The sequence below is a fragment of the Nocardia nepalensis genome, from assembly GCF_048910785.1.
Lineage (GTDB): Bacteria > Actinomycetota > Actinomycetes > Mycobacteriales > Mycobacteriaceae > Nocardia > Nocardia nepalensis.
Genome location: NZ_JBKBET010000005.1, coordinates 488,666 through 543,375 on the forward strand (window position 1 = coordinate 488,666; position 54,710 = coordinate 543,375).

Here is a 54,710-nt window from a genome sequence, read left to right on the forward strand (position 1 = left end):
AGGGCCCCGTTGACCAGCGCACACCTCTCAATCGCGTACCACGCGGGGCCAGGCGCCAAACCCGTTCGCACAGAGCAGAACCACTGGCATCGATTGCGACGTAATCTTGTAATCAATGAAATACAGGCACCACAGTAAGTAGGTGATTCCCAATGAGGCACAGTCATCGGGGACGGGGTTTCGGACGACCGGGCGGCTGGCAGCAGGCCGATCTACCCGACCCCGCGGATGCCCCCGACTGGTTTGCCGGACGGTTGCCAAGTGACTGGTTCACCGGTCCCCCCGTCATCGAAATCGACCGCGACGAAATCGTGGTGATCGGTGAACTCCCCATCCCGCAGCCCGAGAAGCCCGCGGTATCGGACCAGGCAGACGCTCCCGCCGACGAGGTCCCGGCCGCGACGAAGGAGGGCGCCATCGCCCGATTCCGCGAGACCACCCGCCCGGCTCGCATGCAGATCGCGGACGAGGCGCAGCGCCGCTACGGGCGCAGCGTCGCCTGGGGCGTCTCGGTGGACGGCGAGCGAATCATGTTCACGCACTTGGCCGTTCCGGTCATGACCCGGTTGCGGCAGCCGGAGCGCAAGGTGCTCGACACGCTGGTCGATTCCGGTGTGGCCCGATCGCGCGCGGATGCGCTGGCATGGACGGTGCGGCTGGCGGGCAAGCATGCCGAGGCCTGGCTCGAGGAGTTGCGCACCGCGATGCGGAAAGTCGACGACCTGCGGTCGGAAGGTCCGCAGGGACTCTGATCACATCCGACTAGTGTCTTGTCCATGTCGACACCTGGTCCGATCCTGGTTCTCAACGGCCCCAACCTCAATATGCTCGGCACCCGCCAGCCCGAGGTCTACGGGTCGGCCACGCTCGACGATGTCGTCGAGCTGTGCAGGCAGACCGCCGCCCGGTACGGCCGTGAGATCGATGCGTTCCAAACGAATTCCGAAGGGGCGCTGATCGATCGGATCCACCGGGCGCGCGGCGTCGAGTCGGGCATTGTCATCAATCCCGGTGGGCTGACGCACACTTCGGTCGCTTTGCGTGATGCGCTGGTGATTCCGGAGCTACCGATCGTGGAGGTGCACATCAGCAATGTGCATGCCCGCGAGGAGTTCCGGCATCACTCTTACATCTCCCCCATCGCCACCGCGGTAGTCGCCGGAATGGGAATCCGAGGCTATGCCGCCGCCATCGAATTCCTGATCCACCGCTAGTTCCGTCGAGCGTAGTCGAATGGTGGTCGCACACACCGCATTCAACCGCCATATCACTACGCTCGGCGAGCTGCGGAACATTGCGCTAGGCGAGTCGGAAGACCGGGAAGCCCGGTGCGATTTCGGCCAGTTCGGCGTCGGTGGCGTCCTTGGTGACGCCCTCGAAGAACTTGCCGACCTCCCAGCCCCACTTCTGCAGGTAGAGGCGCAGCAGCGGCACCTTGTCCGCGTCGGCGACCTCGGTCGCGGTGAACGCCTCGACCTTGCGGCCCAGCCGCAGTTCACCATCGCCCGCTACGCGCAGGTTGCGCACCCACTGGGTGTGCCCGCGCGGTGCGACCAGGTAGCGGGTGCCGTCGGCGTCGGTCAGCAAATTGACCATGGTGGTGCGCCATTCGCCGCTCTTTCGGCCGCGCACGGCCAGCAGTCGCGAACCCATGACGCTGATGCCGAGGCGGGGCAGCCAGTTGGCGATCTTGTTCATGATCGCGTCGAGACCGGTGGGGCCGATGTAGCGGGTGCTGGCGTTCATTTTGACTCCCTTTTGTGAGCACTGCTCTCTGTTGAGATCAGTGTTCCACACTGGTTCGCGCAAAGTCAAGAGCACTGCTCTCTCAATTTTGGGCGCACAGAAGAGGAGCTGCGGCCAGGCGTCCCGGCGACCGCCGAACCGGCTCGCATGCATCATCGAGCGCACCAGATCGGCATTCTGATTACCAGATGCGGCGATAGACGCGATCGCGGCCGAGAACCGAGGCACGAAACAGCGCCCCACCGTCCCGATACCCGCGGATAGGTGGGGCGCTTCGCAGCCTCGGAGCTTGTGCCGGTAGCGGATCCGCCGGTTCGCTGACGGATCCGCCGAAGCGAATCTAGGACCCGGTGGGCGGCTCGCCGACGGTGACGTTGGTGTCGATTACGCCGAAAACCTCGCCCTGCGGCGCCTTCAGCACGCCCATGCGGCCGAAGGGGCTGTCGTCCGGGCCCATCATGACCGTGGCGCCGAGTTCGGCCGCACGCTCGAGGGCGGCGTCTACGTTGTCGTACTGGAACCAGGTGAGCCAGTAGCTCATATCCTGGCCGGGCTGCTTGCTGGAATCCATCACACCGCCGCAGCCGCCGGTGCTGCCCGGCGTGGCGAAGGTGGAGTACATGAAGTTCTCCTCGTCGCCGATCTCGGTGTAGCTCCAGCCGTACACCTTGCGGTAGAAGTCCAGTGCAGCCTGGTAGTCGCGGGTATGCAGTTCGTTCCAGCAGTAGGCGCCGTGTTCGTTGTAGACACCCGCGCCGGTGTGCTTCTTGGCTTCCCAGACGCCGAATGCGCCGCCGGTGGGATCGGCGGCGACGAACATCCGCCCGACGTCCATGACATCGAACGGCGGCATGAACACCTGCCCACCCGCCGCGGTGACCTTACCGGCGATATCGTCGGCGCTGTCCGCGGCGAAGTAGGTCGTCCAAACCGCGGGCATCGACATCCCCTGCGGCTTCGGGCCGATGCCTGCGGCGGGTTTGCCGTTGCGCATCGCCATCAGATAGCCGCCAGCTTCCGGCGGGCTATCCATGATCTCCCAACCGAAGAGATCGGCGTAGAACTCGCGGGCCTTGCCGGGATCGTCGACCTGGCAGTCGATCCAACACGGCGTGCCCTGCGGCCAAGCGGAATCACGAGTGGGCATGGTCTGTCTCCTCGAGCTAGGCGGGCTGTCCATTAGCACACTCTCAGCTAACCACCTGTTGACCTTGCGCCGGTTCGGAAACAGAGCATCGAGTCGGTTACGAGTTCACCGGATCACCCACGGCCCAGCCGGTCTGCTCGATCGGCTTGTTCTTCAGCCTCTGGTTCCAAACCGTACGAAAAGGACTTTCACCGGTGGCTGTCGGCACCGACCTCGCCGCACCGGTGGTCGCGGGGATGCGGCTGCGCCGGGAAGACTGCGTCCGGCAAGGGCGCCGCGTCCCGGATTTTTGCTACATCTGCGCGCACCCCAGAAGTCGTGGCACCCGTAAACCCGGCTTTCGGGCGGCTTCGAGCCTGGTTAGCGTCCTACGCGACAAGCGAATTCGATGATAGGACAGAGCATGAAGAGAACCGTTGTCGGTTGTGTGGCCGTGATGGCATTCGCCCTCGGAGGCGGTGCGGCAATGGGTTCCGCCGCGGCGTCACCCGGCCTCGCGCTGGAACCGGCCCCGGCGAACACCGCACAGACGGCGGCTGATGCGGCCGGTGGTACGGGATCGGCCACAGGATCTGCCGATGTCGTACTGAAACTGCTGGGAATCAACAGGGCGTGCCCCCTGTCCGCCGAGCCGATCGCGTGCCACGGGGGGCAGTGGTGACCACCGCGTAGTGGCCAGGCCCACCTCGGTGCGCTCGGACGCTGGATGTTCTCCTGCGCATCCGATGACCGGCCCGACCTGATTCGTCTCGCCGAAATCATGGTCGCACCCAGGCCCTTTCGGGCCTGGGTGGTGGTCAACGCAGTCCACGACACCCCTGCGCCCTCGGTGAGCGCAACGATCGCCTCGACCACTTTGTAGCTGATCGTCGCAGCCACGAATCGAATCCGCCGCGCGCCGAGCCAGGCGCACCAGCGGTACCTCTGAGCTTTAAAGATCGAGAGTCGACTGTATTTCTTCAACGAGGCCGGTCGTTCTCGCGGCAATGAATTTCTGACGCCTGCTCATCGCATCACTTATATCGACCAGCGAACGCAGATCATAATCCAGCGGAATTGGTACCCCGCTCAGATCGGCCACGGTACCGCCTGCGGCGTGAAGAATGTAGTGCCCGGGAGCCAGATCCCAGATCGCGAATCCTTTTGCGAATTCGACCATAGCGTCGGAAAACCCGGCAGCCACGTGACAGAGGCCGATCGATCCGAAGTCGACACCTATGCGCCCCTTTGATTTTCCATCCCCGGTGGGAGCACTCAGCGCCTTCAGAAATTCTTGTTGGCGCGCAAGAGGTTGGAACCTTTGATCGGGCCGCATCATGTAGTTAGTGACCAACGCCTCGGACAGCGGTACCCGAGACCGGGTCTGATCAAGAACATGTTCCGCGCCGTCCGCAGTGATCAAGAATGCTCGATCATTTCCATAACCATCGTCAGCTGCAATGTAGAGCTGTGCGTAATGGAATATATCTCCGACCACGGCTACCACAGGACGTGCACGCACCCGCGAGTAGACCATGACGTGGGTGTATCCGAATAGTCCGCGCACGGCCAGCTCGCTGGTATCGAGCGGATCCACCAGTACACAGACATCCGGATCCATCTCGTCTCCGACTATCTCGGGATCCGCTTCCTCTGATGCGTAAACGAACGATGGTAGGTGCTCCACCAACAGTTCTTTGTACCGTTGATGCATCCACAGATCGAAGTCGGAGAGAAAATTATCGGAATGCCGAAGATTCTCATTTTCTGCGTGACTGCCGGTCAGCGCGGCTTGAATCAGTCGCGGCCTGATTTCTCCCAGTAGTTGACGCACGAGGCTGGCGATGCGTTGCGCAAGGTCGGGAATCATGCTCTGGCCACTCCTTGGGATTGTCTCTTTCAGGGAGTTATCGCAGCTCTAGCGGAGGCTCGATACCGGGCGGGCTCATTGTAGCGGCAATGAAGATCGCTTCGAAGCCTGCGGCGCGAATGATCTTCGCTCCGGTTAGATCATCGAAACTGTCGACTTTCAAGTCTCTACTTTTTGTCATCGCACCGAATACGGCGAAATAGAGCTCAGCTTCCGGGTATTTCGCACGAACTTGCCGGGCAAGATATCCGATGACATCGGCATGCTTCACCTCGAAATCGCAGATAACTATCGCGGGAGCCTCTTGCGCTTCAGGGAAGAACGAGTCATCATCCAAATCGATGCCGTCTCGCACCTTATTGCAGCGCAGATAACCGATCTTGCAGCGCGAAAACCTCGACGAAGCCAAGAAGGTCGCCATCACAAGGCCGGCCTCGTTCACGCCGAAGCAGATTTCAACGTCTAGGCGCCTACCAACATTCTTGATCTGACGCGACAAGCGTTCGACACCGAATCCGAATGTCTCCCAGGTCAAATCCAGCAGCTGACCTGGGTGTGGGTTGGGCAGCGAGAAGACCCCGATGTCAGAGTTGCCGTATTCAACCGTCGGCACCGTAAGCGTGAACTCGTGGCCCACCTGACTCAGTGGCCCGGCCGCGGCCGGGTCGACCTCTGGCGCACGCAAAGCTGGCGACTGCCCATGTGCGGTATCCGGTCGAGTGCCGCTGTCGACACCGAACTGCCTCAGCGACAGCTGATCCTCAATCGGTAGGCGCTCATAGGCTTCCGCAATCAACGCGGTCGGCGAAACATGTTCTCGAGCTATGCCGAGTGGGCCGCGGCCGTACGCGGTGCACAAGATCAGCACGCTCGACAACGACGGCGGAGAACCCTGCCCGCGTCCGCGTGCCCACGTTTCCCAGGCATTGATGGAGGTGCCGCCGAGGCACGTCTGGTGCCCAGTGACTTCGTTGTAGCGTTCAGCGGCAAGGTCTTGGGACAATCCGGCGGCGTACCTGTGTGCCTGCAAACTTGGCACGTCCGGATAGCGAGCCATCAACTCCGTTGCCGCGCGCGTCACCGAACCCAGTTCGGTCCATAGCTTCTTGCCCGCGGCCGCCATCTGCCTGCCGCGGGCCTGAGGGCTCAGAGGCTGGTTCTTCCCGGATAAATTTCCCAAGCGCCAAACCCTTTCGCCCCGCCACGAATATCGGCTCGCACAGTCTACCCATCGCGATGGGTAACGGAACCCATTGCCGCAGTTCAACACACCCAATAGTCCGGCGAACATCGGACCGCCGCACAGGTGTCAGGTGTCTGCGTGGGTGCGACGGTTGTTGCGACCGAACAAGACCGAACCAGGCGTGCTGGTCGAAACCGGAGACAGGCGGCCATGAAGAACAAGGCGCATGACGAAGTGACGGCGATCCTTCGGGAAGCGGCCCGAGGCGGGGTCGAAGCCTTGGAAAACGTTGCAGCAGAGCTGAAAAGCCAGATTGCAACCGAACAGCCGAGGCGCAGAGCCGTGGGCTTACAAAGCGATGTGGATGCGGTGGTGGAAGATCTGACTCGGCTGGCTTCGGCATTGAAAGCCATGCCGGATGTCAACGAGGAATCCGAAGACCTTCCGTCGCACTGGATGCGCTATGACGATGGCACCTGGGTGCCGGTCTATCCGGACGGCTCGACGGGCCATCAGTTCACCTGGGCTCAAATGCTGGCGGCACGAGGCGAGGACGTCGGTGCCGCTATCGAATCCCTGATCAGCGCTGGACTGATCGCTGAGGTTCAAGAGGTTGGGATTGATGTATTCGACCATGGCAGGGGATGACGATGGGTTTCAGTTGGTGGCGGGAATCCGATTCGGACAGCTCATCTGTGCAGGACATTGTGGACCGGATACAGGCGGAGTGGAGAGCCGAAAACCAACGTATTCAGGCCAAGAGCGCGCGCCCTTCCGATGCCGGGATATGGCCTTCCGGATGGCCTCATGAAGCGCCTGAACTCGCAATGAGTGTGCCGGAAGCGCATTTGACCATGCAGCGGCATCGCGAGTGTCGCGCGGATGAGTGTCCCCGTAAGGCGGCTGCACGGCAAGCGCTGATCAGGGCAGGACGGATGAAGCCGGATGCGTCACGGGAGTACTGATCGGGACCGGCCGGTCAGGCCAGCGGTACGGGCTCCCTTCACCAAGGGGTACGGGTTCGTATTCGACGGGCGGCGGTAATCCCCTTGCTGCACAACGGATATCAATCCCCCGCTGCACGCGCCGACCCGACGGAGCCGAGGCGGGGGAACGGGGTGGTGGAGAAGACCACCTCCACCGCCACTTCGAAATACGCCGCGATCCGCAATGCGAGATGCAGGCTCGGACTGTACTCGCCGCGCTCGAGGTAACCGATCGTCTGGTAGTGCACGCCGAGCGCCTCCGCCAGCTCCCGTCGGGAGATGCCGCGTTCGGCCCGCAACATGGCGATGCGGTTGTAGATGACCTCAGTAGGCACGCTGCATCGCCTTCTCGCGGCGCGCCGCCACGCGCGACCCGGACTCGCGTCGCGCCATCCTGCGCAGCACGACCGGGGCGAGCGCCAACCCGGCCACCGCCCAAACACATAGCACGGCAATGGTTTCCAGATGCCGCCAGGAGTCGCCGAGTTCGATGGCGACCGCATCGCCGGGCAGCATCGCCGCGCGCATGCCGAGGCCGACCCAGTAGACGGGGAACACCTGCGCGACGCCTTGCAACCAGCCCGGCATCGAGGTGATCGGGTAGAAGATGCCGGATATCGCGACGATGCCCATGATCGGCAGCGAGACGAAGCCGATGGTGCGCGGGTTGCTGAACAGCGATCCGAGCACCGAGCCGACCGGCATGGTCGCGATCATGCCGAGCGCGACAATGCCGATCAGGCTCAGCCAGGAGCCGACGCTGTCCATTGCCGTGCCGTCGACCAGGAAGAGCCCGGGTATCAAGATGATCAGGAACGGGATGACCACCCAACCCGCGGTCGTGACGATCTTGCCGATCAGATAGCCCACCATGCCGTTCGGTGTCGCCTTGGCGCGCAACAGCGTTCCGTCTTGGCGGTCCATGGCGAGCATCTGCGCGATGCCGAACATCCCGTTGAAGGCGACCAGCATGCCGAGGATGCTGGGCAAGGCCAGTGACCCGAGCCCGAGGCCGCTGGCCTCGAAGGTGGCATCGCGCATGAAGAACAGCACGATGACCATGGCGACCGGCCAGAACAACATGCCCCACAGGTCCTGCGCATTGGTGAGCGATTGCCGCAGCTCGATCAGTCCGCGCCGGATTCCGGCCCGGACCGCGGTGTCGATCGGGTTCATCGCGCGACCTCCTCCAGTGAGTGGACCTCGGTTTCGAGCCGGCCGGACTCGTATTGCCGCACCAGTGCCATGTAGGTGTCCTCCAGTGAGGCGCGCCGCACCTCCAGTTCGCCGATCTCCTCGCCGTGCTGCTTGAACAGCTCGTAGACGAACTTCGTCGACTCGGTGGTGGTGTGCACGAATCGTTGTCCGTCATGGGTCCAACGGATTTCGGCCTCGCCCGCGATGCGGCGCGACAGTTCGTCGGCCGAGCCGTCGGCGATGATCCGGCCGCCGGCCAGGACCATGATGCGGTCGGCGAGCTTTTCGGCCTCGTCGAGGTCGTGGGTGGTGAGCAGGATGGTGGTCCGGTCGTCGGCGAGTCGATGGACCAGATCGTGGAATTCGCGCCGGGCCTGTGGATCGAAGCCCGCGGTCGGTTCGTCGAGGAACAGCAGTTCGGGACGGCCGACGATGCCGATCGCCACATCCATGCGGCGGCGTTGCCCGCCGGACAGCGTTGCGATCTTGCTGTTCGCTTGGTCGGTGAGGCCGACGGCGGCGATGAGTTCGTCTGTGTCCCAAGGCCGTTGGATGGTGTCGGTGCGGTAGGGCGCGTAATAGGTCCCGAGGTGCGAAAGTAGTTCGCGCACTCGCCATTTGGCGTGGTCGCGCCACGATTGCAGGACCACGCCGAGCCGCGCCCGCCAGGCTTCGTCGCCGTGCGCCGGATCCGTGCCGAGCACTTCGATCCGGCCCGCGGAGCGCATGCGGAAGCCCTCCAGAATTTCGATGGTGGTGGTTTTGCCCGCGCCGTTCGGCCCGAGTAGTACCAGCACCTCGCCCTGTCGCGCTTGGAATGTCACGTCGTGCAGAACGTCGGTCGTGCCGTACCGCATCCGCAATTTTTCGACGTCGAGCGCGACGTTGTCACCCATGGTCATCTCATCCTCCCGTTGTGAGATCGGGATGATTCGTAGCATATCTACTACATTGCGCCGCGACAATACTGCTTCTGAGTTGTGCTGCGATTGACATGCAGCCAAACGGCTGCCTATCATTGGAATGCGCAGCCGAACGTCTGCATATCCCGGAGAAGGTGGCATGGACGAGGTATTCAGAGCTCTCGCCGACCCGAGCCGCAGAAGGCTGCTCGACAGTCTCAACGCGCGCAACGGGCAAACCCTGCGCGACTTGTGCGCCGAACTGGATATGGCCCGCCAATCGGTGAGCAAGCACCTCGCGGTCCTGGAGGCCGCCAATCTGATCACCACCCGCCGCAGCGGCCGCGAAAAACTGCACTACCTCAACGCCGAACCCATCAACGCCATAGCCGACCGGTGGATCACCCGCTACCACCGCGGGCGCGTGCACGCCCTGGCCGACCTGAAACAAGCATTGGAGGCAAACCCCATGAGTGACACCGCATTCGTCTACACCACCTACATCAAAACCACTCCGGAGCGGCTCTGGCAGGCCCTTACCGACCCCGCCTTCACCGACCGCTACTGGGGTGCGAGTTTCGACACCGATTGGCGGCCCGGCTCGGAAATGGTGTGGCACCAACGGGATTGGACCAGCAAGGATGCCCAACAGGTGGTCCTGGAATCAGATCCATACCGCAAGCTCTCCTACACCTGGCACACCTTCGACCCCGCCTTCGCCACCGCATTCGACATGCACCCCGACGACGTAGCCGCATGGGCACGCGAGCCCCGCTCAAAGGTCACCTTCGAACTCGAGCCCGCCGGTCCCGAGCTGGTGAAGTTGACCGTGGTACACAACGGCTTCGAGCCCGGCAGCGCCGTCCTGGCGGGGATCAGCGGCGGTTGGCCGAGCATCTTGTCCAACCTCAAAACCTTGCTGGAAACCGGCGAGACCCTGCCGGGACCGCCCGCATAGCCACCGATCACCTGGCTGGCGGCATTGCGCTACACCTCGTTGCGAAGAGAAACGGGAAACCGATGACCGCTTTCAGTCCCGCTGCCCGGTGAACAACTGGTACACCGGAACCGGCTGACCCGCCTGCTCGCTGGCCGCGATGGCACGCCGCCACAGACCCTGCGAAGCATGCGATAGCGTCGCGTCGACGCCGACCTCCTCGCTGGCCTCGATAATGTGCTGCGCGCCCGCATCCATCATCTTCAGGCTGGCCAGGGTGCCCCAGCCGCCCGCCTTCGCCGCGGCCGCGAAATCCTCGATGAAGTACGGGTACGCCGCGGCCGAGCGCAGCGCGAAGGGCAGGAACTGGTCGATGCTGTGACCGGACTTCTCGATCACCGCGAGCGCCTGATCGAAGGCGAGCATCCAGGGGTGGAAGATGATCAATCCGGCCTGGTAGAAGACCTGCGCGAGACCGTCGTCCACACCGAGGTATTCCTGCGGGCTCAGCGGGCGCAGCAGTTCGGCATGCGCGTCGAAGACCGCGCGCGGCCCGCTGTAGAAGATGAACGACGCCGGATGCGCGATATTGTCGCCCGCCGACATGACGCCGCCGGAGATGAACTCGGCGCCGTGCCCGCGGACCCAGGCCGCACCCTTGCGGGCCTTCTCGGGTGAATCCGAGGAAAGGTTGGCGATCACCCTGCCCGCCAGGTGGTCGGTCGCCTGGCCGAGCACGTCGTACATGGCGGCGTAGTGGGTGAGACTGAGGACGGTCACCTCATTGGCGTCCAGCGCCTCGGCGACCGTGGCGGCCCGCTTCGCGCCGAGTTCGACCATGGCGTCGACCTTCTCGGTGCTGCGGTTCCACACCGTGACCTCGATACCGGCGGCCAGGAAGGCCCGGACCATGGCCTGGCCCATCGGCCCGAGGCCGACGACGGAGACGGATCCAGCGGTGCTCTGCTCGGACATTGTGTGCCCCTTCGGTTCTCGTTCGATTGGTTGTCAGCTGACCCTTTCGAGCGACCTGCAAACAGTCGCTACGGCCGGACTCCATGGTCGTTGTCGCAGGTAGGGTCGGGAAGACCGAACGTTCGGGTGCGGTTGCTTACCTCGAGGTTCGAATTCAGGTCAAAGGAGTGCGGTGGACATGAGCAGTGACGCGGATCACGAGGTGTGCGGCATGTCGCTGGCGATCGACGTCGTCGGCGGCAAATGGAAACTGCACCTGATGTGGGTGCTCGGCGCGGGTCCGCAGCGCTTCGGCCAGATCCGCAAGCTGCTCACCGGCGTGAGCGAGAAGGTCCTCGCCGAAAATCTGCGTCAGCTCGAAGCCAGCGGTGTGGTCCACCGCGAGGTCTTCCCCGAAGTCCCGCCGCGCGTCGAATATTCGCTCACCGCACTCGGCGAGGAACTCGCAGTCGCGTTGCGTCCGCTCGAAGCCTGGGGCGACCGCAACCGCCACCAACTCCTGGGAAGCCTCATGGCATCCGCGAGCTGATCGCGGACCTGTGCATCAGTGCCAAATAGCTGGGTCCGAGGGGTTCCATCGAGCGTAGTCGGATGGTGGTCGCACACGCCGCATTCAACCGCCATATCACTACGCTCGGCCAGCGGATAGCGGTGCGAGCTAGCTGGATGTGGCGCTAGTTCGAACCGTCCGGGCGATGCCATTGACCTAGCAATGCTGTGATCATGCTGGGCAGCGGCTATGACAGGTTGTGAGGTCGAATCCGCAGGTGGTGGCTGGCAATCTGTTCACCTACGCGTTCCAATAGGGGCACCGGGCGCGACATTGAGCGGGCGGGGTCCGGTTCGAGGTCGGCGAGCGAATAGGAGGCAGCGAAACCTGCGGCCCGGATCTCCGCGCGGGTGAGGAGAATTCGGCCTGCCACGGCCACCACCGGGACACCTGCTTTGCGCGCGACCTCGCAGACGCCGATCGGGGCCTTGCCGTGCAGGCTTTGGGCGTCGAGGGAGCCCTCGCCGGTGACGACGAGGGTGGCCGCGTCGAGAAGTGTTGGGAAATCGAGTAGTTCGAGTACGACGTCGATGCCGCTGCGGACATGTGCGCCGAGCACCGCAAGTGCGCCGAAGCCGGTGCCGCCCGCCGCGCCCGCGCCGGGGACTTTCGCGAAGTCCGGTGCGACGACGGTCGCCCAGTTCGTCAGTGCCGCTTCGAGAATGGGCAGGTCCCACGGCGTTGCGCCCTTTTGGGGCGCGTATACCGCGACCGCGCCGGTCGGGCCGAGCAGTGGGTTGTCGACGTCGCAGGCCAAGGTGAAGGTCGCATTCGCGATGCGTGGCTGCAATCCGGCGCGGTCCAAGCGGGCGGCATGCGCCAAAGCGGCTCCGCCCATGGGTAATTCATTGCCATCGGCGTCCAGGATGCGGGCGCCGAGGGCTTGCAGCATGCCCGCACCGCCGTCGGTGGAGGCGCTTCCGCCGAGGCCGAGGACGATGTCGGTGGCACCTCGGTCGAGTGCGTGCGCGATGACGACGCCGAGTCCATAGGTGTGCGCTCCGAGTGGATCGGCTTGTCCCCCTGGGAGTTTCGCCAGCCCGACGGTCGCGGCCAATTCGATCACGGCCGTGGTCCCGTGTACCGCGTAGGCCGCGGTATCCGGTACGCCGGTCGGGCCGGGCGCATCGACCTCGATCCGCTCCCAGCCGGCGGCCACGAATGCGTCGACGGTTCCGTCACCGCCGTCCGCGACCGGCACCTGCCGGATCTCGGCCGACGGGCAGGCGCGCGTAATGCCAGCGGCCAACGCGCCCGCGACCTCTGGAGCGGTCAGCGAGCCCTTGAACTTGTCCGGGGCAAGCACCACCCGGGGCGCGGATGTCATCCCCACATTGTCGGGGCTGGCGCCGATGGTCGCACGTCGGGCCATCAGCGCAGTGTCACCTGCGCCGTGAAGCACCGCGGAGCGCAGCGGGCCTGATCAGCGGCGTCGAGCGACCCGCCCCAGCACCGCCCACCGCATCGCGCCTGATCAGTGTGGCCGACAGCAACCGGACCCGCCCCAGCACCGCCCACGGCGTCGGGGCTGATCAGCGTGGTCGACAGCGACCCGACCCGGCACCGCCCCTGATCAGTGTGGCCGACAGCAACCGGACCCGCCCCGGCACCGCCCACCCCGTCGGGGCAGATCAGCGTGGCCGACAGCGACCCGACCCGGCACCGCCCTCGCATCGCGCCTGATCAGCGTGGTCGATGGCGGCCCGACCGACCGCCTATCGCAAAGGCGCCTGCTCGGCGTGATCGATGGTGACCACTCCGGTCCGCAGATAGGTCATCACCGCCTCGTCGACGGCGGTGTTCCCGCGCCCGAACGCACCATGGTCGCCGCCCTCGACGGTGATCAGCGACCCGCCGATCGCGCGCGCCATGGCCGGACCGCCCGCATAGGTGGTCAGCGCGTCGCGGCGGCTCTGCAGCAGCAGCGGACGGGTGCGCAGGTCCTTGCCGTTGATCGGCACCGGTTTGGTGACCGGTTTCCAGTTACCGCAGGCGGTTCCGGAGCGGACCAGATCGGCGCGTGCGTCCATCGCATTGCCGCCGGAGGCGATGGTGGCGAAGGCCGAGCCGATCAGCTCGAGTCTGCCGCGCACCGCGTTCTCATTGCAGGTGATGGCGGAGAAGACAAAGCGGCCGGTGGGATCGGTGCTGGTGGCGCCCTCGATGGCGAGCAGCTGGCGCACATTCTTCGGGTCGATATTGGCATCGGCCATCGCCCGGGCGAAGGTCGGCCAGAAGGTGCGGGTGTAGGTGGCGACGGCGGTCGCGCCGACCAGCGGAACCTGCGCGGACGCCCCGCCGGTGAGCATGAGGCGCACCAGATTCTGTACCTTGCCCGCCTGCTCCACGCTGCCGTTGAAGCCGTCGCGGGCGATCTCGGCGAGCGGCTCGGGCAGTGCGCCGGGCAGATCGGCGACGCTCGCTGGCGGCGGGGTCAGGTTGGCGTACCAGCCGCCGCCCTGGTCCGCGACCAGCCGCACCCAGTTCTGGTAGACCTGCAACGCCGTGTCACCGAGTCCGTAGTCACCGCTGTGCTCGGCGATCCAGGCGAACAGATCGTCGAGGCGCTGCTTGCCGGCGACCTGCTGCTGGGCGAACTCCTCGGTCCATACCCAGTCGGGATTGACGTTGGAGTCCAACACCATTCGATCCACCCGGTGCGGGAACAGCGATGCGTACACCGCGCCGAGGTAGGTGCCGTAGGAGGTGCCGAGATAACTGATCCGGTCGACGCCGAGCGCGGCGCGCACCTCGTCCAGATCGCGGGCGGTGCTCTCGGTGGTGATGGTGTCGAGGTAGCCGGGCAGCGCGGCGTCGCAGGCCTTCTTGATGTCGTCGCGATTACCGGCGCCCAGCGAAACCTCATCGCCCTCGGCCGATTTCGACGCGGCTGCACTGGACTCACAGCGCAGCGGGGTGGCCCAGCGCAGTCCGCGCGGCTGCACCGCGACCCGGTCGTAGTGCTGGTTGAGTTCTGCGGGCAGCGAGTCGATTCGGCGGGCCCAGTAGTCCAGGGCGTCCGCACCGGGTCCGCCCGGGTTGGCGACGATGACGCCCCGGCGTTGCGCGGTGGCGGCGATCCGGCTGACGGTGAGCTCGATGCGCGCGCCGTCGGGCTCGGCGTAATTCATCGGAACCGAGATCACCGCGCATTGCACGCCGCGGCCCTCGGTCACCGCCGAGTCCGGGCAGTCGCCGAAGGAGGCGGCCGGTGCGGCCGCGGCCGATCCCGTGACGATCGATCCGCTGATCAGGCTCGCGCTGGCCACCGCGACCAGTGCTCGTGAAAGACCCCGCGCTCGCGAAAGACCCAGTACTCGCGAAAGACCCAGCGCCCTAAACATTTTTCGTACCTCCGCCGGAAGTGTTCGGCGCGACCAAGAGCATTCTTGCCACCCCGGGACCGGTAGACAAGTCGAGCACCCGATCGGTCCGATTTGTCCTGCGGTGCACCGTTTCCCGCCCACACCGGAGTAGCGTCGAGCCATGTCGACTGAGGTCCGTAACAACACCACGCTGGAACGCTTCGAGATCTACGTCGACGGTGCCATCGCCGGATACGCCGAATACCAGGACACCGCCTCCGAACGGGCCTTCGTCCATATAGAGATCCATCCCGGGCACGAAGGCCATGGATACGGGCGAGTGCTGGTGCAGGCGGCATTGAACGCCTCGCGTCGGGAGGGCTTCGGCATTCTGCCGATGTGCCCGATGGTGCACCACTTCGTCGAGTCGAGGCCGGAGTACATCGCGCTGGTCCCGCAGTGGGCACGGCAGAAACTCGGCCTGCCGCAGTAGGGATTCAGTACGCGGCGACGGCCCCGTCGAGCGCGTGCTGCAGATCCGTGCGCACCAGCCGGGCGATCTCCGCGGGCTTCGCGGGCAACTCGGTGATCGGCACCCCGAAGTAGAAGCTGGCCCCCTTGGCCTCTTCCTTGGTGACCGGCAGGGTCGGATCGGGTCGGGGCCCGTAGCTCAAACCCATGCTGACCAGCACCGGCTCCGCACCCAACTTCATTGCCCGGAAGGCGATGTGACCGATCCCGCTGCCCACCGCCTGCACTTCGGTGTGGTCGACGTCGTTGCAGGTGCCCTCCGGAAAGACCGCGATCCCGTCGCCATCGGCCATCCGTTCAGCGCAGATATCCATCATCCGCTGACCGGCGGCATTCACCGCCCGCAGGCCGTGGTCCTTGCCGCGGAACACCGGGATACCGCCCATCATGTCGATCTTGCGGCGCTGTTCTTCTTCGAGGAACAGCTCGTCCTTGGCCAGCACGCGCACCCGACCGATCACTCTGCGCAATTCACTGCGCCAGGCCGCGGCGGCGACGGTGTACGGATCGGATTCGGAAAGATGGTTGATCGCGACGAGCAACGGTCGGCGCTCGCGGATCACCTGGTGCAGCAGCTTGCGCGCACCCTCGGCGTACGCGACGCGCGGATGGTATCGACGCCCGAGAATGGCATAGGCGCCCCACGCCTTCAGCCGGTTCTGCCGGTGTTCGCGATAGAAGTTGTAGACAGTGTCCGCATTGTCGAGGAGAACCTCGGGCCGTTCCATGGCCACACACTAACCGGTCGTTTTCCGGGGTTGTCGGGCCGCTGGCGACTGCTCCGGGGTCACTCGAAAGGGACAGCTCGCCACCGGTCCGGGAATCCACCGGCCGCTTGACCGACGAACCACCCGAGACGGTGCGATGATGTCGGAGTGGCACGCGGAGATGACCCGGACGATCGGAAGACTCGCGGCGGACACGGCGACCGCAGGCGACGCGATTTCCGGCACGGCGAGCAGGTGGTGCGCGCCGGCACCCTGCTGGTTTCGGCGACCGAATTGGTCGAACCGACCTTTCGGCGCACCGTCGTGTACATCATCGAGCACAACGACGCGGGTAGCCTCGGCGTCGTACTCAACCGCCCGAGCGATACCGCGGTGCACGATGTGCTGCCGCGCTGGACCGAGGCGGCGGCCGCGCCGCGCACCCTGTTCATCGGCGGCCCGGTCAAACGCGACGCGGCGCTATGCCTGGGTACCGTGCGGGTCGGCGCGTCGATCGCCGGTGTCTCCGGGCTACGCCGGATCGATGGCCGCGTGGTGCTCGTCGACCTCGACGCGGACCCGGACAAGATCACCCCGCTGATCGAGGGTCTGCGGATCTTCGCCGGCTACGCGGGCTGGACCTTCGGCCAGCTCGAGGGCGAACTGCAGAACAACGACTGGATCGTGCTCTCCGCCCTGCCCTCCGACCCGATCAGCACCGGCCGCTCGGACCTGTGGGCCCATGTCCTGCGTCGCCAGCCGCTGCCCCTCTCGCTGCTCGCGACACACCCGATTGAACTGGAACGCAACTAGGGACGTGGTCTGCATGAAGGAGGAAATACCGACATGCGACATGACGACTGATCCGGCGAGAACATGCATAACTCGTCGGGGACGCCCAGAAGTCAACTACCCCAACAACCGTCGGCCCGCGACGAAGCTCAGGGACTGCCCAACAACCGGCAAAAGACGCGGGAAGGCGGGGGAGCAGGTGACCAATGCCCGAAGAACAAGCCGAGCTGATGCGAGTTCTCTATCAGGAACATGCTTCGGCGCTATGGCGGTACACGCTCGGCTTGGTTCGCGATCCAGGTCGGGCCGAGGACATCGTGCAAGAGACGTTGTTGCGAGCTTGGCAGCGCCCGAATGTGCTCGATCAATCCACGACATCGGCGCGGGCCTGGTTGTTCACGGTCGCACGCAATCTCGCCGTGGATGAGCATCGCAGCGCCCGCAACCGGCGCGAGTTCCGCACCGACAACCCGCCGGAGCAGGCCGCACCGGATCAGGCCGATCGGGCCCTGGACGGCTGGCTGGTCGCGGACGCGCTGGGACGGCTCAGCGCCGATCATCGCGAGGTGATCGTGCGCGCCTACTATCGAGGACTTTCCACTCACCAGATCGCCGACGAACTCGATATCCCGGCGGGCACGGTGAAATCCCGTATGCACTACGGCATGCGGGCCCTACGGCTGGCATTACAGGAGATGGGGGTGACGAACCAATGACGGATATTGCCGACGACTACTCGACGTGGGACGCACCGTACGTTCTCGGCTCCCTGACCCGCACCGAACGGCGGGAGTACGAAGAGCATCTGGCGGGCTGCCCGGTCTGCCGGGCCGCGGTGTCCGATATCGCCGGACTCCCGGGATTGCTGGCCATGGTCGAACCCGACACCGCGCTCGCGATGATCGAGCCACCGGAAGTGCCCGCGTCCGAACCGGTCCCGCCCGCACAGCTGCTGCCCCGGCTCGCCGACGCCGCCGAGCGGCGCAGGCGCCGCAGCCGGTGGGCTTCCGTCGGTGCTGCCATCGCGGCGGCGGCCGCGGCGGTGGCCATCGCGGTTCCGGTGGTGACCTCGGTCACCGCCGTGGATCAGACGAGCACCGAACAGGTTGTGGCCGAACGCAGTATGCAGGCGATCAAGCCGAACCCGGTGACGGCCAGCTTCAAAGTCGTTCGGGCCGACGGCAAGACGCGGATCGTGATGACCTGCAGCTACGGCCCGAGCGATCAGCGCTACAACTGGAATCTCGACCTGTACGTCATCGGCACCGACGGCAGCCAGAGCAAACTCGATCAGTGGCCCGCCGGGCCCGGGACCGAGCTGACGATCGACCGGACCGTGGACAAGGCGCCGGAGCAGATCCAGGCGGTGCAGATCCGGTTGGCGTCGACGGGCGAGACGCTGCTGGCCGGCACTATCTGATACGCGGCGATCCCCCGCCTGGTAACAGGCGGGGGATCGATTGTGCCGCTGTCGAATCAGCGGGTCTTCTTGCGGAAGACCGAGGTCGACCAGGCGTATCCGAACACCGCGATGCCGACGCACCAGGCGATGGAGATGATGCCGTTGTTGCCGATCTCGGTGCCCATGAGCAGACCGCGGATGGTCTCGGTCAGCGGGGTGAAGGGCTGGTATTCGGCGAACTGACGCAGGCCGACCGGCATGGTGTCGGTGCCGACCAGGCCGCTGCCGAGGAACGGCAGCATGATGATCGGGAACAGCCCATTGCTCGCGCTCTCCGGATTCGGCGAGATCAGACCCAGCGCGACCGCGAGCCAGGTGAGCGCGAAGACGAGCAGGGCGAGCAGCCCGAATGCGGCCAGCCATTCGACCACATTCGCCGACGGCCGGAAACCGATGAGCAGTGCGACCAGAACCATGGCGACGATGCCCAGTACGGCCTGGATGAGCACACCGATCACATGTCCGGTGAGTATCGAGGACTGGGAGATCGCCATGGTGCGGAACCGGTTGACGATGCCCTTGGTGGCGTCGGTATTGATGGACACCGCTGCCGACGCGGTCATATAGGCCGGGATCATCAGCAGCATGCCGGGTGTCAGGTAGTCGATGTAGTGGCCGCCGGAGGACTTCTCCAGCGCGCCGCCGAATACGAAGTTGAACGTCAGCAACAGCACGATCGGCATCAGGACGACGCCGAAGGTCATGCTGGGATAACGCTTGGCGTGCAACAGATTGCGGCGCAGCATGGTCGCCGAATCGGCGAGCGCGTAGGACGTGCTCATCGCACGGCCTCCTTTTCGAGGGTCGGATCGACGGCATCGTCGGTCGAATGTCCGGTCAGAGTGAGGAAGACGTCATCGAGGTTGGGCGTGTGCACCGCGAGGCCCTCGACCTCGATCTGCTCGTAGTCGAGCCGGTCGAGCACGGAGCGCAGCGATCTGACGCCGCCGTCGCTGGGGACGGCGAGTGTGAACTCTTGCGCGTCGAGCAGGCGTGCGGCTTCGCCGAGTGCGCGCGTCGCGGCGTCCAGCCCGGCCTGATCGGCGAACTCGAGCCGGATGTAGCCGCCGGGCACCAGCCGCTTCAGTTCCGCCGCGGTGCCTTCGGCGACGATATGGCCGCGATCGAGCACGGCGATCCGGTCGGCGAGTTGATCGGCCTCGTCCAGGTACTGCGTGGTGAGCAAGACGGTCACGCTGTAGTCGTCGACCAGCCCGCGGATGATGTCCCACATGGCCCGCCGGCTGCGCGGATCCAGGCCGGTGGTCGGCTCGTCGAGGAAGATGATGCGCGGGTCGCCGACCAGCGTCATGGCCAGGTCGAGCCGGCGAACCATGCCGCCGGAGTAGGTGGCCGCGGTCTTATCGCCCGCATCGACCAGATCGAAGCGCTCGAGCAGTTCGGCGGCCAGGCGCTTGCTCTCGCGGCGCGGCAGATGGTGCAGATCGCCCATGAGGATCAGGTTTTCCCGACCGGTCAGCAGTTCGTCGACCGCGGAGAACTGGCCGGTCACGCCGATCGCGGTGCGCACGGCATCGGGCTCGACGGTCGGATCGTGGCCGTCGACGCGGATTTCGCCCGCATCGGCCTGGATCAGCGTGGTGAGGATCTGCACGGTGGTGGTCTTGCCCGCACCGTTCGGACCGAGGAGGGCGTAGATCGTGCCCTGCGCGACCGTGATGTCGATGCCATCGAGCACCACCTGCTCACCGAACGATTTGCGCAGGCCCAGCGCCGAAATGGCGGGGGCGCGATGACCGCTGGTCATGTTCTTCCTTTCGCGGAAATTTTCATAAAATAATGCGAATGACAGCATGAGTTATCCGCACCGCGACCGGAGTCCGGTGCGGCGTTCGATAGTGGTGTTCGGTTGTCCGGGGTGACGCTCCGGCTAGATGTCGAGTTCCTCGACCGGCGGGCGATCGGCGATCTGAGCCACCCGCTCGTAGAGCTTGTCCGGAATCTTTCCCTTCAATTCGCCCAGCGAATCGACGACCTCGAAAATGAAGTCGCCCCAGTCCTGATCACCGACGCCGAGCATGCGACGCCAGTTCGTCAGATCCTTGACCCAATTGGAGCTCTGCGGGTATTCGTCCCAGTTCGAGTACTGCGCGTGCATGACGAACTTGCCCTTCCGGCTGCGATACACCCGGACGTGTTCCATCCGCTCTTCGTTCACGTCGCGGTGCTCGCCGAGCAGGGCGCCGGAGAAGCGGACCTGGCGCACGCCGTTGTGACCGACCCGCAGCACCACCTCGTCGTAGCCCTCCAGCCTGCCCTCCTCCAGCTCGATGAACCGCCGCAGCGCGGTGGTCACCGCTCCCGAGAGGTTGCCGCCGACCAGCTCCTGCGCGCGCTGGAACAGCGGCAAATCGTCATCGGCAACGTAGATCGTCTTGTTGGGCATGAACTCACTATACGTAGATGTATACGTACACGCAAGCCTCAGGGAATTCTCAAAGTGCATCTTGCGCGAGGCATTGAACCCAGCCGGAGTCCAACTCGTATTTCACGTGTACGCGATGTGCGATCGTGGTGGATGTGCTGGGCGCGCTCCGCAGGTCGCTGCGAGAGGAGTGCCGATGCCGAGCAGGGTCGTAGATTATCTGGTTCGAGCGGTTTCCACCCTTGGCGTGCGACATATCTTCGGTGTCGACGGCGCGAACATCGAGGATCTGTACGACGCGCTCTTCGACGCGCCCTATGACGTCACCGGAATCGTTGCCAAGCACGAGTTTTCGGCCGCCACCATGGCCGACGGCTATGCCCGTTCGACCGGCGGGCTCGGTGTCGTGGCCGCCACCTCCGGCGGCGGTGCGATGAATCTCGTTGCCGGACTTGCCGAAGCGTACGCATCGCGGGTGCCGGTGCTGGCGCTGGTCGGCCAGCCGCCGACCGCATTGGAGGGGCGCGGCGCGTTCCAGGACTCCAGCGGACTCGCCGGCACCATCGATGCGGTCCGGATGTTCGGCGAGATCACCCAGTACTGCGCCCGCGTCGAGACCGCCGCCGACCTTCCCGACATGGTGGCCAGGGCAGTCGGCGGCGCCCGGCGCGGCGGGCCCGCCGTGCTGTTGCTGCCCAAGGATGTGCAGCAGAGCGATATCGGTGATGTTGCGCCGTTCCGGTTGCCACCGCCGACGCACCGGCGCGATGAGAGCGGCATGGCACGGGTGCGTGCGGCGCTGACCGCGGCCCGCAAGGTCGGCAAGATCGTGATCATCGCGGGCGACCAGGTGGCGCGCGACGATGCGCGCGGCGAACTCGCCTGGCTGGCACGGACATTGGATGCCGTGGTCGGTGTCGCGCCGGATGCGAAGGACACCTATGACAACGCCGACCCCGCATTCTGCGGCGTCGCCGGGAGTATGGGGCATGCTGAGTTGTCGGCGGCCCTGCGCTCCGCGGCGCTGTGCCTGATCATCGGCACGCCGATGCCGATCACCGCGCGCACTGGGCTGGATGAACTGCTGGCCGAAGGCAACGTCGCGCATATCGGCGTCACCGCGCCGTATGTGTCAGCGATCCACGCCACGAGCACCGATCTCGCCCTCGATCTGGCGGCGCTCGCGGATGAATTCAGCGGCGACACAAAGATGTCGAACCCCAACCGCCCGTATACGCCGCAGGCACTGACGCCCTTGCTCGTACCCGAAGCGACCGGACCCGGTCTACGCTACCGCGAGTTGGTCGAGACCATCGAGGCGCTATTACCGGCGGGCACCGATGTTTTCGCGGATGCCGGCAATACCGGCGCGGCCGTGGTGCATCATCTGCGGGTGCCGCAGGGCGGCCGATTCGTGGTCGCGCTCGGCATGGGCGGGATGGGTTACGCCTTCGGCGCAGCAATAGGTTCGGCATTCGCACGCCATCGCGGTCCCTCCGGGACCAGGCGCACCGTTGTCATCGCCGGTGACGGCGCCTTCTACATGCACGGCATGGAATTGCACACCGCGATCGAACACGACCTGCCGGTCACGTTCATCGTGCTGAACAACAACGCGCACGCCATGTGCGTCACCCGCGAACAGCTCTACTACCAGGATCGGTACAGCTTCAACCGATTTCGGCCAGCACATCTGGGAGCCGGCATCGACGCGATGTTCCCTGAACTGCCCGCGTACTCCGTCCGTACTACCGAAGACCTGGCCATCGCACTGGGGCGATGCGTCGAAACCGAAGGGCCGTCGTTCATTTCGATCGACGTCGACCCCGACGAGGTTCCACCGTTCATCCCGTTCCTCGCGACATTGGAGAAGAAGCAGTGACGACAAGCGCCCTCCCCGCCCTCAGCGATATCCCCGACGATGTGATTCCCGGCGTACTGCGGATCGAGAACTCCGATAAGGACGCCACCACCCCGATCATCATGGACATGTTGCGGTCGGTGTACCCGCACGACCAGATCTTCGGCGAATTCTGCCCGGTGCAGGCGTATATCGCCGCACCGCCGCAGGAGGTGTTCGACTACCTCGCCGATACTCGCTGCCTGGAGGAATGGACCTACAGCCTGCGCGGATTCGTGGAAACCGAGGAACCGGGGCTGTGGCTGGCCTTCGACCGGCTCGGCCCATCGACCAAGATCTTCACCCGCACCGTCGCACACCGCGAGGCCATGACCGTCGACTACCACTGCGCCTGGGACCAGAGCCAGCACCTGTGGATGATCTACCTGCTGCGGGTGATCGACGCCCAAGTGGTGTTCAACAAGCCGGGTTCGGTGGTGCTGTGGGTGAACTGCCATCACCCGTTCTACGACGAAAACCCCTATCCCGAAACGGCTCCCGAAAAGCGGCCGGTATGGGTGGGCGACTTCTGGGAGATGTTCTCCGCCGGGCACCAGCTCGAGATGGACAACCTCAAGGCGATCTGCGAATACCGTGCGGCGCACGGCCTGCCGATCAAGCCCGACTGGATGAAGTGAGGCCACACCATGATCTCGAACTCCGAAGTACCCTTTGGCCCCGGCGCTAGTAGCCTGCCGACGGTCAGCCTCGTCGATGTGGCGAGCTATCTGCCGGGTGAACCGGTCGGCACCGAATACTTCACGCAGTACAGCCGATCCGACCGGATGGCCAAGAACGTCATGTTCCGCTCGCCCAAGGCTCGCCATCATGTGGCCAGGGACGAGACCGCGGTGGATATGGTCGAGCGCGCCGTCGCGCCGCTGATCGAACGCCATGGCGCATCGGCGATTTCCGATATCGATGTGCTGATCACACACACCCAGCTCCCGGACAACCCGGTCATGGGATGCGGTCCCGAGGTGGCCCGCCGCCTCGGCATGCAGCCCCGATTCGTCTACGACGTGCACAACGGCGGCTGCGCGGCCTTCGTGCACATGATGGCGATGGCCAGGATGATCCTGCAGACCACCGACGCGCGCACCGCGCTCATCGCGGTGTCGCAGAACTGCGCGGGCCCGGTCTTCACCCAGCCCGAGATCCGCAAACTCGCCCAGGCCCCGGTGCCCGGCGACGGCAGCGGCGTCGGACTGCTCGTCAAGGACGATTCCGCACCGATCCTCGATATCGAATGCCGCACCTATCCCGAATTCGCCGGGGATATGGAGTTCTCGACCAATGGCGAGCGCAAGTACTGGGAGCCGGGCGAGGGTCAGGGCTGCGTCAGCTTCACCGAATCGAAGATCACCAAGGTGTTCGCGCGCGGCAATCGGCTGGTGCCCGAGGTGGCGCTGGCGGTCTGCGATCGGATCGGGGTGAAGGGTCGCGATATCGACACCTTCGTCACCAACCAGCCGAACCGGCTGTTCCTGCGCAACTGGCACGATGCGCTGGAACTGCCGCCGGAGCGGCATCCCGACACCTTCGACCAGTGCGGAAACCTCTTCGCCGCGGGCATTCCCGTCACCCTCGATACCGAGAACCGGGCCGGTCGGCTGCGCAACGGATCGGTCGTGCTGCTTTCGGCCTTCGCGCACGCCGGTGATTTCGCCGGGGCCGCGGCGGTGCGCTGGGGTGCGGCGCGATGAGCATGCGGTTGGCCGATGAGTCTCGGCCCTCGCAGCAGCAGCATCGCAGCCGGCGACCGCAGCCACGGTTCGATCTGAGCCTGAGCGAAAACCCGTTTCCGCCACTGCCTTCGGTACTGCTCGCGGTGAACGACGTACTGGCACAGGCCAACCGCTATCCGGAATTCCTGCCGCAACGACTGCCCCGGCTGATCGCGGGCCGTGTCGGGGTGCATTCGGATCAGGTGGTGGTCGGATCCGGTGCGACCGGGGTGGCCATGCAGATCATCCAGGCGCTGACCACCCGCGGGGCCGGGATCGTCTACGGGTCGCCGACCTTCGACGGCTATCCGATCATGGCGGAGATGGCCGATCTCGACGTCGTCCCGGTGGCCCTCGACGCCGCAGGCAATCAGGATCTCTGGGCGATGACCAGGGCCATCGACAAGCGGACCGGTCTGGTGGTGGTCTGCCGTCCGCACAATCCGACCGGCACCGTGCTCCCGGCCAGTGAGTTGAAGGCGTTCCTGTGCGCGGTGCCGCGTCGGGTGCCGGTCATCCTGGACGAGGCGTACGCCGAATTCCTCGGACCCGCCGATCAGGTCGACACCCTGGCACTGCTGAATCGGCATCCGAATCTGCTCGTGCTGCGCACCTTTTCGAAGGCCTATGGGCTGGCCGGACTGCGCATCGGCTACGCCTTCGGCCACCGCGACCTGATCGGCCGGGTGCGCAGGCTGCAATTGCCATTCGGGGTGAGTTCGGCTGCGGTGGCCGCGGTCGCCGCGTCCTACGCCGCCGAACCTGAACTCGCCGCGCGCATCCTGCGCATCACCACCGAACGCGAGGCCCTGCGCAGCGCGTTGCTACGCCGACACATCGCCGTGCCGCGCAGCTACGCAAACTTCCTGTACCTGCAGGGCCCCGGCGTAGCAACGGCGCTGCGCCGGGCCGGCATCGCGGCCAAGGCGTATCCCGACGGCAGCGCCCGCGTCGCCGTCGGAGACCCCGAGGCGGACAACGCGGTGCTGAAGGCGCTGGAGTCATTGCGCTAGGTGGTGTCGGAGCGGCGGCGTGCGCCGGCTGCGCCGCCGCCCTCAGCCGTGCTATCCGATGCAGTTATGGCGATGACCTTGCGGCTCGATGACGAAGACGACCGCATGCTGACCGAGGAAGCCGCGCGCGCCGGCCGCTCCAGGCAAGAGATCGCGAAGGAAGCGATCCATCTGTATCGAGGCGAGGCTGGCGCGCGCCATTGAACGGCACGCCGAATTGCTGGAATGGCTCGAGTGACCTGTACCGGTCCACGAGCTGCTCTCGAGCGCGCGGTGGTTCGATGGGGTTATGCGGTGGCGGAAGTACCAGGTGAATGCGGCACCGGCGCAGGGGACCGCGAGTCGGGTGCTGTTGCGATTCACGTTGGGGCGGCGCGAGGTCATCGTTCGCCAGACTGTCATCGAACCGGGTGGGACCAGCGGCTGGCACTATCACGACGGCGCGCTGCTCGTTCTCGTCGCCCGCGGCACCCTCGACCATCCCGGCGCCGACTGCGCCCCGGTCACCTACCGGCGCGGCCGAATCTTCCGCGAACCCAGCGGCCCGGCCCATCCCCATGTCGCGCGCAATCTCGGAACGCCCCCGGTGACCTTGTTCGTGCTCTACCTGACCCCGGTCGGCAGCCCGCTGTCACACCACGTCACACCGCCTGAATGCGCCGACGAATAGGCGCTGCACACGCCGACCGGATGGGCTTCCCGGCAGTCGTGCCGCACTGTCGCGGTGGGCATCGCAGTTCGAACTTCGGATGGGGATCCGCGGCAGGACCTGATGACCGCAGCTATCAATCCGGACAGGGCACTACCGCGATCCCATCAAGATGGCTTGACCAAATGGCACTCGCCAGGTGATCCGCAACCTCAACTCCTCGGAAACCCGGGAGCGAACTCAGTTGGTCGGCGCGCAAGCGTCGCGCAACGAGCACGCGCCGCAGGAAGAGCCGCAGCCGCCGATCTCCTGCGCCGGAACCAGCGCCTCGACCGCGCGAGCGGCGGCATTGGCGCCGGCGCCGAGGGTGAACAGCGCGACGGCCGCGGTGAGTACCGCGACGATTACCGCCGGGAATCCGCCCGCGGCGAGGGCGACGAGTCCGCCCGCGAACAGCAGTGCGCCAGCGGCCACGGACGTGGGGGCGGCAACGCGGTTCGCGATGCGGAAGGTCTCTTCATCGTGCAGTGCCGCTTCGGTGTGCACTCCGACAAAGCGGTTGCGCGGAAGACGGCCGGTCAGTCCGAGCACGCCGGTTGCGATGGCCACGAAGGCCAGCACGAACAGGGTGAGAGCGACGACGAACACCCAAGCAGGCTAGCGCACCGCCGCCGCGGCGCGCCGGGCCAGTCCCCCGCGACCGTCCAGCCCTTGCGCCGCGCGAGTCGGCCGAACGCCGCGCCGACAGGGCCAGTCGAGCCCGATTTTCGGTGCACGAGCCCGGACGTTCTACCCTGATAGACACAGTTATGACGGGGATCGGCGATAACAAGTAAGGCAGGACCGTGGCGGACACTCGTGCAACCGAAAGCGATGTACCGGAGCACAGGTACAACGCTGGCCTTGCCGGCCGCATCGAGCGCCGGTGGCAGCGGACCTGGGATGAGCGCGGGACCTTCCACGCGCCGAACCCGGTAGGCCCACTCGAGGGTGCGACTCCGGCGGACAAGCTGTTCGTCCAGGATATGTTCCCGTACCCCTCCGGCGCGGGTCTGCATGTCGGCCACCCGCTCGGCTATATCGCCACCGACGTCTTCGCCCGCTATCACCGGATGCACGGACGCAATGTGCTGCACGCGCTGGGCTACGACGCGTTCGGCCTGCCCGCCGAGCAGTACGCGGTGCAGACCGGTGCGCATCCCCGCGAGACCACCGAATCGAATATCGCCACCATGCAACGCCAGCTGGACCGGCTGGGCCTCGGCCACGACCGGCGGCGCTCGTTCGCGACCACCGATCCGGAGTACTACAAGTGGACGCAGTGGATCTTCCTGCGCATCTACAACGCTTGGTACGACCAGGATCTGGACCGCGCCCGCCCGATCGCCGAACTGGAATCGCAGTTCGCCTCCGGTGCGCGGACGACCCCGGACGGCCGGGCCTGGAACGACCTGCCGGCCGCCGAGCGCGCCGCGGTGCTGGACTCGTATCGCCTGGTTTACCAAACGGATTCGGTCGTCAACTGGTGCCCGGGTCTGGGCACGGTGCTGTCCAATGAGGAGGTCACCGCCGACGGCCGCAGTGAGCGCGGCAACTTCCCGGTGTTCCGGCGGCGGCTGTGGCAGTGGATGATGCGCATCACCGCCTACTCCGACCGGCTGGTCGACGATCTGGACCGGCTGGAGTGGCCGGAGAACGTCAAGGCCATGCAGCGCAACTGGATCGGCCGATCCCGCGGCGCGCAGGTCAAGTTCGATGCCGACGGCGAACATCTCGAGGTCTTCACGACCCGACCCGACACCCTGTTCGGTTCCACCTATGTGGTGCTGGCGCCCGAGCACGAGCTGGTCGACAGGCTGACCGCCGCGGAATGGCCCAAGGGCGTCGATCCGCGCTGGACCTACGAGGACGCCGGAGATCCCGCGGAAGCCGTTGCGTCATACCGCAAGGCGATCGCGGCCAAATCGGATCTGGAGCGTCAGGAGAACAAGGAGAAATCCGGCGTCTTCCTGGGTTCCTACGCGACCAACCCGGTGAACGGCGCGCAGGTGCCGATCTTCATCGCCGACTACGTACTCGCCGGATACGGCACCGGCGCGATCATGGCGGTGCCCGGACACGACCAGCGCGACTGGGAATTCGCCTCGGTATTCGGTCTGCCGATCGTGGAAGTCATTTCCGGCGGCGACATTACGACCGGGGCCTACTCGGGCGACGGCGCGCTGGTGAACTCCGATTATCTGAACGGCCTGTCCGTCGATGAGGCCAAGGCCGCGGTGATCGCCCGGCTGGAGGCCGACGGCCACGGTCAGGGCACCGTCCAATACAAGCTGCGCGACTGGCTGTTCGCCCGTCAGCGCTACTGGGGCGAGCCGTTCCCGATCGTCTACGACGAGGACGGCGCACCGCACGCACTGCCGGAATCCATGCTGCCGGTGCAACTTCCGGAGCTGGACGACTTCGCACCGGTGACCTTCGATCCGGAGGACGCCGACTCCGAGCCGTCGCCGCCGCTGGCCAAGGCGACCGACTGGGTGCATGTCGAACTGGATCTGGGCGACGGACCCAAGCAGTACCGGCGCGACACCAATGTCATGCCGAACTGGGCGGGCAGCTCCTGGTATCAGCTGCGCTACGCCGACCCGACCAATGCGGACGCGTTCTGCGCCAAGGAAAACGAGCAGTACTGGCTTGGCCCGCGCACCAGCGAGCACGGACCGAACGATCCGGGCGGCGTCGACCTGTACGTCGGCGGTGTGGAGCATGCGGTGCTGCACCTGCTGTACGCGCGGTTCTGGCAGAAGGTGCTGTTCGATCTGGGCGATGTGAGCGGTTGCGAGCCGTACCGACGGCTGTTCAACCAGGGCTACATCCAGGCGCACGCCTACAAGGACGCGCGCGGCACCTACCTGCCCGCCGCCGAGATCATCGAGCGCGACGGTAAGCACTACTTCCCGGACCCGACCACCGGCGTGGAGATCGAGGCGTTCGAGGAGTACGGCAAGATCGGAAAGTCGTTGAAGAACGCCATCTCGCCGGACGAGATGTGCGATACGTACGGCGCCGACACCTTCCGCGTCTATGAGATGTCGATGGGTCCGCTGGACACCTCACGGCCGTGGGCGACCAAGGATGTCGTCGGCGCGCACCGGTTCCTGCAGCGGGTGTGGCGACTGGTCGTCGACGAGGAGTCCGGCGCGACCCGGGTCACCGACGCGACGCCGTCGGAGCAGACGCTGCGCCTGCTGCACAAGACGATCGCCGGTGTCGATGACGATTACGCCGCGCTGCGCGATAACACCGCGGGCGCCAAGCTGATCGAGCTGACCAACCATCTGACCAAGAGCTACCCGACGGGTGCGCCGCGCGCGGTGGTGGAGCCGGTGGTGCTGATGCTGGCCCCGATGGCGCCGCATATCGCCGAGGAACTGTGGGAACGCCTGGGGCACAAGCAATCCCTGGCGCACGGCCCGTTCCCGGTGGCCGATCCGGCGCTGCTGGTCGAGGAGTCGGTGGAGTACCCGATCCAGGTGAACGGCAAGGTGCGCAGCCGAATTCAGGTGCCAGCCGATGCCGATAACGCCACCATCGAGGCGGCCGCGCTGGCCGACGAGAAGATCGCGGCGGCGCTCGGCGCAAGCGCGCCGCGCAAGCTGATCGTGGTACCGGGACGGTTGATCAATATCGTCGCGTAGCCGTATCGGCGCTCGCCCGGGCATCACTGCGATGCCTGGGCGGAACGGTCTGGGAGCTCTGGACAGCGTCGCCCTGAGCGACCTTGTCGCAGTGCGATTTCGACGCAGACGAACCGCGAGACCGTCAGCGCGGGGGCAGCAGCACGTCGTTGAGGGTGACCATGGAGAGGTTGCGCTCTTTGATGATGTCCACGAGCTGCCCGTAGACGTGGGTAACCGCGGGCGCGTTGGCGTGCCCGATGACGATCGTCTGCGGGTTGAAGTACTTACGCGCGCACTCCAGCAGGTAGTCCTCGGTGATCACCCCGGAGTCCGATAGGGAGCCGTACCACATGGTGGGCACCGTATAGCCGAGGTCCGCGGCTACCCGGTCGACGGTGCCGTTGTGGCGGCCGAAGGGCGGGCGGTAGTACGGGGTGCCGTCCACGCCGAAGTTGTTCCACAGGTAGGACTTCGCGCGCTGGAGTTGGGCGGAGATGCCCGATGCGGACTGTTTGGTCAGGTCGGGATGGTCCCAGGTGTGGTTGCCGAGCTGGATCTGGCCGGAATCGACCAACGGCCGCAACGCATCTCGGTGAATCGCCCAGGAGTCGTAGTAGGCGGTGACGAAGAAGGTGAAGCGCGCGCCGGTATCCCTGGCGAACTTGATATAGGCGCCGACCACCTCCGGGCTCGCGCCGTCATCGACCGTGAGCGCCATGCTGGTGCCCGCACCGGGTAGCGCGGTGATGGTCTGCGCCGCGATCGGCGTCTTCGGTCCGATCGGGGGCGGCGGCAGCAGCGGCGCCGGCAGAATGGGCCCGCCTCCGGCCGATCCGCTATTGAACGGCTCCCCCTCCGCCCGCACACAGCCGGTCAACGCCATCGCGGTTCCCGTAGCCAGCATCAGCAACCGACGTCTATCCACGATCCAAACCCTCTAGCTCGCTCTAGCCGCGCGCTGTCGCCCGGTCGACATAACGCGCAGGTAACGATCGGCACTGTACCCAGCGAAACTGAGCGCGAGCTGAACCTCGGACAACGCGCAAACAAAAACGACAGTATTTTGCTGTCATTTCCAGGGAGTCCGCCCGCGGGCGCGGGACGGAATCACGGCGAGCAGAATCAGTAGGGTCGCAGCACGATCTCGGTGGGATGTCCGTCGCGCGGTGTGTCGATGGCGGTGCGCACGGCACCCGCCACGGTCTCCGGGCGCAGGAACTCCTCCGGCCGGTACTCACGACCTTCACCCGCGATGATCTCGCGCTGCATATCGGTGTCGATGCGGCCGGGATGGATCGATGTCACCCGCAAGGCCGGCTCCTCCAAGCGCAACGCGTCACCGAACGCGCGCAGTGCGAACTTGCTCGCCGCATACGAGGACCAGCCCGGATTCGCTCGCAACCCGGCGCCCGAATTGATAAGCACCACATGGCCATTGGCGGCACGCAGCGCGGGCAACAACAGCCTGGTCAACTCGGCGACGGCGATAACGTTGGCTTCCAGGGTATTTCGCCACTGCTGCACAGACGACTCGGCGATCGAACCCAGGTCCGCGACACCGGCGTTGTGCACCAGCACATCCAGGCGCTGAATCGGCGAAACCGCTTCGGCCACTGCGGAATAGTCGGTCAAATCGACCGGCCATCCGGTGGCGCCGGGCAGTTCGCCTAATATCGCGCGCAGCGCCTCGGCCGAGCGGGCGCCGAGCAAAAGGTCATGGGTCGGAAAGAGTTCGCGAGCGATCGCGGCGCCCAGCCCGCGGCTGGCGCCGGTGATCAGCGCGGTCGGCTTCGGTGTGCTGGTCACGGCGTTGGTCATGGGGCTCACCGTATCCGGCCGGGCCAAAAGCCCAGCAAGGGCAGTAGCACGACCCGCATGTGTGGCGATGGACGCATATCGGTAATAGAGAGATTCACGGACGGGGCATGCCAGAGTGAGATCCGCCGCACACCAGCCGACGATGAGCCGGTCGCGAACCGCCGAGGACTTCTACCTGCCGGTGGCCCGCGACAGCCAGCCCGAGACGGACGCCACAGAACGCGCGTATCTGCGGGTGTCATCGCAGAATAGGGGGATGGCACACCCGGGTTTCACCCCAACACAGCTCGCGGCCCGCGCCGCCTATCTGCTTCGGGGCAACGATCTGGGCACCATGACCAGCGCCGCGCCCCGGCTGTATCCGCATATGTGGAGTTGGGATGCCGCCTTCGTCGCGGTCGGCCTCGCCCCGCTGAGCGTCGAGCGCGCGGTCATCGAATTGGACACCCTGCTCTCGGCGCAGTGGAAGAACGGGATGATCCCGCACATCGTCTTCGCCAATGGCGTGGACGGCTACTTTCCGGGTCCGGCCCGCTGGGAGTGCCGGAAGCTGGCCGAGCACGCCCCGGACGGTCCGGACACCTCCGGTATCACCCAGCCGCCGGTGCACGCCATCGCGGTGCAGCGCATCCTCGACCATTCCCGCCGCCACGGCCGCAGCACCAGGGCGGTGGCCGAGGAATTCCTGAACCGGCGCTGGCCTGATCTGGTGCGCTGGCATCGCTGGCTGGCCCATGCCCGCGACCCCAAGGAGAGCGGCCGGATCACGCTGTATCACGGCTGGGAATCCGGGATGGACAACTCGCCGCGCTGGGACCGGGCCTACGCGAATGTGAGCCCCGGCGATCTGCCGCCGTATCAGCGCGAGGACCTGCTGGTCGTCGCCGACCCCTCGCAGCGGCCGAGTGATCGCGAGTACGACCGCTATCTGTGGCTGGTCGAGCAGATGCGCCGGGCCGGATATGACGACTACCTGCTCGCGTCGACGATGAGTTTCGCGGTGGAGGACGTGTTCGTCACCGCGATCTTCGCGCTGGCCTGTGAGGTGCTCGCCAATATCGGCGAGGAGTACAAGCAGCCCCATGCCGATGTCCGCGAGCTGTATTCGTGGGCGGAGCGCTTCCGCGCCGGCGTAGTCGCGACGACCGACGCACGCACCGGCGCCGCCAGGGACTTCGATGTGCGCCTGCAACGCTGGATCGGCACCGAAACCCTGTCGATGTTCGCCCCGCTGCTGTGCGGCGGCCTGCCCCGCGATGCCGAACGTAGTCTGCTGCGCCTGTTCGAGGGCCCGCGCTTCTGCGGCCACCCGGACCTGCGCTACGCCCTGCCCCCGTCCACCTCACCGGTCTCCAAGGACTTCCGCACCCGCGAATACTGGCGCGGCCCGGTCTGGCCGGTCATGAGCTGGCTGTTCTCCTGGGTCTTCGCCCGCCGCGGCTGGGCCGAACGCTCCTTCATGCTCCGCGCCGAGGGCCTACGCCAGGCCAGCGACGGCACCTTCGCCGAATACTACGAACCCTTCACCGGCGAACCCCTCGGCAGCATGCAACAGTCCTGGACCGCAGCCTCCGTCCTGGACTGGCTCGGCTGACGCGATACCGAAATCCTGGCCCGGCGCGACGATGAGGCGGTCCGCCGGGCGTTCGAGCAGCAGCTCGCCATGGCGCAGTTCCAGTACGACCGCGCACGCGCGCTCGCCTGGCCGGCAGGGAACGGGCTTGGGACGCCGCCGCCGACAAGCGCGTCTAGTAAATACTGTGCAAATGCCTCATGCGCAACACTGGTCACAGAGAGGGCTAGTCGCTATCGTCGAATGGCATGGATAGCACTCGTTGGAGATCGACTCGCGCTGCGGCGTTGTCCGCGATCACTCTGGGCAGCATCCTTGTCGCAACATCGGCGGGGACGGCGACGGCCGGGCCCACCGGGCCGGATGTGTCGTCGTGGCAGCATGTGGACGGGCGGTTCATCGACTGGTTCGCGGTGAAGCGGTCCGGGCACGATTTCGCCATGGTGAAGGCGACCGAGGGGTTGAGTTACGTCAATCCGTATTTCGTGCCGGACAGCGTTTTGATGCGGGCGGCGGGGGTCGCGCGCGGGACGTATCACTACGCGCGGCCGAATCTGCCGCCCGAACCGCAGGCGGCGCTGTACGCGGCGATCGTCCTCGGACAGAACGGGCCGATGGATCTGCCACCGGTACTCGATCTGGAGAGTACGGGCGGGCTCAATCCGGGCGGACTCATCGACTGGACGCATCGGTATCTGAATACCGTGCAGGCGCTGACCGGGCGGGTGCCGATCATCTACACGTATCCGAATTTCTGGAAGTCGGCGATGGCGAATAGCAATGAATTCACCGGGTACCCGCTCTGGATCGCCGATTATCGCGGCAATGAACAACCCGAGGTGCCCGGCGGCTGGCCGACATGGACGTTCTGGCAGACCACCGACGGCGGCAGTATTCCGGGCATCGCGGGCGGCACGGATGTCAACATATATAGCGGCGCCCAAGGCGATTTCGCGCACTATGCGAATATCGCGGGTCTACTCGGCAGCAGCTGAAACAGCACGAAACCGCTACTCCCTGCAGGTCGAGTAGCGGTTTCGTGTGTTTGCGCGCCGGTCGACCAGGTGCCGATCCGGCCGCCGCCCTTCTTTCACACCGAAACGACGGCGGGCCTGGGCAGACTATCGCCACCCGCGAGGCGGGCCTTTCGGCGCTCGCGTCGTCGCGCGCGCCCGGATGCTCTCCTCGTTTGTGCCGACGTCGACGCTAAGCCTCTCGGGCAATCCACAGGCAACGGTCAGATGAACGTGCGACCAATTAGGTAACCCTCAATTTATGACCCATTCGACGTAGCGCGCTACACGTTTCCGGCGCGAGAATCGATAACAAGGACATAGGTAATCAAGTCAGGAGCAATACGATGACTCTGTCCGCAGCAAAACCCCATCTCAGCCCGCAAGCTCTCGACTATCTCGATTCGATTCTCGCGGGCGCGGTGGCCGAGGCGCGCGTCGTACTCGTGGACCACGAGGATATCGATAAAGAGGGCGACGGCGGCTGCAACAGGTGCACCCACCCCACCTGCATCGGCTTCATCCCGGGCGGCGGCGCGGTGTGCCAGCGCCCGAGCTGCCATCACAGCTTCTTCAGCCACCGCATCTTCTGAGGATGTGCACAAACAAATGTTGCTCCCGTTCGTATCGAACGAGAGCAACAGTCGGCGCCGGGGCTAGGCATTGACTTGCAGGGCGATCACGACCTCTTGTTCGTTCTCCGGCAGATAGTGCACCTGGAGTATCCGGCCGACCTGGACCTGACCGACGCTGGCCGGTGGCAGGAACTTATCCACGCTTGTCGCGAAAGTCGTTCCGTCCGGCCGGGTTACGACCAGCCCGAGCTCGATCTTGGAATGCCCGTTGCGAATCTCACCGGGAACCGCCAGCGACTGCACGACCGCCTGAGCGGTGATGCCACGCTCGGCGATATCGAGTTTGGCCTTGGTGGTGAAGCCCTTTCGGATCATCGACTCGTTCATGGCGCGCTGTGCGGCCGACATATCGCCGGAGCGGTCGACCTCGACCTTGTCCGTGCGATCGGGGAGATAGCGCACCGGCAGGACGACGCCGGGCTGCAGCAGGGCGAGTTCGGTGAGCGGCACGATCATCTTGGCGTGTGAGTCGAAGATCTTGCCGTCTGCGCCCTCGACGCTGAAGTCGATGCGGATCTGCGGCTGATCGTTGACGGTCAGACCGGTCTGCCGGAAGGACTTGATGGTGCCGATGCCGACCAGACCGTCGCGGAAGGCCGAGCTGTTGTTACCGGTGAACGCCGCAAGGATGCCCTCGCCGGTGAAGGCGAAGACCATCGGAACAATGGTGAGGGCGATGATCGGCAGCGCCAGCTGCGGTCCGACCCAGGCCAGGGTGCCGTCGTCGAAGGGACCCGAGCTGGTGTAGGTCAGGCCGTGCCAGAGGTAGTAGCCGATCGAGAGGACGAGGAAGGCGACGGCGAGCGGGCGGGCGATGTTTTTCATGATATTCCCTTGTGCGTGAACTGATTCGGGTCGCTGGGCCCCGCTCACGCCCCTCGTATCAAGGGGCGTGAGGGGGATGGCTTTCCTGGTCAGCCGCCGACCACGGTCGAGCAGGCGAAGGTGATGTCGAATTTCGAGGTCTTCGGGCCCGCCGTCGGATTGGTGAGGTCGGGGGCGCCGACGCCCTCGCCGGTGACCTTGTAGGTGTTGCCGTCCTTGACGACCTTGGCGGAACCGCCCGGCATGCCGTTGCCGAAGCCGAGGGCGTAGGGCATCCCGTTGGTGCCGCCCTTGCTGCCCGCGACCGCGACGGCCTGGACGTTGTCGGCGCCGGTGATGGAGGCGCTGACGCTCAGGGTGCCGTAGGTGGCGTTATCGGTGTCGCTGAGCGCGAGGGCCAGGGTGCCGCCCTGCTTGGCGCAGGTGGTCTCGAATTTGCCGTCGAGCGCCTTGCCGTCGACCGCGGCGGCCGACTTGCCCGACGTCGGCGCCGGGGCGACGGCGGCCGAGGTGGCCGGCTTCGCCGAGCTGCTCGAGTCGTCGCTGCATCCGGCGACGAAGAGGGCGAAAACGGCGGCCGAGGCGGTGAGAGCGGCGGCGGAGATGCGGACCGGCTTGGTGTTCATGGTTTGTTCCTTTTGCTTCGTTCGGCTCCGGTGTTGGGCCGATACGAGAAAGGTAGGAATCGAACGCGCCCTACCGATCCCAGGTTTTTCGGAGTCTGAAACGGTGGAACTTCCGTTAACCTGGTCGAATGCGACGGCCGCGCGCGATGGTGCTGGACGAGGTTTGGCGCCGACTCGACGGCGTCGAACCGCTCAGTGGACCCCACGGCGGGCCGCTGCGGCGCACGGTGAAGCTCATCCTGGATCCACTCGTCATCCGTCCGGTGCAGAATCCGCTGTGCGCGGGGCCGATCGTCACCGCCGACGGCGCGACCCTGCTTGCCACCCGGATACACGCCGCCGCCGATGTACTCCGCGCGACGGCCGCATGGTTTTCGCTGCTCAAACAGGTCCGGCGGGCACTGCGGATCACCGAGGGCAATCCGCAGGATCTGTACTTCCAGCGTTCGTTCGAACTCGCCACCACATCGGGTATGCCGGATCCGGACCGGGACCGGGCGACCGCCGAGGCGACGCTGCGCGATGTGCACGAATTCGCGGCCGGACGCACCACGCAGGCGCTCAAGGAGTACATCACCGCGGGTGCGCGGATCACCGAGCTCAGCTCATTGATCGATATCGCGTGGCGACGACGTCCGGTGGACGGGCCGACCGGGGATCACGCCGAGATGTTCGCGGCGCTGCTCGAAGCGTGCGGCGCGGCCCGTGCCGGTGGCACGGCCGACGGGCAGCGGACATTCGATCGCCTGGTGGCCACCTATGCGGGCACGCATGGCGGAATTGGGCTGTGGGGCAACACATCCACGCCGACGGCCCACCAACTCGGGCTGACCACGCGCCCGCTTCCGCAGCCGCCGGCGCTCGGTTCGTCGGCCTCGAAGGCCAGTCTGGGGCTGCCGTTCGATCGCAGCATCTATGAGCGGGTGTTCACTGTGCTGCAGGCCTCCAGCGAGCGGGCCGAACTGCCGCCGATTCCGGAACTGGTAACCACCGAAATCGCCCGAAGCTGCTCGCCCTGGGCACTTTTGGACGAGTCGCTGCGGGTTGCGGCGACCACCGGAGCCGCGCTCGCACTCGGGCTTCGGCCGATTGCCGCGGTTGCGGCGCGGGCGAGCACCAATGGCGTGTGCCCAACCGAATCGGCGGCGACCGAAACGGCGGCGCATCGGCTGATCAATGGCCGTTGGCAGCGGGAGGCATATGTATTGCAGGCCCGACGGCTTGCGGTGCGTGCCGATATCGACATACTCGATGGCCCACTGGCCGCCATTGCCGCCGAACTGCGCACTCCGTGGCGGCCCTATCTGCGACGACTGTGGGTCCGGCTGCACGGCCGCGATGTCAGGGAGGTCGGCGTCTACGAGCCCGACGAGCTGTGGGATCTGCTCGATGGCGTGGCCCGCTCGGTAATGCTGGACCATCGGATGCGGGTCAAACGGGCGCTGAGCGCTGATTCCCTGGTCACCGAGCCGGATCCGGCGGAATCGAGGGCGAGCTGATGAGCGCGAGCGTGCGAATCGGACGGGTCGCGGACGGCATCTGGACCGTCGTGCCCGATGGCGCGCCGACCGTACTCGACGCCTCGGCGGCGATCGATGCGATGGTGCTGGAGGTGCTCGGCGGCCATCTGTCCTGGAGTCTGCTTGCCGGACAGACAATTCCGGCCGCGGTCATCGACAATCTCGAGCTGGCACACGACTGGCTGTGGGCGGTGTACGGCGAACCCGTCGCCGTGGCCATCGCCGACTTCGACAGCGGCGCTGCCGAATTGACCGACGGGGCCCAATTCGCTGCCGAACCCGCCGTGCCGGATCTGGTGACCGCCGCCTGGCGGCTCGGGTTCGCGCATTGGGCCACCCGCTGGTGGCCCGCATCGACGATCGACGGCATCACCCCGCTCGACGACCGGCTGCTCGACCAGGAGATCACCGCATTGCGCGCGGAGTGCGAACTGCTCATCGATGACGAGACGGCATCGGACGACGAGACCGTGGATATCAACGCAGCGGTCGAAGTATCGACTCGCGCAGCCGATTACGCGCTGGCCGCCGGTGGCGGGGCAGACCGTCCGGCCGGGGCGCTGTCACTCGGGCGGGGCACCGGTGGATGGGACTGGCGACGGTGCCCGCCGGGGCTCATCGACGCGTCCGAGCGGGCGGTGTCGTGGGAGTCGATACGGGGATCGGGAACCACGACTGTCCGTGTCACCGCGGTCGCCGCACCTCAATTGGGTTCGGCCACACCGGCACATCTGCGTCCGCGTGCGTCCATCACCACGCCTGTCGGTACCGCGGAGGCCGAGCTGAACCTGATCGGCGATCTCTGGACCGGTGCGGCGACCACGCCATCGGATTCCGTCTCGGCGGTGGATGTGTATGTGCCCGGTGTCGGCGCGACCCAGGATCCGAAGTTGGGCGGCCCGCAGATGCGGCAGCGGATTCGCGAACTCGCGACCGCGCGGTTGCGGCGGGCGACCGGTGCGCACGATGCCGTCGATGCGCCACTGTTGGCCGAAATCGCCGCCGCCGCATCGGATTCGGACTTCTGAAATGCCCGCCGACGACGGCCGTCAACTACTCGCAGCAGGGGCAGCGGCCTACCAGCGCGGCGATGTCGGCGAGGCCAGGCGGCTGTTCGAGGAGATAGCGCGAACCAGCACGGATGGCCTGCGGATCAGCGCGCTGGTCAATGCCGCGAGCATGTGCGATGAGCTCGGTGATCATGCCGCGGCGATCGTCATGTTCCGCGCGGCGCTCGCGGAGATGCCCGCCGATGCGATCGAAAAGCGGACCGCCGCACTGATCAACCTCTCCCAGGCGCTGCAGCATGTCGGCGATCTCGACGGTGCGCAGAACGCACTGGAACAGGCGCGGGCGTTGCTCATCGAAAACGATGACCAGAGTATGCAGCGGGTGGCCTGTCTGCTGTCGCTGACCGCGGTGGCGTTCCACCGCCAGAGCTGGGCCTACGCCATCGAGCTCGCCACCGAATCATTGGATGCGGCAGTCCGTTTCGCACCGCATCTGGCCGGACATCCGCTCTCTACGCTGGGCGGGATCTATTTCGAGACCGGACGGCGCGAACTCGCCGTCGACTTCATGGGCCAGGCGCTCGCGGCATTCGATGCGGCCGGTGACAGCAACGCCGTCGCCGAGACGGAACAGAATCTGGCCATCATGTATGTCAGGTTGGACCGGTTCGACGAGGCAGAAACCCCGCTGCGGTCCAGCCAGGAGTATTTCGAGCGCGCTGGACTCGGGTATCGGGCGGGTGTCGGCCTCAAGACCATGGGCTTTCTCGCCGAGGGCCGCGATGACATCGACGAGGCGTATCGGCGCTATCGCAGCAGCCTGAACTACTTTCTCGAATCGGGCGCGGTGCTCGATGCCGCCGACGTGCGCGTCCGTCTGGCGACTGTGGCCTACGCGACCGGTCGCTACGACCAGGGCGAAGAGCTCATCGCCGAGGCCTTCGCCGCCTATGCCGAGCGCGGTCTCGGATTGCATTGCGCCCAAATCGATTTCTGGCATGCGGCGCTGCTCGAGGCGGTCATCGATGCGGCCGAGACACCGGATGGCGAGCTGTTGGCGCGGGCGGTCGGACTCGCGGTTCCGTCGGCGCTGGCCATCGATGCGGTGCGCCACACGCTGCCCAATGGCAATCAACGCGAGCAATGGAATCGTCAGATCGCCGATCCGGCGATGCGGATGGCGTTCCGGTTCGCCTATCTATCCGGCAATGGTCCGCTGATCGTCGACCTCATCGAAACACAATGCGCGGGTACGACATTGGATATCGCCAAATCAGCGGCCAGCACGCCGCCCCGACTGCCGCTCGAATTATTCGATCCGCCAGCGGTTTCGGCCGAGCCCACGGCGCCACCCGCTGTTCAGGTCGGAACCGGGCCGCAGGAAGGGTCGGCGCCGCAGCTCGGCACGGCACTGGCCGAGGTCGCGGCCGGTGCCGGACTTCCGGTCGCGCCGCCGCCGCGGGTCGCCGTCGCGCCGGACGGCCATATCGCGTTGGCCGCGTATATCGATGCCGCCGAGCGGCGCTACGGACATCGGGTGCGCGACGGCCGGGTGCTGCCCGCATGACCACATCGGCGCAACCGACCGTCATCGTGCGGATGGCGGATGCCGGTGACCTGTACATGTCCTGGCGTTGGCTCGGAAACGACTACGACCGAGGGGCGAGCATGCTGCCCGGGGCCGCCGTTGTCGAGGCCGTAGCACAGCTGGCGGCGGCGCTGCCGAACCCGGCGGTACCGGGCGGGCTCGAACACGCCATGACCACCGGGCCTTTCGCCTCATACGAGTCGGAATATCGTGTCGCTCAGGCACTGTCCCGAGCACTTCTTCCCTACGGCCTGGCCGTGCAACTGCATGATCTGCATGTGCGTGGGATACGCCCGCATATTCGATTGCAGCCCTCGCCCCGGGTCGCCCAGATTCCCTGGGAGATCATCGCTCCCGATCCGGATCTGCGCCTGGTCGACATCGCCGACATCAGCCTGCTCGCCCCCGCCAGCATTGTGCACGGCCCGGACCGCACAGCGCGCACCTGGTCCCACACGCGGAACTTGCCGGTGGTAGCGATCCTCGACCCGCGCGTCCCGGGGTTCCGTGCCGATTCCGCGCTCGGGTCGGTGCTGGGGCGGATGGATCCCAAAGCGCCACTGGCCCAACGTGTCACGGAATACCGCGAACAGGGCAGGCTGCTGCCCGCGGTCGATGACCCGATCGAGGCATTCCGTCGCACCGACATCGATCGAAGCTGGTTGAGCGAGGCGCTGCGCGGCGGCGCGAGCCGCCTCACCTATGTGGGTCACGTGACCGCCGCGGCCCCCGAATCCGGCCAGAGCGAGACCTCCGAACTGCATCTGGCCTGCGGCGCCGAGGCCATCGGCTTCGCCGCGCCCACCCGAGCGCACCGCCCGCTCTCGGCCAAAGACCTACTACTCGGCACCCACACCCTCGCCGCGGAACCCGTTGCCGGACCACAACTCTGGCCCATCCCCAGCCGCGTCGCACTGATCGCCTGCGAAAGCGGCGGCGATATGCGCTTCAGCGAGGCCCTCGGACTGGTCGCCGCCATGATCAACGGCGGCGCCGAACTCGTCACCGCCAGCCGCTGGCCCCTCCCCACCGACCTCGCCTTCCAACGCCTGGCCGGAGCGCCCCCCGAAGCCCACCCCCTCCAAGACGCCATCTGCGCCATCGACGCCGCCCACGAACACCCCGACCCGGTCACCGCCCTGGCCGCCTGGCAACGATTCCGCCTGAGCGCTTGGCGCACCGAACGCACCATCGAACACTCCCCCCTCCTCTGGTCCGCCTTCGCCACCGTCCGCACCTGACCGACGCGACTACCGGTAGGCGAACATCTTGCGCAGGGCGGCGGCGTCATCGGCGAGCCGCATGACAGCCGCCGCCGCAAACGCCGAACGCGGCATCGGCTGGTGCCGATGCCGCGTTTCGCGGAGTCGCTGGATTGGTTCCAAGATTCAGCGGGCCTTGCGAATGCCGAGGTACTGCAGGGCCGCGAAACCGCCGACGGTGGCCGCCTGCATGACGGTCCAGATCGAGCCGACCAGGTTCAATTCGAGGGCGCCTTCGATCAATGCGGCGAGACTGACCACGACCCAGGCGGCATTGGCGGCCGCGACCACGGCGGCGGCCTTGGTGTTGATGGTCCTGGCCATGCCGACGAGGGCGACACCGATGCCGTAGAGGGTCAGGAAGATGCCGATCGGGATACCGATCTCGCGGTCCAGGCCGAGCAGCGATTCCAGTGGGCCCGAAAGTGCCAGGTAGGCAAGGCCGTTGACGCCGGTGATGACCGCGTCCAGACGCAGAGCGGTGCGCAGCAGGTGCTGGCCGGGGGCGAGCAGGGTGGACATGTAGGAGGGGGCGGTGGTGGTCATGGCTGGTATTTCCTTCTGGGATAAAAGTTTCGGATGTGGACTGCGGCCACCGCGCTCGCGGTGGCCGCGGGGTGGGGTCAGGCGGCGGCAGGGACCTTGTCGAGGAAGCCGTAGACGTTAGCGATGCGCCCGTTCTCGACTACCGCGACGTCGAACCCGACGACGACGGCCGGTGCGTCGGCGGGGCCGAGTTCCCAGGTGAAGCGCACCTGGTCGTGGTGGGCGTCGACCGGTCCGGCGAGGGTGAACACCCAACCCGGGAACTGGGCCTGGACTCCAGCGATGGCCGCGTCGAGCTGGTCGTGTCCTGCGACCGCGGCCAGCGGGTCGGTGTAGGTCGCTCCGGCGGTGAACACGGCTTCGATTCCGACCTTACGTGCGGCGGCATCGGTAGTGTTCCAGACTTCCAGATACTGCGCGACAAGCTCGTTCATGATGGCCTCCCAGGCTCCTGATCTGCGGTTTCTCTGTCGTTCTTGCTGACGAGAACTACGTTATGAGCAGAGCGGGGGGCACCGAATCAGTCACCTATAAGTACTTTTCGCCGCCGCATACGTATGCGAGCCACGACCTGCGGCGCATCACACGTCAGAGCCGCAACACCGTCTCGAATTCCAGCCGCGATCATCGCGCCGATGTCGACGCGAAGGCGTTCATGATTCGACGTGGTCGCCGTGGACGACCACGGTGTGGCCGTGAACGTGCTGGTGATCGGGTGTCACAAAACCTGCGACAGAAAGCGCTGCAGCCGGGGCGTCTGCGGGTTGTCGAACAGCGCCTGCGGCGTTCCCGTCTCGACGACCTGTCCGGCATCCATGAACACCACGCTGTCGGAAACGCTGCGGGCGAACCCCATTTCGTGGGTGACCACGATCATGGACATGCCGCCCGCGGCCAGATCGGCCATCACCCCGAGAATGCCCTTCACCAGTTCGGGGTCCAGCGCCGAAGTCGCCTCGTCGAAGAACATGATCTCCGGCTTCATGGCCAGCGCGCGGGCGATCGCGACGCGCTGCTGCTGACCGCCGGACAGGTTCGCCGGGCGCGAATCGGCCTTCTCGGCCAGACCGACGACCTCCAACTGTTCGACGGCCAGCGCGCGAGCCGCCTCCTTGGACAGCCCGCGCAACTTGCGCGGACCGAGCGCCACATTCTCCGCGACGGTCTTGTGCGGGAACAGGTTGAAATGCTGGAACACCATGCCGATGCGCTGGCGCAACTTGTCCGGATCCTCGGTGAGCACCGATTTGCCGTCGAGCAGCACGTCACCCTGATCCGGTTCGTGCAGCCGGTTCAGCACGCGCAGCAGCGTCGACTTGCCGGAGCCGGATGGGCCGATGACTGTGGTGGTCTGGCCCGCGTCGACATGGATATCGATACCGCGCAGCACATGGTTATTGCCGAGCGTCAGGTGCAGGCCGGTTCCGGTGAGGGAGGCACTCATGCCTCCACCTCGCTGGCGCTCGGTTCCGGCATGACTGCCTCTGGCGCTGTCTTGTCGATTCGCTCGCTACGCTCGCTCATGGTCTATCCGCGCCCTTCCGTGATCGTGGCCGCCTCGACCTGGTCGATGGGTTGGTCGGGTCGGCCGGTGCGCATGCGGCGGTCGATGTAGTTGACCAGGTGCGTGAGCGGGATGGTCAGCAGCAGATAGACCAGGCCCGCGGCGACCAGCGGCGAGAGATTTCCGGTCTGCGCGTTGAGATCTCGGCCGACCGCGAAAAGTTCGCGCTGGGTGGCGAGCAGGCCGAGGAAGTAGATCAGCGACGAATCCTTGATGAGCGCGATGAATTGGTTCATCAGCGCGGGCAGCACCCGGCGCACGCCCTGCGGGATCACCACCAGCGTCATTGCCTGGCGGTAGCCGAAGCCGATGGCGCGCGCGGCCTCGAGCTGACCCGGCTCCACGGATTGGATACCGGAGCGGAAGATTTCACCGATATAGGCCGAGGCCAGCAGGGCGAGCGCGAGCGCGCCGAGCCAATACGGGTTGTTGCCGGTGATATTTCGCACCACCGGGCCGATGCCGAGGCCGATGATCAGGATGATCACCACGGCGGGCAGGCCGCGGAAGATATCGGTGTAGATGCGGGCGGGCCAGCGCAGCCAGCGGGTCCGGGAAATGCCCGCAACCGCGAGCAGCATGCCGAGCACGGTACCGAGGACGCCCGAAACCACCGCCAGGATCAGGGTATTCGGCAGACCGGTCTTGAACAGGTCGGGAAATGCCTTGCGGTACAAAGACCAGTCGAAGAAGGTCTCCTTCAACTGCTGCACAGTCGATTTCGGCGCGTTCTGCGCTTCATCGGTCGGCTTCTTCGCCGCCGCGATGGCGGCGAAATCCGGGAGTTGCGGTGCGGGTGCGGCTTTCGAGCCCGGCTTCCAACCGGGCGGCAGCTGCCGCGGCACCCAGTCGCTGTAGAGCTTGGCGTAGGTGCCGTCGGCGATCACGGCGTCCAGACCGCTATTGAGCGCATCGATCAGCGGCTGGTTGTTCTTGGCGACCGCATAGCCGACGAAATTGTCCAGGCTGAAGGTGTTCTGGATGATCGAGGTGCCGTCACCCGGCTTCACCTGGCCCTTGGCCTGCGCGGACGGCGCGACCCACGCGTCGACCTGACCGGACTTCAGATTCGCGTAGGCGGTGGCGTAGTCGGGAAACTTCACCGGATCCAGATGCAGCTGGTTGACCACGTAATCGTCCTGCACCGTGCCCTGCACCACGGCGATCCTGGTGCCCCGCCCAAGATCCGAAAAGCCCTTGATGGCACTGCCATTCGGGACGACCAGGGAAAAGTAGCCGAAGTCGTAGCCATTGGTGAAGCCGACGCGCTCGCGGCGCTCGGCGGTGGTGGTGATATTCGACGACCCGACATCGAATCGACCGCCGGAGACATTCGAGAGCAGCGACGCGAATTCGGTGCCCGAAAACTCCACCTGCAGACCGAGTTTCGCGCCGATCGCACGCAACAGCTCATTGTCGAAGCCGGTGAACGAGCCCGCCGGGTTCAAGCAGATGCTCGGCGGTGCGTCCGAGAGCGTGCCGACGGTGAGCTTGCCCGGCGTGATCAATCGCAATTTGCCGGCGTCGATCGACGACAGGGGCAGCGTGCTCGCGGTGGTGTACTTGTCCGCACCGGCCGACGCGGCCGAGCCGAGGTTCGTCGGTGCGGCGGATGCCGCACTCAACCCGGGCGGGGTGCATTGATTTCGATCGGACGAATCGTCGCCGGATCCGCAGGCCGTGGCCGCTAGGCCGACGGCAAGCAATATCACGGCGATCAACGCACGAGACCGCACAGCGGGCAGACCAGCCATGACGGGTAACCCTAGCGTCCGATCGGGTGCTAATCCGCAGCTACCCCGCAGCGCTCATGGTCGGCAGCGCCTCGCCAACCCGGCTTGCGGCCGCCGAGCGTGCGCGGACGCGGCACCATCGCCCGAACCCGGAATTCGGATCACGGTGATTCGAACCCCGATTGTCGAGCGGCGCGACCCACACGCCGCGCTACGCCAGCCCGCTGACCGGCTCCGGATTGACTTCATCGCGCCAGCGAATCGCCCGCTCGACCTCGCTGAGGTCGAATTTCGGCCCACTGACCCCGACGGTGAACAGGCTCACCCCGGCGTCGACGAACGTCGGCGCCTTCTCGACACCGGGCCATTGCACCGAGCGCTCGATCGTCGCCTGATCGGTGCCGACGGCCGCGCAGTGGTCGGCGAGCACCTTGTTCTTGTGCGAGAGCACGTCGAGATCGGCGAAGGTGTGCCAGATGTCGGCGTATTCCGCGACCAGCCGCAGCGTCTTCTTCTCGCCACCGCCGCCGATCAGGATCGGGATATCCCGGGTCGGCTGCGGGTTCAGCTTCTTCAGCCGGGCGGTGAGCCGGGCCATATTCTCCTTCAGCAGCGCGAGCCTGGTTCCCGGCGTACCGAATTCGTAGCCGTACTGGTCGTAGTCCTTCTGGAACCACCCCGCGCCGATGCCGAGGATGAGTCGGCCGTCGCTGATGTGGTCGACCGTGCGCGCCATATCGGCGAGCAGATCGGGATTGCGATAGCCGCCGCCGGTGACCAGCGCGCCGATCTCGATCCGTTCGGTCTGCTCGGCCCATGCGCCGAGCATGGTCCAGCATTCGAAATGCGCGCCATTGTGGTCGCCGGTGAGCGGATAGAAGTGATCCCAGTTGAAGGCGATATCGACGCCCGCGTCCTCGGCGCGCAGGACGGCGTCGCGCAGGAGTCCATAGTCGGGGGCGTGCTGGGGCTGTAGCTGTACACCTATTCGAACCGGTCGGGTCATGAGCCTGCTCCTCGTCGCTCGATCTGGTTCCCCGATCGAGGCTACCGGCGTCGGTGATCTTCGGCGCCCTCCGGCACTTACTGTTTCATCGCCGACGTGCCGGGAACCGCGGGAGCAATGGTGGCCGACGGCACCGATCCAGCCCGATTCCTGCGCGAACTCGAGCGCATCGTGTGCGAAGCGAGCACATCCGTTAGTATCGCCGGTCAACCCTTACTCGGATCGTCCGGCACGTTCCTGCCGGTGATGGGATGTGATCTGTCATGGCCACCGTGACCTTCGATAGCGCGACCCGGCTGTACCCGGGCTCGTCCAAACCCGCCGTCGACAAGCTGGATCTGGAGATCGCCGACGGGGAATTCCTCGTCCTGGTCGGTCCTTCCGGATGCGGTAAGTCGACCTCGCTGCGGATGCTCGCCGGACTCGAGGAGGTCGACGGCGGACGAATTCTGATCGGCGCCAATGACGTCACGCACGCGGAACCCAAGGAACGCGATATCGCGATGGTGTTCCAGAACTACGCGCTCTATCCGCATATGACCGTCGCCGAGAATATGGGCTTCGCGCTCAAACTCGCCAAGGTCGCCAAGGCGGAGAAGGAGCGGCGGGTGCTGGAGGCGGCCAAGCTGCTCGACCTCGAGCCGTACCTGGACCGCAAGCCGAAGGCGCTGTCCGGTGGTCAGCGCCAACGCGTCGCGATGGGCCGGGCGATCGTGCGCCAGCCGCAGGTATTCCTGATGGACGAGCCGCTGTCGAACCTCGACGCCAAGCTGCGGGTGCAGACCCGCACGCAGATCGCGCAGTTGCAGCGCCGCCTCGGCACCACCACGGTGTATGTCACGCACGACCAGGTCGAGGCGATGACCATGGGCGATCGGGTCGCGGTGCTCAAGGACGGGTTGCTGCAGCAGTGCGCGACACCGCGCGATCTGTACCGGGATCCGGCGAATGTATTCGTGGCCGGGTTCATGGGCTCGCCCGCGATGAACCTGTTCACGCTGCCGGTCGCCGACGGCGCGGTGGAACTCGGCGGGGCCGCCCTGCCGGTGCCGCGGTCGGTCGCGGATGCGGCCGAGGGTTCGGTCGTGGTCGGCGTCCGGCCCGAGCACCTGGAAATCGGCGCGGCGCCGGATAAGTCGGGTATCCAGATGGAGGTCGATGTCGTGGAGGAGCTGGGCTCGGACGCCTACATCTACGGCCGGACGATCGCCGAGGGCGCGACCAATGGCGCTGGCGAAACCATTGTGGCGCGGGCGGATTGGCGTAACCCGCCCGAGAAGGGCACCCGGGTGCCGTTGTCGGCCACGCCGGAACACACCTACTTCTTCTCCGCCGTCGACGGCCGTCGCCTGGCCTGAGGCCCGGATCGTTGCTCGACCGCTGAGCGTGCACTTTCCGCCCGATCCGGCTCGCCGGAGACCGACGAAAAAGTGCACGCTCAGAACGATCGTGAGCTTTCAGCGGTCCAATCGCGTTTCGCCCACGGCGGAAGGCCGCGCGAAGACGACGCCGCATTCGTAAACTCGACGCGGCAACGGGGATCGGCGCGAGGAGCGGACGTTGAAGGTAGCGGTACTCGGTACTGGGCAGGTCGGGCGCAGGCTGGCGAGCAAGCTGGTCGAACTCGGTCATGCGGTGACGCTGGGGTCGCGGACCGCCGATAATGCCGCGGCGACCGAATGGGCGCGCGAAACCGGTGGCGCCCATGGCACTTTCGCCGATGCCGCGGCCGATGGCGAACTGGTTGTCAACGCGACCTCCGGCACCGTCTCGCTGGCCGCGCTCACCGCCGCTGGTGCGGCGAATCTGAGCGGGAAAGTCATTGTGGACGTGTCGAATGCGCTGGATTTCTCCGCCGGATTCCCACCGAGGTTGGCCACCCCCGAGGCGGGCAGCGTCGCCGAGCAGATCCAGCAGGCGTTCCCGGACGCGCGCGTGGTGAAGACCCTCAACACCATGAACAACCAGCTCATGGTGGATCCGTCCCGAATTCCCGATCGGCACAACGTCTTTCTGAGCGGGGACGACGAATCGGCCAAATCCGAGGTGGCCGGGCTGCTGAAATCCTTTGGCTGGACCGATGAGCAGATCATCGACCTCGGCGGCGTCGTGACCGCACGCAGCACCGAACCTCTCGTCCTGCTGTGGGTTCACCTCTACAACAAGCTCGGTACCGAGGACATCAACTACGCGGTGGTCACCGGCTGATCCGGCCCGCGCGATCAGCAGTTCGGTGCCACGCGGGGCGGGGTTACGAGCCACCGCAGATCGGCGCTGCGCCATCAACTCGGTTCAGCGATAGGGCACCGGCCAGCTCGGCAGCACGACACCAACACGACTCGTCAGCACGACACCAACACGACTCGTCAGCACGACACCAACACGACTCGTCAGCAACAACGCCAACGCGGCTCGGCGGTCGCCACCCACGCGGGGCGGGGCAACGGGCCGCGACCAGCGTCGGGGCGAGCTCGGCACAATTACTTCGCTGATCGGGCGCGCACATAGTCGGGATTGAGTCTGATCCCGAGTTCTTCCAAGTCGATCTCACGCCCCTCCACACTGCGGACCTGAACTCGAACCGGCGCACCGGTCGACTCCTCGACCAGCAGCAGCGGCGCGGGCCCCGGCTGCAGGTACGCATCGCCCCACTGCATGAGCGCGAGCACTACGGGCAGCAGATCCCGACCCATATCGGTGAGCACGTACTCGTGCCGGGTGCGCTTGCCCTCTTCCTGGTAGGGCCGTTTGGCGAGCAGGCCGGCCTCGGTGAGTCTGCGGAGCTGGCCGGATGCCGCGGCGTCGGTGATACCGACACGCGCCGCGAAGCCGTCGAACCGCGTGGTGCCGTAGTACGCCTCGCGCAGGATCAGGATCGCCGAGCGGGTGCCGACGATATCCATCGCCTTCGCGATCGAGCATTCCAGCGGTTTCCACGCGCTCAGATCGGCCAACGGTCCTTCCATCACGGCTGCCATGACGAACATCATAGCGATATCTGGCTTGAGTCGACTATATCCAGGCGTTAACCTGACTATAAGCCAATAGAGCCAGGCAAAGGAGTCGGGCTCGCGGTTCGAAAGGAACCACCATGAGAGACGCGGTGATCGTCGAAGCGGTACGCACACCGATCGGCAAGGGCAAGCCGAACGGGGCGCTGCATAACGTCAACGCGGTGGACCTGCTGGCGCACAGCCTGCGCGAGGTGGTCGATCGCAGCGGCATCGACCCGGCGCTCATCGACGACGTGATCGGCGGCATCGTTACCCAGATCGGCGAGCAGGGCGCCAATATGACCCGGCGCGCGGCGCTGGCCGCGGGCTATCCGGAATCCGTGCCCGCGACCACCGTCGACCGCCAGTGCGGCAGCAGCCAGCAGGCCATTCACTTCGCCGCGCAGGGCGTGATCGCCGGCGCGTACGACATCGTGGTCGCGGCGGGTGTGGAATCGATGGGTCGAATTCCGATGGGCGCCAACCTGATCGGGTCCGAGGACCTCTCCGGTGTCGGCTTCGCCGAGCGCTACCCCGAGGGTTTGGTGTCGCAGGGCATCAGCGCCGAACTGATCGCGGCGCGCTGGGGGCTGACCCGCGCCCAGCTCGACGAGTTCGCCCTCGGCAGCCACGAAAAGGCCGCGCTGGCAACGAAGAACGGCTCGTTCAGCAGCCAACTCGCACCCATCGCCGGACTGGAGACCGACGAGGGCATCCGGGTCGGCAGCACCCTGGAAACGCTCGGCAAACTGCGCCCCGCCTACTACGACGAGGCCATGGCCGCGCGCTTCCCGGAAATCGGCTGGCAGATCACCGCGGCGACCGCGAGCCAGGTCAGCGACGGCAGTGCCGCGGTGCTGATCATGACCAGCGAACGCGCCGAGGAACTCGGACTGAAGCCGCTGGCCCGGCTGCACAGCTTCGCGGTGGCCGGTGACGATCCGCTGCTCATGCTGACCGCCGTCATTCCGGCGACGCGAAAGGTGTTGCAGCGTGCGGGGTTACAGCTCTCGGATATCGATCTGGTCGAGATCAACGAGGCGTTCTCGCCGGTGGTGCTGGCCTGGGCGCACGATACCGGGGCCGACATGTCGAAGGTCAATGTGAACGGTGGCGCCATCGCCATCGGACATCCGCTCGGAGCCTCCGGCGCGCGGCTGATGACCACCCTGGTACACGCCATGCAGGAACGCGGCGCTCGCTATGGTCTGCAAACCATGTGTGAGGCAGGCGGTTTGGCGAACGCCACCATTCTCGAACGGCTCTGAGCCATCGAGTGCCGCGGCGCCGGCGTTTCCGCACGGAATACCCGCTGGCGCCGCGGGCTCAAATCGAAACCAGTACCACCGCGACCAGAAACCCGAGCAACCACGACTCGGCGATCAACGGCAGCGCCACCAGCGGCGTCCACGCGATCCGGCGGCGATTGCGAATCTTCTCGACCACCATGATTCCCGCCGCCACCACGGACAAGGCGATGCCGATCCACGCGACGCAATACGCGACCGGTAGATACCGCACACCCCCACCGGGATCCGCGTCCCGCCCGAGGAATTCATACAGCGGCACGAAAGACGCCACCACCCACCCGAACCCGACCGCGATCACCGAACCGAGCATCGCCCGGACGATATTCGCAACCCGCCGCTCCCGGTAACTCGAACCCACATCCCCAGCATGACCGGCCGCTCGAGGGCGCACATCCATCCATTCGAACTGCTGCGGCCGATCGCGCCCACCAATGCGGTCAGCTGGCCGGGAGCCACGTCGTATCCGCACGCCAGCTTTCGCCCGTAGTTCTTCTACAAACGGGTGCGGGTCGCGGCGACAGCCCATCGCCGACACCCTTCCGCGATCGATCGCGCCCGCCAGAGGCACGTGGAGCGCGAGCCGCGTCCAAGCCCGCACGCGCGTCGGTAGTGCTGCACACCAACGCCCTCCGGATGAGGGGCGTGGCGCAGGCGGTTCGTCGCGACGCGATCGGCCGATTGCCGCTGGCTGCCGCCGCCGTCTCCGGCGCTCGGCTCGCTAGGCTGCACGGTGATGACCGATACCTTCGTCTATGCCATTCCGATGCGGACCCGGTTCCGTGGCATCACGGTGCGTGAGGGGATGTTGATCAGGGGGCCGCTCGGGTGGGGTGAGTTCTGTCCGTTTCCCGAATACGACGATCGGGAGGCCGCCGGCTGGCTGGCGACGGCGGTGGAGCAGGTGACGGTGGGGTGGCCGGAGCCGGTGCGCGAACGGATTCCGATCAATTGCACGGTGCCGGCGGTCGATCCGGAGCGGGCGCATGCGATCGTGGCCGGATCCGGGTGCCGGACGGCGAAGGTGAAGGTGGCCGATCACGCCGATTCGCTGCATGAGGATCTGGCGCGGGTCGAGGCGGTGCGGGATGCGCTCGGGCCGGATGGATCCGTTCGCGTGGATGCCAATGCGGTGTGGGATATCGAGACCGCCGTCGCGCATATCGAGCAGATCGACCGTGCCGCAGGCGGTTTGGAATACGTCGAGCAACCCTGCCGCACCATCGAAGAGCTGGCAGCCGTGCGTCGTCGGGTCGATGTGCGGATCGCCGCCGACGAATCCATCCGCCGCGCCGAGGATCCCCTGCGCGTCGCGGTGGCCGGAGCCGCCGATATCGCGGTCCTCAAATGCACCCCCCTGGGCGGAGTGCAGCGCGCACTCCAGGTAGCCGAGGCCGCCGGACTGCCCTGTGTGGTGTCCTCCGCACTGGAAACGAGCATCGGCCTAGCCGCCCAACTCGCCCTCGCGGGCGCCCTCCCCGAACTCGAATTCGCCTGCGGCCTGGGCACTCTGTCGCTTCTGGAGGGCGACCTCGCAGACGAATCCCTACGCCCCGTCGACGGCTTCATGCCGGTCCCGAACACCCCACCCACCCCCGACCCGGCCCTACTGGACCGCTACCGCCACCCCGACCCAACCCGAACCCGCTGGTGGGAAGACCGCCTGACCCGCGTCCGCGCCCTTACCCCGACCTGGTGACCGAGGCGAGTGAAATGGCGGCCGAACGGCCTCTTCACTCCCCTCGCCGAACGGCCTCTTCACTCCCCTCGCCGAACGGCCTCTTCACTCCCCTCGACAAACCGCGTCGCAGAAGGAAATCGGACCGCCGCATCGACGGTCACCCGTGGTGCTCGCACGCATTGTCAACGAACCGCGCAACTGGGGAGACAGCACGCGACGGCGGGCCGAGGGGCTTCAGCTGAGGCGGACTCCGCAGCCGAGCAAGGAGGAGCGCAGGACCAGGCCTGCTTCGGGGCCGATGATGCCGTCGACGAGTTCGAGGTAGCGGCCGCAGAATTCGGGGCCGTGGGGAGCTACCGAGGCGGGGGCGAGTTCGAGGTGGTGGGCGAGTTCGTGCAGGATCACCAGTTCGCGCAGGGCCCAGGCGGTCGCGCCGGTATGGAGCGGGACAGCCAGCACCGCGTCAGCGGCCTCGTAGTGGGCGGCGGAGGTTCCGGCGCGGGAGCGGACCCGGACGGGGGTTGCGGCGCGGTCCCATTGCGCCCGAACCCAGTTGAGGCCCAGCACTTTATCGGTGTAGGCCTGCACCGATTCGACCGAGGCGAAGCGGCGCTCGATCGGCAGCGTCAGCTGTGAACCGTAGAGCTCAACCGTGCGATTGCCGTGTTCGTCGGCACGATCGAATACCCCGCGCACCAGCTGCTCGGCGTCATATACCTTGGCGCGCTGGCTGTCTCGCTCGCTCATTTCGACCCGCCACCGGGCAATTGCCCACGCGCGGCGCCGAGTTCAGGAGAGGTCCCGAGTCGCGCTGCCTTGCCCGCCCGATCACCCGCACGCCGGGCAGCAGCGGAATGCCCGGCCGACGCCTGCGGACCGCGCCAGGTGCCACGCGCTTCAGAGGTCCGCTTATAGAAGTCGGTCAGTTCGATTTCCTTATTGCGCAGGGCCAATGCCGTACCTGCCGAAACGGTTTCCGGCACCACCTCGGCCTCCACCTCCGCCTTGACCTCGGCCAGGCGGCGGCCGATCCGCGCGGCGAACGCCATCTGGAAGTTCAGCCGGGCGGTAACCGCGGCAACCGGCGCCTGGACGCGGCGCTGCACCTTTCGGCCCCAGCGTTTCTCCGTGACGATCTTCTCGACGGTGGCCGAACGGTATTGCCCCGACTTGATGTACTGATCCGATGCCCGCACCATCTGCACCAGCAGGCTCGTGTAGAGGGCTTCACAGGTATCGATATCGGAATCGAAGCCGTATGCGTAGACCTGGGTCGAGGTGCGCGCAACATCGCAGCGCACATCGTTGGCGGCGGCGATCGCAACGAATAGCTGCACGTAGGTGCGCAGACCCTTCTTACCCGGTTCGCCGATCGGGATCATCCGCTGCACCGGCGTCGGTCTGCGCTCACGTCCGGCGATATGTGCGCGGGCCACCGCGAGATCGATCGAGGACCTGGTCGCCAACCGCTGGGCCGCGGCGAGAAACGCCTCGGCCTCGTGTTCGTTATCGGTGGATTCGGCTTGGCGCAGCAACCCGCCGATCCGGGTCAGCATCCGGTCGGGAACCGCATTCGGCGAAGTCATCACGGCCAGCCTAACGAGCGGCCACGACATCGGAACCGCGACGTGCGACCGGCCGGGCGAGCGGGCCTCTTACGTGCACAATCCTGCGTCGCATATAACAACCATGTATCTTGCCAGGTGCACCTGCAGGGTGTGCTGCTGCTCACGTCTCGACCTTGGAGTGTTCGCGATGGCTTTGAAAACGGTGTCGTCCCTACGATCGTCGCTCGTACCCCGAGCGGCGCTGGCCGCAGCCTCCGTTGCGCTGCTGACGGCGACGTTCACCAGTGCCTGCTCCAGCGACAACGGCGGCAATCCGTCCGGCCAGAACCTCGACGGTCGCGGCCCGATCACCTATGTAGAGGGCAAGGACACCACCGAGACCGGCGCGGTCAAGCAGCTGATCGAGCGCTGGAATGCTTCGCACCCGGATGAGCAGGTGACGTTCAAGGAGCAGTCCAACGACGCCTCGCAGCAGTACGACGACCTGGTCGAGCACATGCGCTCCAAGCAGTCCAGCTACGACGTGGTCGCCCTCGACGTGCCGTGGACCGCGGAATTCGCCGCGAAGGGCTGGATCCAGCCGCTGAAGGGCAACTTCAATATCGACACCTCGGCGCTGCTTTCCCCGACGGTCGCCAGCGCCACCTACAACAACACCCTCTACGCCGCGCCGCGAAACACCAACGGCGGCTTGCTGTTCTACCGCAAGGACCTGGTGCCCAACCCGCCCAAGACGTGGAGCGAGATGCTGGCGCAGTGCCCGATCGCCAAGCAGAACAACATCGGTTGCTACGCGGGCCAGCTCGCACCGTACGAGGGCC

The 54,710-nt window shown here is 66.0% G+C and carries 56 protein-coding genes (1 of these 56 cut by a window edge); 28 read left to right on the forward strand and 28 right to left on the reverse strand.

Features of this window, described 5'->3' with window-relative positions:
• Window positions 1-152: 152 nt before the first annotated feature.
• Together ACHQ4I_RS06550 and aroQ are read left to right on the forward strand one after the other, a co-directional pair.
• Window positions 153-752, forward strand: a complete 600-nt coding sequence (locus ACHQ4I_RS06550) for a hypothetical protein (protein ID WP_420770748.1) — start codon at window positions 153-155, stop codon at window positions 750-752.
• A 24-nt stretch (window positions 753-776) separates the two neighbouring features.
• Window positions 777-1,214 (forward strand): type II 3-dehydroquinate dehydratase, encoded by a 438-nt coding sequence (gene aroQ, locus ACHQ4I_RS06555; RefSeq protein WP_420770749.1) that lies wholly within the window; start codon window positions 777-779, stop codon window positions 1,212-1,214.
• Window positions 1,215-1,299: 85 nt separating this feature from the next.
• On the opposite strand, the gene ACHQ4I_RS06560 is transcribed toward aroQ, so the two are convergent.
• The 4 genes from ACHQ4I_RS06560 to ACHQ4I_RS06575 form a co-directional block, all read right to left on the reverse strand.
• Window positions 1,300-1,746 carry a nitroreductase family deazaflavin-dependent oxidoreductase gene (locus ACHQ4I_RS06560; protein ID WP_420770750.1) on the reverse strand — a complete coding sequence of 149 codons (447 nt, stop codon included), beginning with the start codon at window positions 1,744-1,746 and terminating at the stop codon, window positions 1,300-1,302.
• 340 nt (window positions 1,747-2,086) lie between these two features.
• Entirely contained in the window at window positions 2,087-2,893 is an 807-nt protein-coding gene (locus tag ACHQ4I_RS06565) for a VOC family protein (RefSeq protein WP_420770751.1), read from the reverse strand.
• 931 nt (window positions 2,894-3,824) lie between these two features.
• A complete protein-coding gene (locus ACHQ4I_RS06570) occupies window positions 3,825-4,742 on the reverse strand; it encodes an inositol monophosphatase family protein (protein ID WP_420770752.1) in 918 nt (305 codons plus the stop codon).
• 37 nt (window positions 4,743-4,779) lie between these two features.
• On the reverse strand, window positions 4,780-5,922 hold the full coding sequence (locus ACHQ4I_RS06575) for a hypothetical protein (protein WP_420770753.1): 1,143 nt from the start codon (window positions 5,920-5,922) through the stop codon (window positions 4,780-4,782).
• 213 nt (window positions 5,923-6,135) lie between these two features.
• Here ACHQ4I_RS06575 and ACHQ4I_RS06580 point away from each other — a divergent pair, with 213 nt between their 5' ends.
• Entirely contained in the window at window positions 6,136-6,573 is a 438-nt protein-coding gene (locus ACHQ4I_RS06580; RefSeq protein ID WP_420770754.1) for a hypothetical protein, read from the forward strand.
• 418 nt (window positions 6,574-6,991) lie between these two features.
• Here ACHQ4I_RS06580 and ACHQ4I_RS06585 read toward each other — a convergent pair whose 3' ends face one another.
• From ACHQ4I_RS06585 to ACHQ4I_RS06595, 3 genes are read right to left on the reverse strand one after another with little or no spacing between them, the layout of a single operon-like run.
• The gene (locus ACHQ4I_RS06585; RefSeq protein ID WP_420770755.1) at window positions 6,992-7,246 is read right to left on the reverse strand and encodes a helix-turn-helix transcriptional regulator; all 255 of its coding nucleotides are present in this window, start codon (window positions 7,244-7,246) and stop codon (window positions 6,992-6,994) included.
• On the reverse strand, window positions 7,236-8,087 hold the full coding sequence (locus ACHQ4I_RS06590) for an ABC transporter permease (protein ID WP_420770756.1): 852 nt from the start codon (window positions 8,085-8,087) through the stop codon (window positions 7,236-7,238). The genes ACHQ4I_RS06585 and ACHQ4I_RS06590 overlap by 11 nt, the downstream gene beginning before the upstream one ends.
• Complete coding sequence (locus ACHQ4I_RS06595) at window positions 8,084-9,010, reverse strand: ABC transporter ATP-binding protein (protein ID WP_420770757.1); 927 nt, start codon at window positions 9,008-9,010, stop codon at window positions 8,084-8,086. Before ACHQ4I_RS06595 ends, ACHQ4I_RS06590 begins: the two co-directional genes overlap by 4 nt.
• Window positions 9,011-9,170: 160 nt before the next feature.
• Between ACHQ4I_RS06595 and ACHQ4I_RS06600 the strand changes: the two genes are divergently transcribed.
• The gene (locus ACHQ4I_RS06600) at window positions 9,171-9,968 is read left to right on the forward strand and encodes an ArsR/SmtB family transcription factor (protein WP_420770758.1); all 798 of its coding nucleotides are present in this window, start codon (window positions 9,171-9,173) and stop codon (window positions 9,966-9,968) included.
• A 72-nt stretch (window positions 9,969-10,040) separates the two neighbouring features.
• On the opposite strand, the gene ACHQ4I_RS06605 is transcribed toward ACHQ4I_RS06600, so the two are convergent.
• Window positions 10,041-10,922, reverse strand: a complete 882-nt coding sequence (locus ACHQ4I_RS06605; RefSeq protein WP_420770759.1) for an NAD(P)-dependent oxidoreductase — start codon at window positions 10,920-10,922, stop codon at window positions 10,041-10,043.
• A gap of 178 nt (window positions 10,923-11,100) precedes the next feature.
• On the opposite strand from ACHQ4I_RS06605, the gene ACHQ4I_RS06610 reads away from it, so the two are divergent.
• Complete coding sequence (locus ACHQ4I_RS06610) at window positions 11,101-11,451, forward strand: winged helix-turn-helix transcriptional regulator (protein ID WP_420770760.1); 351 nt, start codon at window positions 11,101-11,103, stop codon at window positions 11,449-11,451.
• 208 nt (window positions 11,452-11,659) lie between these two features.
• Here ACHQ4I_RS06610 and ACHQ4I_RS06615 read toward each other — a convergent pair whose 3' ends face one another.
• Both ACHQ4I_RS06615 and ACHQ4I_RS06620 read right to left on the reverse strand, forming a co-directional pair.
• The gene (locus tag ACHQ4I_RS06615) at window positions 11,660-12,844 is read right to left on the reverse strand and encodes a glycerate kinase (protein WP_420770761.1); all 1,185 of its coding nucleotides are present in this window, start codon (window positions 12,842-12,844) and stop codon (window positions 11,660-11,662) included.
• Between the two features lie 343 nt (window positions 12,845-13,187).
• Window positions 13,188-14,816, reverse strand: a complete 1,629-nt coding sequence (locus tag ACHQ4I_RS06620) for an alpha/beta hydrolase (RefSeq protein WP_420770762.1) — start codon at window positions 14,814-14,816, stop codon at window positions 13,188-13,190.
• Window positions 14,817-14,958: 142 nt separating this feature from the next.
• Here ACHQ4I_RS06620 and ACHQ4I_RS06625 point away from each other — a divergent pair, with 142 nt between their 5' ends.
• Window positions 14,959-15,270: a GNAT family N-acetyltransferase gene (locus ACHQ4I_RS06625; RefSeq protein ID WP_420770763.1), complete on the forward strand. Its 312-nt coding sequence runs from the start codon at window positions 14,959-14,961 to the stop codon at window positions 15,268-15,270.
• Window positions 15,271-15,274: 4 nt separating this feature from the next.
• Here ACHQ4I_RS06625 and ACHQ4I_RS06630 read toward each other — a convergent pair whose 3' ends face one another.
• Window positions 15,275-16,036, reverse strand: coding sequence for a lysophospholipid acyltransferase family protein (locus ACHQ4I_RS06630; protein WP_420770764.1), 762 nt, complete (start codon window positions 16,034-16,036; stop codon window positions 15,275-15,277).
• Window positions 16,037-16,183: 147 nt separating this feature from the next.
• Here ACHQ4I_RS06630 and ACHQ4I_RS06635 point away from each other — a divergent pair, with 147 nt between their 5' ends.
• From ACHQ4I_RS06635 to ACHQ4I_RS06645, 3 genes are all read left to right on the forward strand, one after another.
• Complete coding sequence (locus ACHQ4I_RS06635) at window positions 16,184-16,828, forward strand: YqgE/AlgH family protein (RefSeq protein WP_420770765.1); 645 nt, start codon at window positions 16,184-16,186, stop codon at window positions 16,826-16,828.
• A 185-nt stretch (window positions 16,829-17,013) separates the two neighbouring features.
• Complete coding sequence (locus ACHQ4I_RS06640) at window positions 17,014-17,523, forward strand: sigma-70 family RNA polymerase sigma factor (RefSeq protein ID WP_420770766.1); 510 nt, start codon at window positions 17,014-17,016, stop codon at window positions 17,521-17,523.
• Window positions 17,520-18,227 carry a zf-HC2 domain-containing protein gene (locus ACHQ4I_RS06645; RefSeq protein ID WP_420770767.1) on the forward strand — a complete coding sequence of 236 codons (708 nt, stop codon included), beginning with the start codon at window positions 17,520-17,522 and terminating at the stop codon, window positions 18,225-18,227. The genes ACHQ4I_RS06640 and ACHQ4I_RS06645 overlap by 4 nt, the downstream gene beginning before the upstream one ends.
• 56 nt (window positions 18,228-18,283) lie before the next feature.
• On the opposite strand, the gene ACHQ4I_RS06650 is transcribed toward ACHQ4I_RS06645, so the two are convergent.
• The 3 genes from ACHQ4I_RS06650 to ACHQ4I_RS06660 form a co-directional block, all read right to left on the reverse strand.
• The gene (locus ACHQ4I_RS06650; RefSeq protein WP_420770768.1) at window positions 18,284-19,051 is read right to left on the reverse strand and encodes an ABC transporter permease; all 768 of its coding nucleotides are present in this window, start codon (window positions 19,049-19,051) and stop codon (window positions 18,284-18,286) included.
• The gene (locus ACHQ4I_RS06655; protein ID WP_420770841.1) at window positions 19,048-20,037 is read right to left on the reverse strand and encodes an ATP-binding cassette domain-containing protein; all 990 of its coding nucleotides are present in this window, start codon (window positions 20,035-20,037) and stop codon (window positions 19,048-19,050) included. The genes ACHQ4I_RS06650 and ACHQ4I_RS06655 overlap by 4 nt, the downstream gene beginning before the upstream one ends.
• Before the next feature lie 123 nt (window positions 20,038-20,160).
• Window positions 20,161-20,676 (reverse strand): EXLDI protein, encoded by a 516-nt coding sequence (locus ACHQ4I_RS06660; RefSeq protein ID WP_420770769.1) that lies wholly within the window; start codon window positions 20,674-20,676, stop codon window positions 20,161-20,163.
• Between the two features lie 175 nt (window positions 20,677-20,851).
• Here ACHQ4I_RS06660 and ACHQ4I_RS06665 point away from each other — a divergent pair, with 175 nt between their 5' ends.
• The 6 genes from ACHQ4I_RS06665 to ACHQ4I_RS06690 all read left to right on the forward strand — a co-directional run bounded on the left by ACHQ4I_RS06665 (window position 20,852) and on the right by ACHQ4I_RS06690 (window position 25,965).
• The gene (locus ACHQ4I_RS06665) at window positions 20,852-22,537 is read left to right on the forward strand and encodes a thiamine pyrophosphate-binding protein (RefSeq protein WP_420770770.1); all 1,686 of its coding nucleotides are present in this window, start codon (window positions 20,852-20,854) and stop codon (window positions 22,535-22,537) included.
• Window positions 22,534-23,193 (forward strand): SRPBCC family protein, encoded by a 660-nt coding sequence (locus tag ACHQ4I_RS06670; protein WP_420770771.1) that lies wholly within the window; start codon window positions 22,534-22,536, stop codon window positions 23,191-23,193. The genes ACHQ4I_RS06665 and ACHQ4I_RS06670 overlap by 4 nt, the downstream gene beginning before the upstream one ends.
• Before the next feature lie 9 nt (window positions 23,194-23,202).
• On the forward strand, window positions 23,203-24,261 hold the full coding sequence (locus tag ACHQ4I_RS06675) for a 3-oxoacyl-ACP synthase III family protein (protein WP_420770772.1): 1,059 nt from the start codon (window positions 23,203-23,205) through the stop codon (window positions 24,259-24,261).
• Window positions 24,258-25,295: an aminotransferase class I/II-fold pyridoxal phosphate-dependent enzyme gene (locus ACHQ4I_RS06680; protein WP_420770773.1), complete on the forward strand. Its 1,038-nt coding sequence runs from the start codon at window positions 24,258-24,260 to the stop codon at window positions 25,293-25,295. Before ACHQ4I_RS06675 ends, ACHQ4I_RS06680 begins: the two co-directional genes overlap by 4 nt.
• A 66-nt stretch (window positions 25,296-25,361) precedes the next feature.
• Window positions 25,362-25,499, forward strand: coding sequence for a ribbon-helix-helix protein, CopG family (locus ACHQ4I_RS06685; RefSeq protein ID WP_420770774.1), 138 nt, complete (start codon window positions 25,362-25,364; stop codon window positions 25,497-25,499).
• Between the two features lie 85 nt (window positions 25,500-25,584).
• Window positions 25,585-25,965: a cupin domain-containing protein gene (locus ACHQ4I_RS06690; RefSeq protein WP_420770775.1), complete on the forward strand. Its 381-nt coding sequence runs from the start codon at window positions 25,585-25,587 to the stop codon at window positions 25,963-25,965.
• A gap of 219 nt (window positions 25,966-26,184) precedes the next feature.
• Here ACHQ4I_RS06690 and ACHQ4I_RS06695 read toward each other — a convergent pair whose 3' ends face one another.
• Window positions 26,185-26,592 (reverse strand): SdpI family protein, encoded by a 408-nt coding sequence (locus tag ACHQ4I_RS06695; protein ID WP_420770776.1) that lies wholly within the window; start codon window positions 26,590-26,592, stop codon window positions 26,185-26,187.
• 197 nt (window positions 26,593-26,789) lie between these two features.
• Here ACHQ4I_RS06695 and leuS point away from each other — a divergent pair, with 197 nt between their 5' ends.
• The gene (gene leuS / locus ACHQ4I_RS06700) at window positions 26,790-29,639 is read left to right on the forward strand and encodes a leucine--tRNA ligase (protein ID WP_420770777.1); all 2,850 of its coding nucleotides are present in this window, start codon (window positions 26,790-26,792) and stop codon (window positions 29,637-29,639) included.
• A gap of 124 nt (window positions 29,640-29,763) precedes the next feature.
• On the opposite strand, the gene ACHQ4I_RS06705 is transcribed toward leuS, so the two are convergent.
• Entirely contained in the window at window positions 29,764-30,525 is a 762-nt protein-coding gene (locus tag ACHQ4I_RS06705) for a polysaccharide deacetylase family protein (RefSeq protein WP_420770842.1), read from the reverse strand.
• A 218-nt stretch (window positions 30,526-30,743) separates the two neighbouring features.
• Window positions 30,744-31,439 (reverse strand): SDR family oxidoreductase, encoded by a 696-nt coding sequence (locus tag ACHQ4I_RS06710; RefSeq protein ID WP_420770778.1) that lies wholly within the window; start codon window positions 31,437-31,439, stop codon window positions 30,744-30,746.
• A gap of 256 nt (window positions 31,440-31,695) precedes the next feature.
• Here ACHQ4I_RS06710 and ggh point away from each other — a divergent pair, with 256 nt between their 5' ends.
• The 3 genes from ggh to ACHQ4I_RS06725 all read left to right on the forward strand — a co-directional run bounded on the left by ggh (window position 31,696) and on the right by ACHQ4I_RS06725 (window position 34,618).
• A complete protein-coding gene (ggh, locus tag ACHQ4I_RS06715; protein ID WP_420770843.1) occupies window positions 31,696-33,033 on the forward strand; it encodes a glucosylglycerate hydrolase in 1,338 nt (445 codons plus the stop codon).
• Window positions 33,034-33,260: 227 nt separating this feature from the next.
• Window positions 33,261-34,007 (forward strand): glycoside hydrolase family 25 protein, encoded by a 747-nt coding sequence (locus ACHQ4I_RS06720; RefSeq protein WP_420770779.1) that lies wholly within the window; start codon window positions 33,261-33,263, stop codon window positions 34,005-34,007.
• A gap of 365 nt (window positions 34,008-34,372) precedes the next feature.
• Entirely contained in the window at window positions 34,373-34,618 is a 246-nt protein-coding gene (locus ACHQ4I_RS06725) for a hypothetical protein (RefSeq protein ID WP_420770780.1), read from the forward strand.
• A gap of 63 nt (window positions 34,619-34,681) precedes the next feature.
• Here ACHQ4I_RS06725 and ACHQ4I_RS06730 read toward each other — a convergent pair whose 3' ends face one another.
• Window positions 34,682-35,485, reverse strand: coding sequence for a hypothetical protein (locus ACHQ4I_RS06730; RefSeq protein ID WP_420770781.1), 804 nt, complete (start codon window positions 35,483-35,485; stop codon window positions 34,682-34,684).
• 89 nt (window positions 35,486-35,574) lie between these two features.
• Window positions 35,575-36,111 carry a lipoprotein LpqH gene (locus ACHQ4I_RS06735; protein WP_420770782.1) on the reverse strand — a complete coding sequence of 179 codons (537 nt, stop codon included), beginning with the start codon at window positions 36,109-36,111 and terminating at the stop codon, window positions 35,575-35,577.
• A 146-nt stretch (window positions 36,112-36,257) separates the two neighbouring features.
• Between ACHQ4I_RS06735 and ACHQ4I_RS06740 the strand changes: the two genes are divergently transcribed.
• The 4 genes from ACHQ4I_RS06740 to ACHQ4I_RS06755 are packed head-to-tail and all read left to right on the forward strand — an operon-like array spanning window position 36,258 to window position 41,470.
• The gene (locus tag ACHQ4I_RS06740; RefSeq protein ID WP_420770844.1) at window positions 36,258-37,610 is read left to right on the forward strand and encodes a P-loop NTPase family protein; all 1,353 of its coding nucleotides are present in this window, start codon (window positions 36,258-36,260) and stop codon (window positions 37,608-37,610) included.
• A complete protein-coding gene (locus ACHQ4I_RS06745; RefSeq protein ID WP_420770783.1) occupies window positions 37,610-38,659 on the forward strand; it encodes a hypothetical protein in 1,050 nt (349 codons plus the stop codon). The genes ACHQ4I_RS06740 and ACHQ4I_RS06745 overlap by 1 nt, the downstream gene beginning before the upstream one ends.
• Before the next feature lies 1 nt (window position 38,660).
• Window positions 38,661-40,208: a tetratricopeptide repeat protein gene (locus ACHQ4I_RS06750; RefSeq protein ID WP_420770784.1), complete on the forward strand. Its 1,548-nt coding sequence runs from the start codon at window positions 38,661-38,663 to the stop codon at window positions 40,206-40,208.
• The gene (locus ACHQ4I_RS06755; RefSeq protein ID WP_420770785.1) at window positions 40,205-41,470 is read left to right on the forward strand and encodes a CHAT domain-containing protein; all 1,266 of its coding nucleotides are present in this window, start codon (window positions 40,205-40,207) and stop codon (window positions 41,468-41,470) included. Before ACHQ4I_RS06750 ends, ACHQ4I_RS06755 begins: the two co-directional genes overlap by 4 nt.
• 147 nt (window positions 41,471-41,617) lie before the next feature.
• Here the strand turns inward: ACHQ4I_RS06755 and ACHQ4I_RS06760 are convergent, their stop codons facing one another.
• The 5 genes from ACHQ4I_RS06760 to ACHQ4I_RS06780 form a co-directional block, all read right to left on the reverse strand.
• A complete protein-coding gene (locus ACHQ4I_RS06760; protein ID WP_420770786.1) occupies window positions 41,618-42,037 on the reverse strand; it encodes a hypothetical protein in 420 nt (139 codons plus the stop codon).
• A 77-nt stretch (window positions 42,038-42,114) separates the two neighbouring features.
• Window positions 42,115-42,471: a nuclear transport factor 2 family protein gene (locus tag ACHQ4I_RS06765; RefSeq protein WP_420770787.1), complete on the reverse strand. Its 357-nt coding sequence runs from the start codon at window positions 42,469-42,471 to the stop codon at window positions 42,115-42,117.
• Between the two features lie 284 nt (window positions 42,472-42,755).
• Window positions 42,756-43,481 carry an amino acid ABC transporter ATP-binding protein gene (locus ACHQ4I_RS06770; RefSeq protein WP_420770788.1) on the reverse strand — a complete coding sequence of 242 codons (726 nt, stop codon included), beginning with the start codon at window positions 43,479-43,481 and terminating at the stop codon, window positions 42,756-42,758.
• Between the two features lie 83 nt (window positions 43,482-43,564).
• A complete protein-coding gene (locus tag ACHQ4I_RS06775) occupies window positions 43,565-45,355 on the reverse strand; it encodes an ABC transporter substrate-binding protein/permease (RefSeq protein ID WP_420770789.1) in 1,791 nt (596 codons plus the stop codon).
• Between the two features lie 190 nt (window positions 45,356-45,545).
• Entirely contained in the window at window positions 45,546-46,340 is a 795-nt protein-coding gene (locus tag ACHQ4I_RS06780) for an LLM class F420-dependent oxidoreductase (RefSeq protein ID WP_420770790.1), read from the reverse strand.
• 263 nt (window positions 46,341-46,603) lie between these two features.
• Between ACHQ4I_RS06780 and ACHQ4I_RS06785 the strand changes: the two genes are divergently transcribed.
• Both ACHQ4I_RS06785 and ACHQ4I_RS06790 read left to right on the forward strand, forming a co-directional pair.
• Window positions 46,604-47,698, forward strand: a complete 1,095-nt coding sequence (locus ACHQ4I_RS06785; RefSeq protein WP_420770791.1) for an ABC transporter ATP-binding protein — start codon at window positions 46,604-46,606, stop codon at window positions 47,696-47,698.
• A 202-nt stretch (window positions 47,699-47,900) separates the two neighbouring features.
• Window positions 47,901-48,548, forward strand: coding sequence for an NADPH-dependent F420 reductase (locus ACHQ4I_RS06790; protein ID WP_420770792.1), 648 nt, complete (start codon window positions 47,901-47,903; stop codon window positions 48,546-48,548).
• 272 nt (window positions 48,549-48,820) lie between these two features.
• On the opposite strand, the gene ACHQ4I_RS06795 is transcribed toward ACHQ4I_RS06790, so the two are convergent.
• The gene (locus ACHQ4I_RS06795) at window positions 48,821-49,330 is read right to left on the reverse strand and encodes a winged helix-turn-helix transcriptional regulator (RefSeq protein WP_420770793.1); all 510 of its coding nucleotides are present in this window, start codon (window positions 49,328-49,330) and stop codon (window positions 48,821-48,823) included.
• A 101-nt stretch (window positions 49,331-49,431) separates the two neighbouring features.
• Here ACHQ4I_RS06795 and ACHQ4I_RS06800 point away from each other — a divergent pair, with 101 nt between their 5' ends.
• Window positions 49,432-50,601, forward strand: a complete 1,170-nt coding sequence (locus ACHQ4I_RS06800) for a thiolase family protein (RefSeq protein ID WP_420770794.1) — start codon at window positions 49,432-49,434, stop codon at window positions 50,599-50,601.
• 58 nt (window positions 50,602-50,659) lie between these two features.
• Here ACHQ4I_RS06800 and ACHQ4I_RS06805 read toward each other — a convergent pair whose 3' ends face one another.
• Window positions 50,660-51,001 carry a hypothetical protein gene (locus ACHQ4I_RS06805; protein WP_420770795.1) on the reverse strand — a complete coding sequence of 114 codons (342 nt, stop codon included), beginning with the start codon at window positions 50,999-51,001 and terminating at the stop codon, window positions 50,660-50,662.
• A gap of 375 nt (window positions 51,002-51,376) precedes the next feature.
• Between ACHQ4I_RS06805 and ACHQ4I_RS06810 the strand changes: the two genes are divergently transcribed.
• Entirely contained in the window at window positions 51,377-52,339 is a 963-nt protein-coding gene (locus tag ACHQ4I_RS06810) for an o-succinylbenzoate synthase (protein ID WP_420770796.1), read from the forward strand.
• 216 nt (window positions 52,340-52,555) lie between these two features.
• On the opposite strand, the gene ACHQ4I_RS06815 is transcribed toward ACHQ4I_RS06810, so the two are convergent.
• Window positions 52,556-53,068: a TIGR04338 family metallohydrolase gene (locus tag ACHQ4I_RS06815; protein WP_420770797.1), complete on the reverse strand. Its 513-nt coding sequence runs from the start codon at window positions 53,066-53,068 to the stop codon at window positions 52,556-52,558.
• Window positions 53,065-53,907 carry a DUF2786 domain-containing protein gene (locus ACHQ4I_RS06820; RefSeq protein WP_420770798.1) on the reverse strand — a complete coding sequence of 281 codons (843 nt, stop codon included), beginning with the start codon at window positions 53,905-53,907 and terminating at the stop codon, window positions 53,065-53,067. Before ACHQ4I_RS06820 ends, ACHQ4I_RS06815 begins: the two co-directional genes overlap by 4 nt.
• Window positions 53,908-54,076: 169 nt before the next feature.
• Between ACHQ4I_RS06820 and ACHQ4I_RS06825 the strand changes: the two genes are divergently transcribed.
• Window positions 54,077-54,710: the 5' end (the start) of an ABC transporter substrate-binding protein gene (locus ACHQ4I_RS06825; protein WP_420770799.1), read on the forward strand. It continues 668 nt past the right edge of the window; only the first 634 of its 1,302 coding nucleotides appear in the window; it begins with the start codon at window positions 54,077-54,079; its stop codon lies beyond the right edge, outside the window.

Excerpts from the sequence above, each read along its gene's own strand:
- ACHQ4I_RS06550 (WP_420770748.1), top strand. The coding sequence starts at position 153 with ATGAGGCACAGTCATCGGGGACGGGGTTTCGGACGACCGGGCGGCTGG.
- aroQ (WP_420770749.1), top strand. The coding sequence starts at position 777 with ATGTCGACACCTGGTCCGATCCTGGTTCTCAACGGCCCCAACCTCAAT.
- ACHQ4I_RS06560 (WP_420770750.1), bottom strand. The coding sequence starts at position 1,746 with ATGAACGCCAGCACCCGCTACATCGGCCCCACCGGTCTCGACGCGATC.
- ACHQ4I_RS06565 (WP_420770751.1), bottom strand. The coding sequence starts at position 2,893 with ATGCCCACTCGTGATTCCGCTTGGCCGCAGGGCACGCCGTGTTGGATC.
- ACHQ4I_RS06570 (WP_420770752.1), bottom strand. The coding sequence starts at position 4,742 with ATGATTCCCGACCTTGCGCAACGCATCGCCAGCCTCGTGCGTCAACTA.
- ACHQ4I_RS06580 (WP_420770754.1), top strand. The coding sequence starts at position 6,136 with ATGAAGAACAAGGCGCATGACGAAGTGACGGCGATCCTTCGGGAAGCG.
- ACHQ4I_RS06590 (WP_420770756.1), bottom strand. The coding sequence starts at position 8,087 with ATGAACCCGATCGACACCGCGGTCCGGGCCGGAATCCGGCGCGGACTG.
- ACHQ4I_RS06595 (WP_420770757.1), bottom strand. The coding sequence starts at position 9,010 with ATGACCATGGGTGACAACGTCGCGCTCGACGTCGAAAAATTGCGGATG.
- ACHQ4I_RS06600 (WP_420770758.1), top strand. The coding sequence starts at position 9,171 with ATGGACGAGGTATTCAGAGCTCTCGCCGACCCGAGCCGCAGAAGGCTG.
- ACHQ4I_RS06605 (WP_420770759.1), bottom strand. The coding sequence starts at position 10,922 with ATGTCCGAGCAGAGCACCGCTGGATCCGTCTCCGTCGTCGGCCTCGGG.
- ACHQ4I_RS06610 (WP_420770760.1), top strand. The coding sequence starts at position 11,101 with ATGAGCAGTGACGCGGATCACGAGGTGTGCGGCATGTCGCTGGCGATC.
- ACHQ4I_RS06615 (WP_420770761.1), bottom strand. The coding sequence starts at position 12,844 with ATGGCCCGACGTGCGACCATCGGCGCCAGCCCCGACAATGTGGGGATG.
- ACHQ4I_RS06620 (WP_420770762.1), bottom strand. The coding sequence starts at position 14,816 with ATGTTTAGGGCGCTGGGTCTTTCGCGAGTACTGGGTCTTTCGCGAGCG.
- ACHQ4I_RS06625 (WP_420770763.1), top strand. The coding sequence starts at position 14,959 with ATGTCGACTGAGGTCCGTAACAACACCACGCTGGAACGCTTCGAGATC.
- ACHQ4I_RS06630 (WP_420770764.1), bottom strand. The coding sequence starts at position 16,036 with ATGGAACGGCCCGAGGTTCTCCTCGACAATGCGGACACTGTCTACAAC.
- ACHQ4I_RS06640 (WP_420770766.1), top strand. The coding sequence starts at position 17,014 with ATGCCCGAAGAACAAGCCGAGCTGATGCGAGTTCTCTATCAGGAACAT.
- ACHQ4I_RS06645 (WP_420770767.1), top strand. The coding sequence starts at position 17,520 with ATGACGGATATTGCCGACGACTACTCGACGTGGGACGCACCGTACGTT.
- ACHQ4I_RS06650 (WP_420770768.1), bottom strand. The coding sequence starts at position 19,051 with ATGAGCACGTCCTACGCGCTCGCCGATTCGGCGACCATGCTGCGCCGC.
- ACHQ4I_RS06655 (WP_420770841.1), bottom strand. The coding sequence starts at position 20,037 with ATGACCAGCGGTCATCGCGCCCCCGCCATTTCGGCGCTGGGCCTGCGC.
- ACHQ4I_RS06660 (WP_420770769.1), bottom strand. The coding sequence starts at position 20,676 with ATGCCCAACAAGACGATCTACGTTGCCGATGACGATTTGCCGCTGTTC.
- ACHQ4I_RS06665 (WP_420770770.1), top strand. The coding sequence starts at position 20,852 with ATGCCGAGCAGGGTCGTAGATTATCTGGTTCGAGCGGTTTCCACCCTT.
- ACHQ4I_RS06675 (WP_420770772.1), top strand. The coding sequence starts at position 23,203 with ATGATCTCGAACTCCGAAGTACCCTTTGGCCCCGGCGCTAGTAGCCTG.
- ACHQ4I_RS06680 (WP_420770773.1), top strand. The coding sequence starts at position 24,258 with ATGAGCATGCGGTTGGCCGATGAGTCTCGGCCCTCGCAGCAGCAGCAT.
- ACHQ4I_RS06685 (WP_420770774.1), top strand. The coding sequence starts at position 25,362 with ATGGCGATGACCTTGCGGCTCGATGACGAAGACGACCGCATGCTGACC.
- ACHQ4I_RS06690 (WP_420770775.1), top strand. The coding sequence starts at position 25,585 with ATGCGGTGGCGGAAGTACCAGGTGAATGCGGCACCGGCGCAGGGGACC.
- ACHQ4I_RS06705 (WP_420770842.1), bottom strand. The coding sequence starts at position 30,525 with ATGCTGGCTACGGGAACCGCGATGGCGTTGACCGGCTGTGTGCGGGCG.
- ACHQ4I_RS06710 (WP_420770778.1), bottom strand. The coding sequence starts at position 31,439 with ATGACCAACGCCGTGACCAGCACACCGAAGCCGACCGCGCTGATCACC.
- ggh (WP_420770843.1), top strand. The coding sequence starts at position 31,696 with ATGGCACACCCGGGTTTCACCCCAACACAGCTCGCGGCCCGCGCCGCC.
- ACHQ4I_RS06720 (WP_420770779.1), top strand. The coding sequence starts at position 33,261 with ATGGATAGCACTCGTTGGAGATCGACTCGCGCTGCGGCGTTGTCCGCG.
- ACHQ4I_RS06725 (WP_420770780.1), top strand. The coding sequence starts at position 34,373 with ATGACTCTGTCCGCAGCAAAACCCCATCTCAGCCCGCAAGCTCTCGAC.
- ACHQ4I_RS06730 (WP_420770781.1), bottom strand. The coding sequence starts at position 35,485 with ATGAAAAACATCGCCCGCCCGCTCGCCGTCGCCTTCCTCGTCCTCTCG.
- ACHQ4I_RS06735 (WP_420770782.1), bottom strand. The coding sequence starts at position 36,111 with ATGAACACCAAGCCGGTCCGCATCTCCGCCGCCGCTCTCACCGCCTCG.
- ACHQ4I_RS06740 (WP_420770844.1), top strand. The coding sequence starts at position 36,258 with ATGGTGCTGGACGAGGTTTGGCGCCGACTCGACGGCGTCGAACCGCTC.
- ACHQ4I_RS06745 (WP_420770783.1), top strand. The coding sequence starts at position 37,610 with ATGAGCGCGAGCGTGCGAATCGGACGGGTCGCGGACGGCATCTGGACC.
- ACHQ4I_RS06750 (WP_420770784.1), top strand. The coding sequence starts at position 38,661 with ATGCCCGCCGACGACGGCCGTCAACTACTCGCAGCAGGGGCAGCGGCC.
- ACHQ4I_RS06755 (WP_420770785.1), top strand. The coding sequence starts at position 40,205 with ATGACCACATCGGCGCAACCGACCGTCATCGTGCGGATGGCGGATGCC.
- ACHQ4I_RS06760 (WP_420770786.1), bottom strand. The coding sequence starts at position 42,037 with ATGACCACCACCGCCCCCTCCTACATGTCCACCCTGCTCGCCCCCGGC.
- ACHQ4I_RS06765 (WP_420770787.1), bottom strand. The coding sequence starts at position 42,471 with ATGAACGAGCTTGTCGCGCAGTATCTGGAAGTCTGGAACACTACCGAT.
- ACHQ4I_RS06770 (WP_420770788.1), bottom strand. The coding sequence starts at position 43,481 with ATGAGTGCCTCCCTCACCGGAACCGGCCTGCACCTGACGCTCGGCAAT.
- ACHQ4I_RS06775 (WP_420770789.1), bottom strand. The coding sequence starts at position 45,355 with ATGGCTGGTCTGCCCGCTGTGCGGTCTCGTGCGTTGATCGCCGTGATA.
- ACHQ4I_RS06780 (WP_420770790.1), bottom strand. The coding sequence starts at position 46,340 with ATGACCCGACCGGTTCGAATAGGTGTACAGCTACAGCCCCAGCACGCC.
- ACHQ4I_RS06785 (WP_420770791.1), top strand. The coding sequence starts at position 46,604 with ATGGCCACCGTGACCTTCGATAGCGCGACCCGGCTGTACCCGGGCTCG.
- ACHQ4I_RS06795 (WP_420770793.1), bottom strand. The coding sequence starts at position 49,330 with ATGATGTTCGTCATGGCAGCCGTGATGGAAGGACCGTTGGCCGATCTG.
- ACHQ4I_RS06800 (WP_420770794.1), top strand. The coding sequence starts at position 49,432 with ATGAGAGACGCGGTGATCGTCGAAGCGGTACGCACACCGATCGGCAAG.
- ACHQ4I_RS06810 (WP_420770796.1), top strand. The coding sequence starts at position 51,377 with ATGACCGATACCTTCGTCTATGCCATTCCGATGCGGACCCGGTTCCGT.
- ACHQ4I_RS06815 (WP_420770797.1), bottom strand. The coding sequence starts at position 53,068 with ATGAGCGAGCGAGACAGCCAGCGCGCCAAGGTATATGACGCCGAGCAG.
- ACHQ4I_RS06820 (WP_420770798.1), bottom strand. The coding sequence starts at position 53,907 with ATGACTTCGCCGAATGCGGTTCCCGACCGGATGCTGACCCGGATCGGC.